Raw genomic sequence first — 57,671 nt, 5'->3', positions numbered from 1 at the left:
ATTCAACTATCCCTAAAAAATAAAAGCGGTCTTTAAAGACCGCTTAAAATCAAGATTCATCGTCCAGTATTAAAACCGCATAATCCATTCACCCCTGATATAACGATAATCGTAATTCGGACCATAGAAAGAAGCACTGCGGTTATATCCGGCATTCATCCGCAGAAATTGCGAGCCACGAACAGGACTTTGTACATTAAGCTCAAATAGCCGGGTAGACTGGCTCGGATCCTGATTGATTTTTTCTCGGCCAAAGCCTGCCGTTAAGCCTGCAGACCAGCCAGCAAAGCGCTGACGCCAACCAAGAGCGAACATCGATTCTTGATAATCTTCTGGGTTGAAGTACTCTCTACCTACATCTTCTTCACTGCTGCGATACATACGGTAACGAGCCTGAAGCGTTAGACCCAGATCTAGTGAAGGCTGATAAATCAGTCTAAGGCGACCATGATCACGGCGGTTATCATCCGAGAAAAACTGTGTTCCTGCTAAACCCACGAGAGTGACATGTTCACCTAAACCCTGATCCAGTGCAGCACCAACAAAAGTAAAGTTTGTTCCTGCATCAAGTGCAGGCTGGGTTTCAACCCAGTCACGATTGGCAAAAAGTTCTACTGCTGTCTTTTCTGCAAGTGCGGTACGGTAACTACCATCAAAGGTCAATAAAGTATGACCACCTTGCTCAAATAATCCTGCTTCTAAGGTCCAGCCATGGGCTGTAGCGGACTCAATATCACGCCCAATAAATGAGATCTTCTGACCATCGCGTTTCCAGTCATCTGTCCTATATTGATAGGCACTGCCACGTATACCCAGATAATGATCGGCATCTTCATATTGAGGCAAGAATTCCGCTGATAATTTACGAGTCTGGAAGCCTTCACTATCGTCACTTAAAAAGAATTCCGTTCCAGCCGCTCGTTCACTTGATGTCTGATCTTCATTTAATCCATTGGCCAGGCTGGCAGTACTCAAACTCACGAGTAAAGGAACACATACATATGTGATTTTCATAGTGTTCATTTTGTTCCCCAGGTTTTTCGTGTTCTCAACACTTCATCCATATAGCCTAAAATACTGGCAGGTTGAAGCAGGAAACTATAGGCCAATACATACAATAAAAAGCCACTGAAGTTTTTGCGGACCTTAAGCTCCAGGTCATTAAACATTCTGCGTTCAATCGAATAATTTAAGAAGCCCAACAGGAATGCCATTGGCAATAACACCAAGGTCATGATTCCGACAATCCAGTAATGTCCAAAACATGCCAGAATGATTCCCGGAATAAAGCCAAAGGTAAAGGCAATATCGAGCCACGGGAAAAACAGGTTCCAGTAAATAAAAAATGTAGAGAGTCTTGGCTTGATTAAAATACTAGGATGTTCAATGAATGCCTCAATCATGCCACGAGCCCAACGCTGACGCTGTTTAACAAACACTTTAAGCGTCGTCGGTGCATTGGTAAACAGGCAGGCATCCTCACAATGGCCAATCCGATAACCTGCATTTAACAAGGCCCAAGTCAGCACAATATCTTCACCTACACATTCAGGCCAACCACCGACTTCAATCAGGGCATTACGGTCATAAATAGAGAAAGCACCTTGCGCTACCAGAGTTCCTTGATAGAGAGATTGCAAGCGTTTGGTCGCCGAGATCCCCAGAAAATAGTCCCATTCCTGAGTTTTGGTCAGCAGATTGGTACGCGAATTACGTACCAGAATTTTACCTGCAACCGCACGTGTATTTGGAGGATCTGCCACATAGCGTTCAACAATATTGATCAGGGCAACACGATGGAGATAGGAATCCGCATCGACGGTAATTACCAGATCATGTTCGGCAAGTTTCAGGCCTTCATTTAAGGCGTGCGCTTTCCCTGCATTTTGCTTTAAATCCAATAAAGTCAGCCAGGGAAATCTTGATTCTGCTTTGCGAACAATCTCTGCGGTTTCATCCTGAGAGCCATCATTGATCACAATAACCTGTAATTTTCCCGGATATTTTTGCTGACTAATACTGACCAAAGTATCTTCAATTGAGGCGGCTTCATTGTAGGCTGCGACCAACATGGTAATCCCTGGATAAACCGCTAATGGCTGACGTTTAGGTTGTCTGTCCATCATCAGGCTGAATGCCGCAAATGAGTTCATAAATCCTGGAATAATGGCAATACCATAGATCAGGAAAATAGCCCAAAAATAACCGATATAGCTGCTCAAATCATGCATCTAGTCCTGGGCAATCCAGATGGAAAATACGGTCCAGAAACGCGCACCCATTAACGCGATCACAAACTTTAACTGCACAGAAAAGTAAATTCGGGAAGCTTCTCTTTGACTTTCATCAATGATCATGAATTTTCTCTTAAATATATAATTTCACTGAGTAAATTAATGCAGGGTTAGGTTTAGACCAGAAATATGTGACTGATAACAAAAGAGCTTCGTTTTTCTTTCTTATCTATTGGTTTGATGAGCACATGAAAAAATCTTTTCACTTTCTGAAAATAATTCCATTTTCATAAATCAACCCGCATTTTGCTAAATTATATACAACTTTTGTATTTTTTTTGATAAATAGTTCACATTTCTTTTAATTAAATTTACAAAGCTTATTAGTAATTGTTATTTATGTGATTTTTCTCATAGTAATATTAGGGAACGCCTATCCTATCTAGCTTTCACAATATCAAGAGCATTTTTTTGAAATAAAAAAAGCCTGCACAATGCAGGCTTTTTACTATTATTTAGGTTTGCTTAACGCTGAAATTTTTGTTCAATTTCTTCAACACTGCTATGACGTACATCCAGGCCCTTGACCATATAAATGACCTGTTCCGAAATATTACGTGCATGGTCTCCAATGCGTTCCAGCGAACGTAGTACCCAAAGTACATTAATCACCCGACTAATATGCCGTGGATCTTCAATCATATAGGTCATTAAAGTACGGGTAGCGGACTGATATTCCCGGTCAATGTCGGCATCGGCCTGCATCACGCGCAGCGCTTGGTCTACATCCAGACGAGCAAAGGCATCCAATGCATCATGAATCATCACTCGAACTTGGTTACCAATATGTCGGGTTTCCATATAACCGCGTGGTGAACCACCCTCTTCACACAAAGTCTGGGCAATACGGGCAATTTTCGATGCTTCATCTCCAATCCGTTCCAGATCGGTATTGGCCTTGGACATGGCAAGCACCATGCGCAGATCAATAGCAGCAGGATGACGGCGAGCCAAAATCAGGGTGAGTGCCTCATCAATTTCACCTTCCAGGCGGTTCACAATATTGTCCTGAAACTGCACATCGACCGCCATGGCAGCATCTGTATCCAGCAGCGCATGAATGGCATTGGCTACCTGCTGTTCTACCATGCCACCCATGGTCATGAACTTGGTATTTACATCCTGCAATTCTTCATTGAATTGCGAAGAAATATGATGACTGAGCACAGGATTATTGGGACTCAAGGAAATCTACTCCAGAACAGGAAAAGGCAAGAACACATCATGAAATGTCATTAAAGCATGACCATCATGAAAGTTTGATGACAACTCATTAGTCGTCTTTAAGAACGGTCATATTCAATGAGCCAGGCATTCATCTCTGCCAGTTCCTTTTCTGTCAATTGTCCTACTGAAGCCTGTAATTGCAGTACATGCAGCAAATAATCATATTTAGCATTCAGATAGTCAGTCTTAGCAGAGAAGGCATTACGCTGCGCCAGCAATACATCCACCATGGTTTTTAAACCTTCCTGATATTGAGCTCTGGAAGCTTGAGACACAATATCTGAAGATTGCATCGCTGCTTTACGTGCATTGAGTTTGGCCTCATCCGTTTCTACCTGCAGATAAGACTGTTTGACATCGGTGTTGGCTTTGCGGATTGCGGCATCCAGTTGGGCTTCACTTCGCTGCACATTTACGCCGGCCTGACGAATACTTTTTTGGGTTCGGCCCCCGGTAAACAGGTTCCAGTTGACCTCGACGCCAATCTGGTCAAAATCACCATTGGTTGATAACACTGTTTCAGGAGTCTGCTTTAAATAGCCATAGGTTCCGACGGCTTCAACCTGAGGATAGAGAGCCGCCTGCTCTACCCGCTTGGCATCTTCCGAATAGCGTTTCTGCAAACGGGCCTGTAGAATTTCCAGATTCTGGTTTTGTGCCAGTTCGGTCCAGGAACCGATATTACTCGGAACAGGTTTCTGAAACTGGAAATCCTCACGCAGAACCGCCAGATTTTCCTGATAGGGCCCAATCAACTGAGCCAATTGTTCCTGTGCCAGCACCAGTTGTACCTGTGTAGAAATCCGGTTAGCTTGTGCACTTTGGTATTGGGCATTGGCTTCACTGACATCACTTCTCGCCACGAGCCCTTCTCGAAGTTTGGCATTCATCATCCTTAACTGTTCTGATAAAGCCTGCTCTTCCTGTAAATAAGCTGTGGTTAAAGACTGCTGACGTAAAACATTAAAATAGGCTTCTGCCACCTGCAAAATATGCTGCTGCTTTTGCAGACGCAAATTAACTTCACTAAGTTCTACCGAGGTTTTGACCTGCTTATAACCCTGCCAAGCATCCCAGCGGAATAAAGGCTGACGTGCAGTAACTGCAATCTGACGCGTGGTCGTACTCGAACCCTGTAGTTCCCCAAATTCGGCAGGCAAACCTTCTATCGATGAATTATCAGCAGACTGGTTTTTACGGGTCACATTTCCAGATAAAGTCACAGTCGGCAATAAATTTCCGCTGGCAATGCCCAGATTGAGCTGGTCCGACTGGTATTGCAACAGATTCGCCTGCCAGTTCGGATCATTCTGCTGGGCACGCTGATAAGCTTCAAGCAGATCCAGCGCAAACAGTGTCGGACTGACACCCAATAAACAGGCACTGACGATGAGTTTTAATTTCATTTTATAGTTTTCACCCCTACAGCCATTTCAATCATCAGATTAAGGCGCTTTAAACCCAGCAATACTAAAGATTTCTTTTGATTTTTTACGTATGACTTTTATTAATTTTCTCTTATAGATCCACGATTTTATTCAATATTCCTCCTATTTTCCCCTTCCTGCATCCTAGCTTAACAAAGCCATTCACAATACTACACATAGAACTTGAATTAGATCTATACAATATAGCTCCCAGTAAGGCAGTTATTTCTGATTTCATCTATATAGAGTCCTGAAGCATAGTGTTAACGCGAATTCATTCGATATTCAAAGTTTGTTTTGTTTTCAGCAGTTTGCTGTTCGTAGGCGGATGCCAGCAATCCTCAGAACCGCAAGTTGAAATGGAACAGGCCGAGGTTAAAAACGTTCAATCTCCCGCGAACGATTTCACTCTCATGTGTGAAAATATTGAAAAAAACATGTCCCAGATTAATGAACAGCGCACCACTTTTGCACTGGAACAGATTAATCAGGACCTTAAAGTGTGTCTGCCGCTCATGGAACTGGCCGAGCAGAAACACCTGATGCAGCGTTCCACAGAAATGTATCAACGCTTCCTGCATGTGGAACGCACCGAATTTCAGCAGCGTGCTTTCGAGCAATATGCCTTAGATATGGCTCAGCATCCTACTATTCAGCAAAGCCACTTTGAACAGTTGACCACACGCGACCAGTATTTATTGAAGCATAAAGGTCAGGCCTATGTAGAACTGCTGGATCAGGGCAATGGCACGCTACAATATCGTCGTAGTCCGGAATATCTGGTACGTATCTTTGCGCCGTATTTACCAGCTGCCGAAAAGGTATTTATTGAAAATCTGGCTGAGCAGAATATGGAACCGGTCTTGGTCGAAAAACGCTTACAGCTTGAAGCTGCCAATATTGCCGCTCGCGCTTTATTCTGGGAAGATTATCTGCAAACTTATCCGAAAAGTAGCTATCAGCGCGATGCCGAATATCTGCTGAAACAATATACTTATTTCCTGTTCAGAGGCAGCGAGCAATCGCCAATCTCTGAGGATTATCGTGACCGTTATTCAGTAGAAACCAGCCATCTGGAAACTATTATTGGTCTAGCGCGTGGTCAGAAATCCAAGTTATCGACACAGGCGCAATTATTTTTAGAGTTTCTGGACATGAATCCTGAACAGCGTCAGCGTGCCTTAGCTGCGGAATATCGTGACCGTTCCAGCACTGAACAGATTTTATATTATGCTCAAGTCACCCCACCCTCACAGAACTACAATAAAGACTGCTTTAAAGATGCGATCTGTCTTTAAAACAATCTTTTCTTAAAAAACGATGAGATAGCCGAAAATCAGCAACCCCTCCCAATTTAAAGCTACTTTTTAAATACCAACTAAGCTAAGATTTAGCCTCGCTTGACGGAGCGCGAGTAATAACTCGCTGAGATCACTTAAATCAGCCTTTTCGGCCATTTGATAGTGAGTACCGTTGAACCTGATCAGGTTAATACCTGCGTAGGAATCAAGCCATCTAAAAACGATTACCCTTGTTTTATCTACTCCCAGATAATTCCGTCCACGTTTTTGGTCGTGCTTGATTCGTTGATGTCATTCATAAGGATCATTGCAATGAGCCAGTTAACGAATCTTTCTTCTGAAACTCCACTTACTCCACACGAACAGGAAGCGCGTGATCTGACCCGCATTCTGCCAGCTTCCCGTAAAGTTTATCTGCAAGGCTCACGTCCTGATATTCAGGTGCCCATGCGGGAAATTTCTCTCAGCGAAACCCCGACTGGTCTGGGTGGTGAATATAATGCACCGCTGATGGTCTATGACACTTCAGGGGTTTATACCGATCCAAACATTGAAATTGACCTGAATAAAGGCCTGCCAAATCTGCGTGAAGGCTGGATTGAACAGCGTAATGACACAGAAATGCTGGATGATTTAAGTTCTGAGTTTGGTCGCCAACGTCTACGTGATATCCGTACTGCCAATATCCGCTTTGCCCATATCCAGAAACCACGCCGGGCTAAACTTGGCCAGAATGTGACCCAGATGCACTATGCCAAACAGGGCATTATTACGCCGGAAATGGAATATATCGCGATTCGGGAAAACTTGTGTCAGCTGGAAGGGACCGATATGCGCCAGCATCCGGGACAGAATTTTGGTGCCAAAAATTTACAGAAAATCACCCCTGAATTTGTACGCCAGGAAGTCGCTGCAGGCCGTGCCATTATTCCTGCCAATATTAATCACCCTGAGCTGGAACCGATGATCATTGGTCGTAATTTCCTGGTGAAAATTAATGCCAATATCGGGAACTCTGCGCTGGGTTCAAGTATTGAAGAAGAAGTGTCAAAAATGACCTGGGCAACCCGCTGGGGTGCCGACACCATTATGGATCTGTCGACTGGTCAGAATATTCATGAAACCCGTGAATGGATTATCCGTAACTCTCCAGTGCCAATCGGTACCGTACCAATTTATCAGGCACTAGAAAAAGTCAACGGTGTAGCTGAAGACCTGACCTGGGAAATCTTTAAAGATACCTTGATTGAACAGGCTGAACAGGGCGTGGATTACTTCACGATTCATGCCGGTGTGTTACTTCGTTATGTACCACTGACCGCGAATCGTTTGACTGGCATCGTATCGCGTGGTGGTTCGATCATGGCACAGTGGTGTCTGGCACATCATCAGGAAAACTTCCTCTATACCCATTTCGATGAAATCTGCGAAATTATGAAAACATATGATGTGTCTTTCAGTCTTGGGGATGGCTTACGTCCGGGCTGTATTCAGGATGCCAATGACGAAGCCCAATTTGCCGAGCTACGCACTTTGGGTGAATTAACGCATCGTGCCTGGGAACATGATGTACAGGTGATGATCGAAGGTCCGGGGCATGTGCCAATGCATATGATCAAGGAAAATATGGATCTGCAGCTGGAAGTCTGTAAGGAAGCACCTTTCTATACACTTGGGCCATTAACCACAGATATCGCACCGGGTTATGACCACATTACTTCGGCGATTGGTGCCGCGATGATTGGCTGGTACGGTACCGCGATGCTTTGCTACGTGACACCGAAAGAACATTTAGGCTTGCCGAACAAGAAAGATGTGAAAGACGGCATCATTACCTACAAGATTGCCGCACATGCTGCCGACTTGGCCAAAGGTCATCCAGGTGCTCAAGCCCGTGACAATGCCCTGTCCAAAGCCCGTTTTGAGTTCCGCTGGGAAGACCAGTTTAACCTGAGCCTGGATCCGGACACAGCACGCAGCATGCATGATGAAACCATGCCAAAAGCGGCGCATAAATCGGCTCACTTCTGCTCGATGTGCGGACCGAAGTTCTGTTCAATGAAAATCACGCAAAATGTGCGAGATTATGCTAGCCAGTTATCTGCTGATGAGACCCCGGCTGTAACGCAGGCAGAGATTGAAGCCGGCCTCAACCAGATGAAAGACGATTTCCATAACTCTGGTCAAAAACTGTACCACAAGGTGTAAAACTGTAAAAAAAACAGTTGTTTTCATAAAAATCTCAGATAGGATGAAAAAAATAAGTTATTTCATCCTTTTCTGAGTTATGAATATTATTAAACAAGCCTCTTATAATAAAAAAGATTTTAGGATAGAGGCCCGTGAGTTTTTATATCGGGGATTTATTCAGGTGGAAAAAGTCACGTTACGTCACCGTGTCTTCCATCAGGAATCTTATACACCTGCATTGCAGCGTGAGCTCATCCATCGTCCTGAAGCCGCTGGGGTACTGCTGTATAACGATCAACAGCAAAAATTCGGCTTGATTGAACAGTTCCGTATTGGGGGATTGGATGATCAGGATACGCCATGGCAACTAGAAGTCATTGCCGGTGTACTGGATGGCGATGAAACGCCTGAGACCTGTATTCGCCGCGAAGCTTTCGAAGAATCAGGCTGCACTGTTGATTCCTTGCAGCATCTTTTCAGCTTCTATCCGTCTGCCGGTGCCTGCTCGGAACTGTTTCATCTTTATGTCGCCCAGACTGAACTGCCTGAAGAAGGCGGTGTTTTTGGCATGCCGGATGAAGGGGAAAATATCCAGCTGCACATTCTGGATTATGCCGATATTCCGACCCTGCTGAGTAATGGTCGCCTTAGAAATGCACCTGTGATTATGGCGCTACAATGGCTACAACAGCATCAACAGGCTGTCCCGTCAGGTTTAAGGGGGCAGACATGACATCGGAACAATTCAATCCTGCATCGCCACAAAAATGGACCATTATCCAGATTTCTGACACCCACTTGATGGATCAGCCCAATCTGGAATTCGCGAATATGAATCCGGAACAGAGCTTCCATGAAGTCATGCAGCATATTCAGCGCAATTTTCCAGAAATGGATGCACTCGTACATACCGGTGATCTGGCACAGGTGCCGGTCGCAGAAACCTATACACGTTATTTAAAATATATCCAGTCCTGTCAGGTGCCCTATTATCAGATTCCGGGCAATCATGATGACATCAAGGTCTTTCCTTTTTATCAGGATCGAGATCAGGCACATGCCATCCATTTTGGCAGCTGGACCCTGATTTTACTGAATAGTGCAGTCCCGGATCGGATAGATGGTTGGGTAGAACAGACTCAACTGCAACAGCTGGACCAATTATTGCTTGAATACCGAAATCAGTATGTGGTTGTGGCTTGCCATCATCATCCTTTTACGATGAAGTCACACTGGATTGACCAGCACCGGCTAAAGAATGCCGAAGATCTGAAAGATGTACTGGCCCAGCACCACAATGTAAAGCTGGTTCTGTTTGGTCATGTACATCAGAATTCCTTCAATGAATGGCAGGGTGTCCAGTTTTTATCGACGCCATCGACCAGTGTACAGTTCAAACCCAAGAGTGAGGAGTTCGCGCTAGACCAGGCGGCGCCTGGCTATCGTGTATTACATTTGAAACAAAATGGGGAGTTCGATACACATATCGAACGTGTGACCTTAAGCCAGCAAAATATTAATACCGAAATTTCAGGTTATTAACTTTGCATTTTATTTTTTTTGAATTACTTTATTGCAACCAAAGGAAATGTGATATCTATAATCCAGACATCAAAGACTATCAAAAAGCATAAAAAGTCTATATGATGACGACCCCCGTAGGAGGATAATCTTTCTACAGGGTGGATAAAAATTGCATATCACCATATTTTTTGCGTATTACATACGCATATGATGAGGAATGCCCTAAATGGCGAATGACAACCAAAATCAAGTCTTAGACGAACAAACTGATGTTGTAGAGGAAAAACCTACAAAACGTGTGCGCAAATCTAAGCCGAAAACGACTGAGGGTGGTTCTACTGCTAGCTTATTTGGTATTGAACCTTATCAACCTAAAAAAAATGAAGAATACATGTCTGAAGGGCAGCTTGAACACTTCCGCCAAATCTTGATGGCATGGAAAGCTGAACTGATGTCAGAAGTTGATCGTACTTTAAATACGATGCAAGACGAAAATACTGCGCTTCCTGATGTAAATGACCGTGCGACTCAGGAAGAAGAATTTGCCATCGAACTTCGTACTCGTGACCGTGAACGTAAACTGATCCGCAAAATCGAGCAATCTATCGAAGCGATTAAAAACGATGACTACGGTTTCTGTGAAACTTGTGGTATCGAGATTGGTCTGCGCCGTCTAGAAGCACGTCCAACTGCAACTTTATGTATCGACTGCAAGACTTTGGCAGAGATCAAAGAGAAGCAAAATAACGGTTAAGCATGTCTTTAAGTAATCCCTCCCTGACCCTCCCTTTATCAAAGGGAGGGAAAGCTGAAGAGAATTACGTGGGCCGGTTCGCGCCATCGCCAACCGGCCCTTTGCATTTTGGTTCACTCATTACCGCAGTCGCCAGCTACTGTGATGCCAAAGCCCATCAGGGGCGCTGGCTAGTCCGCATTGAAGATACCGACATCCCGCGAATTTATCCCGGCAGCGAAGAACATATTTTGCGTGCCTTGGATGCTTTTGAATTCGAGCCAGATGGTGAAATCATTTATCAGAAAGATCGTCTGGATATTTACGAAAATGTGATCCAGCAACTGCGCCAGCAGGGTCTGGTCTATGCCTGTCAATGTACCCGTAAAATGCTGGGTTCCAATCATATTTATCAGGACACCTGTCGTGACTTAGGTTTGCCTTTTGAACATCAGGCAATTCGGGTCAAGGTTGAAGATGTTGAAATCTGTTTTGAAGACCGTCTACAAGGCCGACACTGCTCACAACTGAAAAAGGAGTTGGGTGACTTTGTACTGAAACGTCGTGATAGCATTATAAATTATCAGCTGGCAGTTGTGGTCGATGACTATCTGCAAGGCATGACCCATGTAGTCCGTGGTGCAGACCTTTTGGACAACACGGAACGTCAGATTTATCTGGGTCAATTGTTGGGTTATCCGCGTTTAAGCTATATGCATTTACCACTGGCAATGAATGATCAGGGCCAGAAACTGTCCAAGCAAAATCTGGCGCAAGCACTGGATCTTGATCAAGCTCCCCTGCTCTTGCAACAGGCACTTCAAGCCCTCTGTCAGGCGCCCGTAGAACTGGATCGCCCTGCTCGTATGCTCGAACAAGCCGTCGCACAATGGGATATCTCCCGAATCCCGCATACAACTGAGCTACAAGGTCACTATTTATAAAAACGGGTTTTCACTTAAGCTAAAAGCAATAACACAGGCGAGTGAGGGTCATAAAAATGTTTTTTATTTTTGGTGTAGGACCGAAAACCAAGGTCATTGAGAAAAGTCAGTTTCTTTGTCCAGTCTGCCGAACCCGTTCTGGGTATGAACTCAAACAGCAGCGTAATTATTTTTCTTTATTTTTTATTCCGCTAGTTCCACTTTCTAAGGCAAAAAGTACTTTTGTGCGTTGCCTGAACTGTGGAACTGTCATGCCGAGCACAGTGCTTAACCATGCTCAGCCCAATCCACAGCGTCCGTCTAATCTAGAAGCTTGATTCTTCCCGACTTGGATTAACTTGTTGAGTCGTTGAGTCAATTTTCAGAATCAAACTGATCATCACTGCACAGACAATGAGTGATGAACCACCATAACTAATAAATGGCAGGGTCAAACCTTTGGTTGGCAATAGCCCCATATTCATCCCGGCGTTTACCAGAATCTGTAACAGGAAAATGATACTGATCCCATAAGCCAGATAACCTGCGCGCAAGTATTGATGCTGCAAGGCACGATGTCCAATCCGGATACAGCAGACCATCACGGTAAAGGACAGAATCAGAATGGTAGAAATACCCAAGAAACCAAATTCTTCCCCTAAGATCGCCAACATAAAGTCAGTATGCGCTTCCGGCAGATATGACATTTTCTGGATACTATGGCCTAGCCCTACTCCGGTCCATTCACCACGACCAAACGCCATCAAGGCATTAGAAAGCTGATAACCGGTACCGAGCGGATCTTCCCAAGGATTCGAGAAAGACAATAAACGTTGTAAACGATAAGGTTCCAGAGCAATCGCAGCAGCAAATGCACCCAATAAAGTAATAAAAGCGACACCGAACTGAATCCAGGGTGCACCAGCCAGGAAGAATACACCGAGCATGGTCAGGGTGATTACCACTGTTGCCCCTAAGTCAGGCTCAAGAATAATCAGGCCAACGGTTGCACCCATGATGGCACTTAATCGTACCAAGCCTTTGATATTATTACGAACCTCTTCAGCACGACGGACTACATAGTCAGCGGTAAAAATCGCCATCATGACCTTAGCGACTTCGGAAGCCTGCAAGGTAAAACCGGCTACCCGAATCCAGCGCTTGGAGCCGTTTACTTCAGTCCCGACAAAGAGTACGGCGACCAGCAAAACAATGGTAATAATCCATAAAAAGAAAGTGTTATTGAACCAGACTTTTAATGGAACTTTATAGGCTAAAAAGGCTGCACCCGCCGCAACCAGAATCGAGATCGCATGTCGGGTCACATAATGGAAAGCATTCTCATGCATCCGTTCCGCATAAGGCATCGAAGCCGATGCCACCATGATCGAACCGATGCACAGCAAAGCCAGCACACAAAAAATCAGCACATTACGCGGATTAACTTCAGCGGGTAACTTAGGTACCCACTGCTGATAAAATTGATTAATTTTATTGATCGCAGTCTGAGCAAACTCAGCCATATCACGAATCCTTGTTATTCTTAATTGAGTTCATTCACATAGGCCACAAACTTGCGACCACGTTCCGGATAACCGGAGAACATGTCAAAACTTGCACATGCAGGAGACAATAACACGACATCATGTGCCTGAGTGCGCTTTTGGCAAACTTCTACTGCTTCCTGCAGGCTTTCCGCATGAATCAATTCAGTCGTACCTGCAATCGCTTCTTCAATAATTGGGCGGTCCACGCCAATCAATACGGCGATTTTTGCATACTTAGATAATGAGTCACGTAAGGCAGTAAAATCCTGACCTTTACCCTGACCACCAAGAATAATGGCAACCTTACCGCTTTGAGCTTCGATCGCCATGCCTAGACCATCAAGTGCTGCGAGCGTTGCTCCGATATTGGTTCCTTTGGAGTCATTATAATAACGTACCCCATTGACTTCTTTAACAAATTCGCAGCGATGTTCCAAACCTTTGAAGGTTTTTAACGTATCCAGCATAACGTCCATTGGCAGGCCAATTGCTTCACCTAGAGCCAGACAAGCCAAGGCATTCGCCACATTATGGGTACCTTGAATGTACATGTCAGAACTTTTGAGCAGACGTTCACGACCACGTGCCAGCCAGATCGTGCCATCCTTATCTTTGAGAATACCGTACTGGTTGATGTCCGGTGCATTCAAACCAAAGCTCTGCATCGGTGTTGCATCTGGAACCAGTGGACGGGTCAGTGAATCATCACGGTTAAACACCACTTTTTTCACGCCTTGGAAAATACGGTGTTTGGCGGTGTGATAACCCATCATGTCGCCATGACGATCCAGATGGTCTTCACTCATATTCAGAACAACAGCCACTTCAGCCTGCAAGTTTGATGTGGTTTCTAACTGGAAGCTCGACAACTCCAAAATATACAGTTCAGGATCATCTTTGGTCAGATCCAGTGCTGGAAGACCAAGATTCCCCCCAACCGCCACTTTTTTACCCGCATTCGCTGCCATCAGACCGATTAAAGTAGTTACGGTACTTTTGGCATTGGAACCGGTAATCGCCACAATCGGCTTATCAGTCGCACGACGTAAAATCTGGATTTCACTTACCACAGGAATACCTTGATCTAGTGCTGCCTGGATTTCAGGCAGTTTTGGATCGAGTCCCGGGCTGATGATAATTTCTTCGGCAGAGAGCAACAGACTCTGGTCAAACTTGCCAAAACTGGTCTGTACTTCCGCAGGAATCTGGTCATGTCCCGGAGGGGTGGCTCTTGAGTCCGTTACTGCAACGCGGTAGCCCTGGTCATGTAAGAAGTTGACCGCTGCAACACCTGAAATCCCGAGTCCTGCAACGACTTTTAATCCACCACGTTGTATTAACATTTTCGCCCCATTTTCTGGTCTATTTTAAAACTGACGAAATGGTAGCACTTTGCTGTTTTGAATGCTTTTTCTGTTTTGACTTTCTCTGGCATTTTTTGTGTCAGGGCGTAAAAAAATATCGTTAAATCTTCATCTTTAATCGGTTTAATAATTAATAAATTTTTATTGGAGCCATCATGGGAATAAAAGTTAAGACTATACTATCCATAACTTGAAAGGAAAATCAGATAACGCTTCCATTCATAATATAGAAAAATAGTGGATTCTTTTCACCTAGATAAATAGATCTCTTTCATAAATCAAAAAACGATCTTCTTTTTGGTTAATATTTGCACTCCAGATTTCTTGGCATTCATGCATAATCTGCGGATGAAATACATCGATTCAAACAAGCTTTCTGATCCTCAGTTCAAGCGATACACGGGCATCTCATGGTCAACCTTTGATTTAATGGTTGAGCAATTGAAGAAACATGTCCCTGCCAAAGGCAGACCGCCCAAGTTAAGCCTGGAAGACCAGGTTCTGCTCTGTCTAAGCTATTGGCGGGAATACCGAACCTTATTTCACGTTGCGACGAGCTACGGGGTTTCAGAGCCCACAGCCTCAAGGATTGTCCGTCATGTTGAAGACTGCCTGATTCGGTCCAATCTGTTTAATTTACCCAAAGATTTACCCGAGGGCGAAGGCATCGACTGGAATGTTGTAATCGTGGATGCCACGGAAATTCCAATCCAAAGGCCTAAAAAAACAGAAGAAAAGCTATAGCGGCAAGAAAAAGACCCATACCTTTAAAGTACAGGCCATGATTCACTACAAAACTCAGCAAATTCTGAGTTTATGTACCAGTCGCGGTGCAGTGCATGATTTCGAGTTGTTCAAACGCAATTTAAACCAGATTCCTTTTGGGGCTTTTATTCTTGCAGATAAAGGCTATCAGGGGATTTATGTGTTGTATCCGAATAGCCTGTTGCCATTAAAAGCCAAAAGACACTGTAAATTGGATCCTGAATTGAAAATCTATAATCAAGAAATCAATAAAAGAAGAATCGGAATTGAGCATGTATTTGGCAGCCTGAAAACCTTCAAAATCCTTGCTGAGCGTTATCGAAATAGAGGTAAAAGGCTTGGTTTGAGATTCAATTTAATCGCTGGAATCTACAACTTGGAACTGAGCAAAAAATGATTTATGAAAGAGGTCTAATTAATAAGTTTTTAAAAAATAAAAAATGAGGGAGCTTATTTCTAAACTCCCTCACTCATTTGCATGTTCAGTTTTTATTCTCAAACAGAATGAAAGTTTACTTCCACTTCACCGCCTGAGCTTTAGGTTTTGTACTTGAGCTTTGTTCCGATGCCGGACAGGCACAGTTACCACCACAGCCACTGGCCATAGCCGGTTTTAACCATTTCGCCAGCGTATGCCAGCCTTTGGCTGCACAGGTATCAGACAGCTTCTGGAAGACTGAGCGTGAGGTATTCGGAAATACCTTTTTAAATACCACGAGCGCACTCCAGACAACCAGTACCGCTACAATCAGAATTTCAATCATCTCAATCTCCCATTCACATGATCAGTCAGATCTAGCCAAGGTTTCCCTTCAGCCAGTTTAACCCAAATAATGTGATGCAATTTGATAAGTCAGGAATGACATGAAATATGCCAAACCAAACAGGTAGAAGGTCATAAAGCTGACCGTTTTCCATGAACCGGTTTCACGCTTCACAGTAGCTAAGGTCGCCAGACAATGCGGCGCGTAGATAAACCATACCAGTAGAGACAAGCCGGTCGCGATCGACCAGCCCAGATCACCGCCGCCACTAATCAGTGCCGCCAGACCCTCAGACATGGCATCTTCATCGACTGCAGACAAGGCATAAACCGTACCCAATGCTGCCACGACAACTTCACGCGCTGCCATCGCCGGAATCAGTGCAATACAGATCTGCCAGTTAAAGCCCAATGGTGCAAAAATAGGTTGCATCACATGGCCCAGCATCCCGGCAAAGGAATAATCGATATCCGGTAAAGTTGCACCTTCTGGTGGCTGTGGGAACGTACACAGGAACCAAAGCAGGATGGATAGGGCAAAGATGATGCCACCGACACGCTTCAAGAAGATTTTGCCGCGATCAAGCAAACCAATCCAGACGTTTTTCACATCCGGGAAGCGGTAACTTGGCAGCTCCATCAATAGCATGTGCTGTGACTTGTCTTTATGGAAAAATTTCAGGATAAAGGAAACAATCAGTGCACTCAGAATACCGGCCATATACAGACCAAATAACACCAGACCCTGCAGGTTCATGAAGCCCCAAACGGTTTGCTCAGGAATAAACGCTGCAATCAGCAAAGCATATACTGGCAGACGTGCCGAACAGGTCATCAGTGGCGCCACAAAAATCGTGGTCAGACGGTCACGTGGATCACTAATCGTCCTTGAAGCCATAATCCCCGGCACGGCACAGGCAAAGCTGGACAATAGAGGGATGAAAGCACGGCCCGAAAGACCTGCTTTAAACATCAATTTATCTAGCAGGAAGGCGGCACGTGGTAAATAGCCGGACTCTTCCAAAACCAAAATAAAGAAGAACAGAATCAGAATCTGCGGCAGGAAGACCACGACCCCACCCGCACCGGCAATAATCCCGTCAACCACCAAGCTGTTTAATAAAGGATGAGCGATCAGTCCACCCATGTACTCACCCAGCCAGCCGAAGAAAGTTTCAATTCCGTCCATGAATGGCGCAGCCCAGGCAAAGACCGCCTGAAACACCACAAACATCATAATGGCTAAGCTAAGCAGGCCCAATACTGGATGCAGGAATATCTTGTCCAAGAAATCAGTACGTTTATCTTCCTGATCGGCATAATTCACCACATCTTTCAGAATACTGGCAATCTGATGATGGTGATCGCCACTCAAACCACTGAGTTCAGTTTGCGGGGCAGAAAACTTGTTTTTATCCAGTGCATTTTTCAGGTTTTCAATGCCTGAAGTACGCACGGCAACGGTCTCAACCACCGGCACACCCAAGCGTTCAGACAGTTTCTGAGTATTAATCTGCATGCCACGACGGCGTGCTTCATCCATCATGTTCAGCACAACCAGCATTGGACGACCCAGCTGAATCATTTCCAGTACCAGTCCCAGATGCAGTTTCAGGTTGGTTGCATCTACAACGCACAGGAAAGTATCCTGCTGGCCTTCTTCTGCAATTTTACCCTGAACCACATTACGGGTAATTTCTTCGTCCGGGCTGGTCGCATCCAGACTATAAGTTCCTGGCAGATCCAGTACGCGTACCGGTTTGCCTGAAGGAAGTGTAAAATTCCCGACTTTACGCTCAACCGTAACCCCGGCATAGTTGCCGACTTTTTGACGAGATCCGGTTAAATGGTTAAATAAAGAAGTTTTACCGCAGTTTGGGTTACCGACAAGGGCAATACGTAAGGTATCACTCATGCCGCGGCTCCCTGTTCAATTTCAATCTTGGCCGCTTCCGATTTTCGTAAAGCAAAACGCGTAAACCCCACCTGAATAAGAATCGGATCCCCACCAAAAATACCTTTGGTAATGACTTGTACCTGAGTCCCTGGTACAAAACCTAAAGTTTCCAAGCGACTGGCCACAACATCGTGGGAAGCGCCTTTACCATCAGTAGTTCGATTAACTTTTCGAATGATGGCAGTTTGTTTTGCTTTCAAATCAGACAAACGCACCGTGAAAATTCCTAAGACTTTTGTACAGTATACAAACAAATGAGAATAATTAACAAATAAGTATTAATTACATTTCTTCTTGGCTGTATAGCACATCGACATGTCAGTAAAATTAAACTAGAGTGGAGAATAGCAATCAGGCTTCTCGCTTTTAAAAATTATCTTCATTAAACATCATGCTGAATAAAAAACCTCGCATTCCTAGTCCAGTTCAGATTCCTGAAGCTTTCAGTTACTTACAGGGTTTTCGTGATTATCTGATTGCCCAGACAGTGAGCCCTCATACCCGAAATGCCTATTTGTCTGATCTGATCCAGTGTGCTGAATGTCTGGTTAAACCTTTACCAGAATGGAACCATGATGATATTTCCGATGTGCTGACTGAACTAACCAAACAGCAAAAAAGTCCACGTTCAATTGGACGATGTTTGTCCGCCTTACGTTCTTTTTATAAATTCCTGCGGGAACAAAAACTGCGGAGTGACAATCCGGTCGCTGCCCATAAAACACCAAAACTGGGCCGTGCCCTGCCCAAAGACCTGTCTGAAGCTGATGTCGAAGCGCTGATTCATGCACCTGATATTAATACTGCCCTTGGTTTACGTGATCGTGCCATGTTTGAAGTGCTTTATGCGTGCGGTTTACGGGTGACGGAACTGATTAATCTGCGTCTGGATCTGATTAATTTAAAACAGGGCTATTTGCGTATTGTCGGTAAAGGCAATAAAGAACGTCTAGTGCCGATGGGACAGATGGCCTGTGAATGGGTAGAAAAATATTTACAGGAAGCACGTCCGCAACTTTATAAGACAGCGACTGATTATCTGTTTCTCACCCAGCATGGCGGCATCATGAGCCGACAGAATTTCTGGTATGCCATTAAACGCTATGCACTACAAGCCGGAATTCAGGCTGAACTGTCTCCACATACTTTGCGTCATGCTTTTGCCACGCATTTACTCAATCATGGCGCTGACTTACGGGTAGTACAAATGTTGCTAGGTCACAGTGATTTATCCACCACACAGATCTATACCCATGTGGCACAAGTTAGAATGCAGCAACTGCATGCAACCCATCATCCACGGGCTTAGGAGCTGATTTGAATAGAATAAACTGAGAAGTTTGACGTAGCTCTATCTTTTTTTGCTATGCTAATGCTCTGTTTTTAGTCCAAGAAAAAAAGGGTTATTATGACATTTGCCCGCACCAAAATTTTTATCGCTTGTCTGCTTGCTACCGGTCTGGGACTGAGCGCATGTTCCAATTCAAATAATTCAGATAAAAAGCAAGATACGCTTACAGCAAGTGCACCGGCGACGGGTGAAGCCTCTAACCTTAGCGAACGTAATGCACAGCAACGCCTGATTTCCACGCTAGAAGGTCATTTCAAAAAAGCCGGCATTAACGCAAAAATCACGGGTATTAAAACTACTGAAGTACCCAACATGTCTTGGGTCAGCCTGGAAGGTATGGCACCCGTCTATGTGACAAATGACGGTAAATATCTGATTCAGGGCGATGTCATTCGTCTTGGTGATAAAGAGCTGCATAATGTCAGTGAAACCCTGCAATCTGACGTCAACAAGAAAATCTTTGCAAACCTTAAAGCGGAAGACCTGCTGATTTATCCAGCCAAAGGCAAAACCAAGCATGTGATCTATGTCTTTACCGATGTCAGCTGTCCGTATTGTCACAAATTCCATGAACAGATGGATGAAATGAACAGCAAAGGCATCGAAGTACGCTATATTGCCTGGCCACGTGGCGAACAGCATATGCCTGCCATGGAAGCCATCTGGTGTAATTCCGATCGTCGTGCAGCCTTCGATCAAGCCATTGCCGGTGGATCTATCACACCAACGACTTGTAAAAATCCTGTGAAAGATCAATATCAAATGGGTCTTAATATTGGTGTTAATGGTACCCCGGGTGTATACAGTTCTGAAGGACTTTATCTCGGTGGCTATATGAGTACCTCAGAATTATTGGATCGACTTAAATAACTCATTTTAATTAGTTATTTAACTTTATTTTATAGATGAAGATATTCTGAAATGACCCTAGAGTCAGGCCGCTTTTTTAGCTATGATCTAGGCTCTCGTAAAAAACTGTTTATATTTGGAGTGTGACGTGAAACCAGTTCGTCTGGCAATCCTCGGTCTTGGTACTGTGGGTGGTGGTGCCCTTAAACTATTAAAAGAAAATGCTGCTGAGATTAAACGTCGCACCGGTCGTGAAATTCAAATTACCCATGTTGGTACGCGTCGTCCGCGTCCTGATCTGGATCTACCTGAATCAGTCAAACAAAGTGCAGATCTGCTCGATATCGTACGTCAACCTGATGTAGATGTGGTGGTTGAAGTCATGGGCGGTATTCACCCTGCTTATGAAGTGATTAAAGAAGCCATTCTGCATGGCAAACAGGTCGTAACTGCCAACAAGGCCCTATTGGCTGAACATGGAAATGAACTGTTCAAACTTGCCGATGACAACGCTGTGCAAATTGCTTACGAGGCAGCGGTGGCTGGCGGCATTCCAATTATTAAAGTGATGCGTGAAGGTCTGGCAGCCAACAAGATTGACTGGCTGGCTGGTATCATCAACGGTACAGGCAACTTCATCCTGACTGAAATGCGAGATAAAGGCCGTGCCTTTGCTGATGTACTGAAAGAAGCGCAAGAACTGGGTTATGCAGAAGCAGATCCAACCTTCGATGTAGAAGGCATCGATGCAGCACACAAACTGACATTACTGGCCTCTATTGCTTTTGGTATTCCGTTGCAGTTTGATAAAGTCTTTACTGAAGGCATCAGCAAAATTACTGCACAAGACGTGAAATATGCTGAAGACTTGGGCTTCCGTATTAAACACCTCGGTATTGCCCGTCGTGCTGAAACTGGTATCGAACTCCGCGTGCATCCTACCCTGATTCCTGAAGAGCAATTGATCGCTAATGTGAATGGTGTAAAAAATGCAGTTCTGGTTCAAGCCAATGCGGTTGGTCCTACACTGTATTACGGTGCAGGTGCGGGTGCAGGTCCTACAGCTTCTGCAGTAGTCGCAGATGTCGTGGATATCGTACGTGATATTTCTTATACTGAAGATGGTGCTGGTACAATTCCACAACTGGCTTTTGAAAGCTTAAGTGACCTGCCAATCCTGCCACGTGAAGAAATGACGACTGGATACTACATCCGGATCAATGCTGAAGATCAAACCGGAGTACTGGCTGAAGTAACCTCTATTCTAAGCCGCGAAGGCATCAGTATTGATGCAATTCTGCAGCAGTCACGTCTGAAAGATCTTATTCCTATCGTGATCCTGACTGATCCAGTCAAGGAAGCGAAAATGGATGAAGCGTTAAAACAAATTCAAGCTCTTCCTGTCATTCATGGCGAAATTGTACGAATTCGTTTAGAATCGCTTGATAATTAATCGGGTCGAGGGGACACTCTCCCCTTGCCAAGCTCTACACACAATTGGAACATCATCATGTCGAATGCCAATCGTTATACTGGTTTAGTTGACCGCTATCGCGACCGTTTACCAGTGTCTGCAACTACTAAAGCCGTTTCTCTGGGTGAAGGTAACACACCACTGATTAAGCTTGCGAATATTCCGCGCATTATTGGCAAAAATGTTGAAATTTATGTGAAGTACGAGGGCTTAAACCCGACTGGTTCATTTAAAGACCGTGGTATGACCATGGCAGTAACAAAAGCGGTTGAAGAAGGCTCTAAAGCGATTATCTGTGCTTCTACAGGTAATACTTCAGCAGCTGCAGCGGCTTATGCTGCACGTGCAGGTATCAAAGCGTTCGTTTTAATCCCAGAAGGCAAAATTGCGATGGGTAAAATGGCGCAAGCGATGATGTATGGTGCGATCACCATGCAAATCCGCGGTAACTTCGATGACGGTATGCGTCTGGTAAAAGAAATCGCTGACAAAGCACCTGTCACTATCGTGAACTCAATCAACCCATACCGTCTGCAAGGTCAAAAAACCATTGCTTACGAAATCGTGGATGAATTGGGCCGTGCACCAGATTACCACTGCCTGCCTGTAGGTAATGCGGGTAACATTACTGCGCACTGGATGGGTTATACCGAAGCGGTTGCAAATCAGCCTGCTGGCGAGTTTGAGCAAGTGGTTTACGACGCTGCTACTGATGCCTTCACTGGTCCTAAACCTGAAGGTCTGCCAACAATGGTAGGTTACCAGGCTTCTGGTGCTGCACCTTTCCTTCGTGGTGCACCTGTTGAAAATCCTGAGACTGTTGCAACTGCAATCCGTATCGGTAATCCACAAAGCTGGAACCATGCGAAAGCGGTTGTTCGTGATTCTAAAGGCTGGTTCGATGAACTGACTGATGCCGAGATTCTGGAAGCGCAACGTCTTCTTTCTATGTATGAAGGCGTATTCGTAGAACCTGCATCTGCAGCTTCAATCGGTGGCGCAATCCGTGACATTAAAGCAGGTAAAATTGCTGAAGGTTCTGTGATCGTGTGTACTGTAACTGGTAACGGTCTGAAAGATCCGGATACTGCGATCAAACAATGTTCTGATGCCGTAATGCTTTCAATTGACGCAACTTTAGAACAGGTTCGTGAATCAATTCTTTCTAATATGTAATTTAGATTGAAATAAAAGGCCCTGCAATTGCAGGGCTTTTTATATGCGCTTAAAAAAGATTAAACACGTTGTTTAGGCAGGCTAGATACCCAAGTCATCAGACGAGTCGCATCATTGGTACGTGCAGCAGTTGAATCCGCACCTAATACCACGACCACCACAGGACGGTTATTCAAGGTGGTGTGCATGACGACACAACGTCCTGCTTCATTAATATAACCGGTTTTAGACAGATTGATATTCCAGCCACCATTACGCACCAGTGAATTGGTGTTGTTGGATTTCAATACACGGTAACCCAGGTTGAAATCATAGCTGGCAGTGGTAGAGAATTGACGGATCAGGCCATACTGTGAAGCGGTATTGACCAGAATCCCCAAATCACGTGCAGAAGACACATTGCCAGGATGCAGGCCAGTAGATTCCATATAGTGGGTTGAATTCATGCCCAGCTCTTTAGCTTTGGCATTCATCTTCGCAATGAAGGCTGCACGACCGCCTGGATAAGTACGCGCCAATGCAGCTGCAGCCGGGTTCTCAGACTTCATCAAAGCAAATAATAAGGCTTCAGCACGATTCATGCTGTCCCCGGCTCTTAAGGTAGAACTTGAGCTCTTACAGCCTGCACAGGAAAAATCAGCCTGTTGCAGGGTAATTTTTTCAGACATATTCAAACGCGCATCTGAAATCACTACTGCAGTCATCAATTTAGTAATCGACGCAATCGGGTAAGCATTATTGGTATTTTTACTGAATAACACTTCACCCGTCTGTGAATCCATCACCAAAGCTGCACGCGCACTTACAGCAGGTTGATTAATAAAATGACTATTATCAATAATCTGTACAGGTTTTGTCGGTACTGGCGCTGGTGCACTGCTCTGACGAATCGTCGTCGTAACAGTTGCTGAACCTGGTGGTGAAGGTTCTGCAGCAGATACGCTCAAATTATCATTCATGAGCTGATTGACTTCATCAGAAGACCAGCTGATGCTGGATCCGCCCTCTGTTGTGCCAGAATTCATAATGATTTCAGCAAAACTTGTCGTGCTCATGCTGATTAACACGGACAGGCCGAGTAGATGCCTTAAAGACTTGTTTATTTTCTTCACTATTCCTTCACTCAACTAACAGAGGTAAGATTGATTTGCGTATTACCTCTAATATGCCTTACATTTAAACACAATGCCGAACATTTTTTGTTCTTGACACTATGTGATAAGTTTCAGATTTAATCTGCGAATAGGATTGCTAATTTTGTAGTTTCATTGCAAGCTTATTTTGCTTTATGTAACAAAAAAATGATTTTTTAATGAGGGAGAGTCTAGGTGATCACAGTTTTAGTTGTCGACGACCATGAATTAGTTCGTACTGGAATTTGCAGAATGCTGGAAGACCATGCGGATGTTCAGGTGATTGGACAGGCTGAATCTGGTGAAGAAGCAATTACCCTCGTCCGTCAGCATCATCCCAATGTGGTTCTGTTAGATGTCAACATGCCAGGTATCGGTGGTGTAGAAACCACACGCCGTTTGCTACAGACTGCTCCTGAAACCAAAGTTCTTGCGGTCAGTGGCCTGGCTGAAGAACCTTATCCTTCACTATTATTGAAAGCAGGTGCCAAAGGTTATATCACCAAAGGTGCACCTGTATCAGAGATGGTCCGTGCCATCAATAAAGTCATGCAGGGCGGTAAATATTTCAGTGCCGACATTGCTGAACAGCTGGCGAGTTCTTACCTGTCCGATACCCAGCAATCTCCTTTTGACGCACTGTCTGAACGTGAAATGCAGGTAGCCATGATGGTAGTGAACTGTATCAGCGCGCAGGAAATTGCCGACAAGCTGTTTGTAAGTGTTAAAACAGTTAATACTTACCGTTACCGGATCTTCGAAAAACTGAATATCGATAGTGATGTTAAACTAACCCATCTTGCAATGCGCTATGGCCTGATTAAACCTTAATTTAACCCTCTGCTTAATGCGGTTCCTATGGCGCAAACATCCGGTTATTCTGAACTGAATCAATATCATCTGGGCCTATGGTATAGCGCCTACCGCCTGATTATCAGCACGGGTCTGTTGCTGATTTTTCTGCTGACTTATCCTGATATGACTACAGATTATCAGTATCCTAAACTCTATCACTATGCCTTAATGATTAGCGTCGCCGTCAATACTGTGCAGCTGTTTACGCTGAGATGGGTAAAGCGCCTGATTCAGCCGCAGTTCATTCTGATTTTTGCCAGCGATGTCTTTTTTCTCAGTTTATTGACCTTGGCCAGTCAGGGTCCAAACGTGCATCTCGGACTGATTTTTGTTATTACCATTTTTTCAGCTTCATTATTACTGGATGCCAAGAAGGCCCTGATCATCACCCTGATTGCGGTGATTAGTATCATCTATCAGCATTTTATCGGCAGTATTTTTGCCTTTTCCTCGCTTACCAATATCGGGAATAGTGCCCTGCTGGCCTTTTTGTTTTTTGTCGTCTATGGCTCAGGACAAATTGCGGTACGGCGCTTTCAGATTCTGGAAAACCTGAATTTTTCTCAATCGCTGGAACTATATCGCTTACAGAATATTAACCGCTATATTCTGGAACAGATTGAAACCGGCTATCTGGTTTTAGATGAGAATTACCATGTGGTGCTCAGTAATCCGGCTGCCTGTCATCTGCTCGGCATTGAGCCAATGTATGCCCATGAAAGATTTTCGTTATACCAATCTCAAAATGACCTGTTTGAACTGATCCGTTTTGAAAATCTGGAAAATGGCGAGCGGCTTCAATTTGAATCCCAGCAGAGTCGTTATAATATTCACGTGCAGGTACAAAAGCTGATTGTGCCGCACCAGACTCTGACGCTCCTCGTGCTGCAAGATGCCCGCAAACTTAATCAGCAGGTGCAACAGTTAAAGCTTGCTGCTCTAGGCCAGCTTTCCGCCAGTATTGCCCATGAAATTCGCAATCCTCTGGCTGCCATTGTACAGGCCAATGATCTTTATCTCGATTCTGAACCTGAACAGCAACAGGTTCTGCATCAGATGATCAGCCGACAGGCTACCCGTATTGATCGGATTATTCAGGACACCCTGAATATGGTGAAAAACAAGGAAACCCATCCGGTCGTAATTCAGCTGAATGAATTTATCCTACTGTTTATTCAGGAGGATTTAGCAGATGTGGCGGACCAGATTCAATTTAATATTGATGTACCACTGGCAATTCAGTTCGATGAAGCCCAGTTACGTCAGATTCTAATTAACCTGATTCGTAATGCCATCCGGCATAATTCACCGGATTCGTCCCATATTCAATTGAATATTCACCCATATGAACATAAGGTATGGATAGATGTCCGGGATTTTGGCTCTGGTGTTGCCACCCATGATCAGGAATTATTATTTAAACCTTTTTTCAGCACGTCTATCCATGGAACGGGACTCGGACTATATTTATCACACAGTTTTTGTGAAGCCAATCAGGCACAACTCAACTACATTTCACAAGAACAGGGCGCATGCTTTCGGATTAGCTGTCAACGTGTGACAGCATAAAAGGAATAAGGGGAAATATTGTGGAACAACAACCACTGGTTTTATTGGTGGATGATGAGGAAGATCTATGTACCCTCATGCAAATGTCATTGATGCGCATGGGAATCCGTACGCATATTGCTCATCGTCTGGAAGATGCAAAAAAATGTCTTAGGGATCATCAATATGATGCCTGTCTGACAGATCTAAATCTTCCTGATGGCAATGGTCTGCAATTACTGGACTGGATTAACCAGCATTCCCCTCACCTTCCGGTAGCTGTTCTAACGGCTTATGGCAATATGGATATTGCTATTGCTGCACTCAAGGCAGGTGCATTTGACTTTGTTAGCAAACCGATCAATCAAAAGCATCTAGAACAACTGCTGCAAAAAGCACTGAATAAACCAGTAGACTATTATCAGAATAATTCCAATGATTCATTAGAACATAAATTGCTGATTGGACAATCTCTGCCTATTCAGCAATTGCGGGTCACCTTGAAAAAAATTGCCCGTTCTCAGGCTCCGGTATTTATTACTGGTGAATCAGGGACCGGGAAAGAAGTGGTGGCCAATCTGGTCCATCGTCTTAGTAACCGCAATGAAGGACCTTTTATCGCGATTAACTGCGGTGCAATCCCGACTGAATTAATGGAAAGTGAACTGTTTGGCCACAAGAAAGGCAGCTTTACTGGCGCGACTCAGGACAAACAAGGACTAATTCAGTCTGCCCATGGAGGTAGTTTGTTCTTAGATGAAATCGCCGAATTACCGCTATCTATGCAGGTTAAACTGTTACGTGCCGTCCAGGAAAAACGCATTCGTCCCGTCGGTTCCGATACTGAAATTGATGTCGATTTCCGTGTCATTATTGCCAGCCACCAGGATCTCGATGCGCTGGTACAACAAGGCAAATTCCGTCAGGATTTGTTCTTCCGTATTCACGTGATGGATCTGGTCTTACCACCACTGCGTGAGCGCGGCCAAGATATTCTGCTCCTCGCTGAGCATTTTGTTCAAAAGATCTGTCAGGAATGGGAGATTCCTGCGAAAAAACTGACGGAACGGAGCAAGGAATTTTTACTGGAGCAATACTATCCGGGCAATGTACGCGAACTGCGTAACATTATTGAACGCGCAATTACTTTGAGTGATGAAGACAAGATTGATCTTCAGCATCTGCAAACTGCTCCACTGCGTCATACGGTATCCGTCCAATCAGAAACGGCAAATCTGGCAGAGCCGACCTCATCTACGGATCAGATCATTATTCCCAAGAAACTCCCTGAAGAAGGTCTGGAACTGTATTTAGAAAAGATTGAAAAAGAAATTCTGTTGAATGCTTTGAATCTGACCCATTGGAATCGTACATTGGCCGCCAAAAAACTCGGTATGTCGTTTCGCTCTTTACGTTATCGTCTGAAAAAATTCGGACTGGATACCGAAGAAGAGGAATAATTATTTCTGCAGGAGCAGCAAGTCTGTGACGTGATCCAGATAGCTCTCCTCACGCGCATCCTGACCTAAGGGATAGGTGAAATGTGGCTGAATCCCCTGTCCTTCGATCATATTGCCGCTCGGGCTAAAGTATTGCGACACCGTCATCTGCAAAGCAGAGCCATTACTTAAAGGGAATAGCTTCTGCACTACCCCTTTGCCATAGCTCTTTTCCCCTACCACCCAGGCACGATTATGCTCTTTCAAAGCTGCCGTAAATACTTCTGCAGCGGAAGCAGAACGGTTATTGATCAGAATACCAACTTTCAGGTTCTGGAACTCAATTCCTGGTAGTGCCTGAAATTGCTGATTGCCTTCAGAACGGCTCTTGGTCGAGACAATAATGCCCTGATTCAGGAACAAATCTGCTGATTCAACAGCCGCAGACAATAAACCACCCGGATTATTACGTAAGTCAAACAGCACTGCTTTCAGGCGATTGGTTGAATAACTTTCAATAATTCGCTTGATTTCATTAGCAGTATCTTGCTGGAAAACTTTGACCTGCAGCACCAGAACCTGATTACTGTGTAAAGTCGATTTAATCTCGGTATCCACTTTGGTATTGCGGACCAGTGTAATCGGTACACTTTGCGCAGAAAGCTGAAGCGTTAAAGTAGAGCCAATGGCACCAGTCAATAAATCTCGCACCTGCTCACGTTTCAGCGCACTCAAGACCTGATCATCAATCTTATAAACTGTGACACCATTGCGAAGGCCTTGTTTGGCAGAGTCAGCATCCGGACTTAGGCCTTGTACCATCCATTGTTTTAGCTGTGGATTAAAATGCAGATCAAAATCAATACTGGCCAGATCACCTTCAGTATATTCACGCAGCTGTTTATAGTCTTCAGGAGATAAATAGCGGGAATAGCGGTCCAGGCCACTCACCAAACCTTGAATGGCTTGCTGGAAAAGCACATCGTCATTTTTGTCTTGAATATAATTATCTTTGACGATGCCATAAATCTGAACAAATTCTTGGATGGATGTAACAGGAATTTCATTATAGACCTGTTCATCCATTTCCAGTTCATCGAGTGCCATCTCGGTCGAAACAGCACTCCAGGCGGAATGACTCAAACACATCAGTAAGCAGGATAAGACTACAGACTTGCCATGTGTTTTTATCATTCTTATACCTGTTTTATAAAAGATTAAGCATGCAGCTCAATAAGATTGCGACCTTGCATTTCAGCTGGTACCGGAATTTGCATCAAGTTCAGCAGGGTTGGTGCGACATCAGCCAATACACCACCTTCTGCGATTGTTGCAGAGCTTGGACCCACATAGATAAATGGAACCAGTTCAGTGGTATGCTGGGTATGCACCTGACCGCTCTGATAATCCTGCATTTGCTCCACATTACCATGGTCTGCAGTAATAATCATATGACCTTTTTTCGCCATCACAGCTTCATAAACACGGCCTAGGCAAGTATCCACAGCTTCAACGGCTTTCACTGCTGCATCAAATACACCTGTATGACCGACCATATCACCGTTGGCATAGTTCACAACTAGTAGGTCAAACTCGCCTGAATTGATCGCTGCCACCAGTTCATCAGTGACTTCATAGGCACTCATTTCCGGTTTCAGGTCATAAGTCGCAACATTTGGAGATGGGATCAGGATACGTTTTTCACCTGGATATTCATCTTCACGGCCACCGCTAAAGAAGAAGGTTACATGCGCATATTTCTCGGTTTCTGCAATACGTAGCTGAGTTTTACCCAGGTTCGACAGATACTCACCTAAAGAATTTACCAGCGCTTCTGGCATATAGGCTATTGGCGCATCAATGGTTGCCTGATAACGGGTCAGCATCACGAATTTTGACAGGTTTGGCACCACTTTACGTTCAAAACCAGCAAAGTCTTTTTCAACAAAGGCACGAGTCAATTCACGGGCACGGTCAGCACGGAAGTTCATGAATACGACGCTGTCGCCATCCTGAATCTTCACAGCGTCGCCAATGCGAGTCGCTTTTACGAATTCATCTGATTCCTCTGCAGCATAAGCCTGTTCCAGACCTTCAACTGCACTAGCTGCAGTACGCACTGCTTCACCTTCAGTCAGCAGACGATATGCTTGCTCTACACGATCCCAACGGTTGTCACGATCCATGGCAAAATAACGACCGATCATGCTGACAATACGGCCCTGACCCGGATATTGAGCAAATAATGCATCCAGTTTTTCTAAAGATGGTTGTGCACTTTTTGGTGGAGTATCACGACCATCCAGGAACGCATGCAGATAAACCTGAGCACCGCGTTTTAAAGCCAGTTCTGCCATCGCCACAATATGATCTTCGTGTGAGTGCACACCGCCTTCAGAAAGAAGGCCCATAATGTGGACTGCACCGTTTGCTGCTTTGGCTTTCTCAACACCATCAACCAACACTTCATGTTCAAAGAAAGCACCAGTACGGATATCTTTGGTAATACGGGTAAAGTCCTGATACAGCACACGGCCAGCACCGAGGTTCATATGACCAACTTCAGAGTTCCCCATTTGACCATCAGGCAGGCCGACATCTTCACCTGAACCTGAGATCAAACCATGCGGATGCTTTTCCTGCATAGCAGTTAAATTTGGTCGTTTAGCCGCTAAAAACGCATTGTCTTCGACCGCTTCGCGATGACCCACACCATCCATAATCACCAAAACGTGAGGGATTTTGCCAGCAGTTGCATCCGTCATAATGAAATACTCTTTTCGTCTACGAATTAATCGCTCTAGTTTACCGAATTTTGCAAAAAGAGGCCATGACCAGACGATGGTTTAAGCCTCTTGTTGCGATTGATTTCTTCTATTTTCCTGTAGCTTAGCGGGCCCGATGGAGCAAGTAGCCGCCAATAGCAAACATCAGCAAAATAGGAATAAATACGAACCATGCCGGTGACGGCGCATAGACCAGACTGGCATAGCCGAGAAAATCCTGCAGGTAGAAGAAGCCTAAACCTGCGAATAATGCAATCACCAAACGGAAACCCATGGATTGCTGACGCAATGGCCCGAAAATAAATGAACAGGCAATCACTACCAGCGCAATCAGGGCAAATGGCGAACCGACTTTCTGCCAGAAGGCCAGCTGATAGGTTTTAGGTACCTGACTATATTCATGCATATAGCTCATAAAGCTCACCAGCTGGCTTGGCGATAAATCTTCCGGATCAATCGTCACCATATGCACATATTTCGGCTGCAAGGCCAAAGTCAGTGGCTGCTCATCATGCTGTACCAGTGTCGCATTGCCATTTTGTAAAATATCAAACTGTTCTGTGCTATCTAGTTTCCAGGCCCCATCTTTGACAAACTCACCCTGTTTGGCATCCAGAGTACCCTGCAGACGGTAATTATCATCAAAGTCCAGCATCTGTACATTTTTCAGCTGGCCTTTGGCGTTGGCATAATCAATATAGATAAAGCGATTACCCTCACGCGTCCAGTAACCTTTCACTTCACCAATTTTTACCGGCTTGTTATAGCTTTTGACTGCTTTGGCCTGTTCATTGGTATATGGAATCACCCATTCACTCAGGGCAAACGATAATACGACCAATAGCAATGCTGAACGGATCACCCAGCCGACAATCCGCCACAGACTGACTCCGACTGAACGCATTATGATCAGTTCACTGTTGGAAGCCAATGTACCTAAACCGAGTACCGCGCCAATCAGTGCCGAAATTGGCAGGATTTCATAAAGATAATTCGGTGCCCCCCAGAGTACATATTTCAAGGCATCCCAGGCACCATAGCCTTCTTTCAGGGAACCCAATTCACCTAAATACGTAAATAAGACCTGCAGACCTGAAAGAACAGCGGTTGCCCCAAGCATCGCCAGCGCGGTGGTTCCGGTCACATGTTTGGCAACTATACGACGTGCTAACATTGTTAAGACCTCACTCGCTGAATCCGTTTTTTAATTTTTGGCGCCAAATTCTGTTTACGTGAGAACAATGCACCGGCTATGGCATATATGATCAGGACCAATGGATAAGCCCAAATGCCCATTTCCGCCTTGCTGACCCGGGTTTTGATCGCCATCAGGGCGACGATCAGGCTGGCAAAGATCATCAGTGCCGGGAATAATTTGAGATAGCGACCTTGACGCGGACTGACTTCAGACAAGGCTACAGATAAAATCAGGGCAATCACAATGGCAAATGGTACAAAGACACGCCAGCCAAGTTCACTGGCTACGACAGGATCTTGACGGTTTTTCCAAAGCTGTCCGGTCGGCAAGGCTTCAACTTCATCACTGGCCAATTCTGCTTCTTTATCACTTTCGATCCGTAAACGATAGCTTTCAAATTCAGCTTGAGTATATTGCGGCGTGCCTGGATAAATTTCATAGCGGCGACCATTGACCAGGTCGACCACATTGGCCGCATCATTCGGCATTTCAATTCGGGTCGCTTCCTGCGCCAGAATCATCACATCCGGCTTGCCTTCTTTTTCCGCACGCTGATAGAAGAAAATATCTTTCAAGTTTTTGCGATCTTCGGATAGATCTCCAGCATAAATCGTATAAGGTCCGGAAGAAATAAATTCTTTAGGCCGAACCAGATCAAAGCCGGTTCGTACTGCCTGCTCACTGGTCAAGGCTTCAAACTGGCGAATCCCCCACGGTGAAGCCCACAGCATGAGAAAGCCTTGTGCAAGGAGATAAACCAAAGTCATTGGAATCAAAAGACGTGCCAGCTGATGCCGGCTAATTCCACTACCATTTAAAACCGCCATCTCATGATCAACATAGAGACGGCCAAAGACCAGCATTAAACCAATAAAGAACCCAAGTGGAAGAATCAGTGTCAGGAATTCAGGCAGACGATAACCAATGATGCTGAACAGGATTCCAGCATCCAGACGCCCCTGTGCGGCCACACCAAAGTACTTGATCAAACGACCACCCATCATGATAAGGGTCAGTAAGGCAATCACCACCAAGGAGGTCGATACCACTTGCTTGACCAGATAACGCCGAATAATCAAATTAGTTCTTCCAAAATGAGCTCCATAAAACGAGTGCTAGTTTACCCGAATAGCAAAAATATAAAACCTAGGTGGCTCTGCCCATTGAAAATCTATTCGGATAAATGTTTCAATGCCTGAATGATTTGCAAATCTAAACAGGCGTGAAAACAAGATATGAACCTTACAATTAATACGTCATTCCCAGAGAATGGATCAAGTCAATCTTTGTTGATTTTAGTCGACTCAGAGCAAATTCAGAGCACTGCATCAACATACCAAATCAACAACCTAGACACATTAATTGAAGCCTCCCAATTCAAGGCCGGTCTAGCAGAAAGTTTAAGCCTGATTGGACAGGTCAGCCAGTCTCAGCATGCAGCTCTGATCGGCCTCGGCAAGACTGCCGAATTACAAGCGGGAAAACTGGCGAAAATTGCCCAGGCCATTATTAAAGCCTCTCAAAAAAAATTCAAACAGATTTCTGTTGATCTGACACAACTTCCACAAGAATTGCACTATCTGTTTGCATTGGCTTTAACTCAGGCCAGCTACGGCTATGACGAATACAAGTCGAAAAAGAATGAATTTATTCTGCAGCAGATTGATTTCATCGCTGCCGAAACTCCATTAACAGCTGAACAGTTACAATTGATTCAGGCCGTTCAGAGTGGCCAGAATCTGGCGCGTGATCTGGGTAACCGTCCTGGCAATATTTGTTTCCCAGAATATCTGGCAGAACAGGCCCAAGCGCTGGCGGCTCAATATCCGGACCTGCTTAAAGTAACTGTACTCAATGAACAGCAAATGGCTGACCTTGGCATGGGTGCCTTCCTTGCAGTCAGCAAAGGTTCAGATCGTCCAGGCCGTATTATTACGATTGAATATCTGGCGCATCGTGAAGAAGCACCAGTGGTATTACTGGGTAAAGGCATTACTTTTGATACCGGCGGTATTTCATTAAAACCAGGCGCTGGCATGGACGAAATGAAATACGATATGTGCGGTGCGGCTTCAGTTCTAGGCACGCTTCGTGCACTATGCGAATCTCGTTTACCAATTCATGTGGTGGGTGCGATTGCTGCAGCGGAAAATATGCCTTCTGGTAAAGCCACCCGTCCAGGTGACATCGTAACGACTATGAGCGGTCAAACTGTTGAAATTTTAAATACTGATGCTGAAGGCCGTCTGGTACTCTGCGATGCATTAACTTATGTAAAACGCTTTAATCCTGCTCTGGTGATTGATATTGCAACTCTAACTGGTGCTTGTGTAGTGGCGTTAGGTTCAGTATTGACCGGGATGTTTACACCAGACAATGAGCTGGCTGCAGAACTTGAAACCGCCGGTCAAAATGCATTTGACCGTGTATGGCGCATGCCAGTACTGGACGACTATCAGGAACAACTGGATTCACCATTTGCTGATATTGCCAATATTGGTGGCCCTAAAGCCGGTTCTGTAACAGCTGCATGCTTCCTGCAACGTTTTACGCGTGAATATCGCTGGGCTCACTTGGATATTGCAGGTACTGCATGGAATTCAGGTCCAAATAAAGGCGCAACTGGCCGTCCAGTACCTCTATTAATGCAATTCCTGGCTAATCGCGTTCAAAAGCATGGCTAAGGTCAGCTTTTATTTATTTGAAAAAAGCCCTGAACGACAAGTGGACAGCACTTGTCGTTTATGCCGTAAAATTTTGCGTCAGCCAGAGCGTATCTGGCTGCTGTGTGCCGATCCTGCCTTACAGCAGGAACTGGATGAAAAGCTATGGAACTTTGATCCTGCCAGCTTTATTCCGCATGGAATCGATCAGCCAGATGCGACCGTTTGTATATCGGCTCAATTACCAGAGCAGCCTGGCTGGATTATTTTTAATTTTAATCCGGAAGCACTTGAACCTGATGCGAAATTTAGTCACATTATTGAGATTATTGAAAACAATGAACCAGCCAAACAGCTGGGACGTGAAAAATATAAACAATATCGTGGCTTTGGCATTCAGCCAAATACCTTTAAGCTCTAAGTAATCACGTGAACAAGGAGATGCAAGTGGCATTAAATGTAGGTCCAGATTTTAAACAGCGCTGGTTAAACACGCCTGAGGCTGTACGTCAGACCTTTATCGATGACCTCTCGCGCATCTGTGAAGTACTTAAGCCTGAAACCGCTGTAGAAGAATGGCTCGTTCGCGACCAACAGTTACAGAAAGAGTCTGAGCGTAAAATTGAAGCAGCGTATGCACAGCGCAAGGCCGAACTGATTGAAGAAGCACGCATTCGTAGACAACTGGCACTTGAAAAAGCCTTAGCCGAAAAACGTGCTGAAGAACAGGCCTATGCCGAACAGCTACGCCGTGATGAAGAACGAAAATTTGCCGAGCAGACCCGGAAGCTGGCTGAAATGCGTCATATGCTGGATACTGAAGTTCAGGATTATGCCGCGCGTTATCAGAAAAATCCGGATCAGGTGCTCGACTTTGCCAAAGGTCGCTTAAATATCGACGATGCCCAGATTTTGTCTGAGCTGGAAAGCTTACAGTTACGTCTGAAACTCGAAGCAGAAACTGTGATTGAACAAACCGTCAATGCACTGCGTGAGAAATTACGCGCTGCAGCCAAGGAAGAAATTGACTATATTCTGAAAAATTCTGATCTGGCTGAGTAAAGTTGATCGTCAGTTGGCTGAAAGAGTCTTTTTATTTTTCAGCCTTAGCGCTTGCTTGCCTTATTTAAACTTATTCTATCTAGTTAAAATCTACTTTAAAATTAAAACAAGTCAGCCAGTAAAAATGCGGTATTACCAAGCAGATAGCCCGCCCCTAGCAAAGTGCTGATCCAGAGAATTCCCCCAGTCACATTATAAAAGCTGAAAGTCGCAAAGCTCATATGGCCAGAACCTGCCGCAAAAGGGCCGAAGGAACGCACAAAGGGAATAAAACGCGCAATTAAGATCGTCTTGCCACCATGTTTCATAAAATAATGATTGGTTTTGACCATATATTCGGGTTTGAAAAACCGTGAATGCTCATTGAAATACTTTAATCCGAGCACCCTGCCCGAATAATAATTCACGGTATAACCCAGAATCGAAGCAATCAGCAGCAATAAACCCATGGAGTGCAAGGTAATCAGGTCAGAGCTAGAACACAACGCACCGACAGCAATCAACAAACTGTCACCTGGCAAAAAGAAGAAAAACGGCGAACCTGTTTCCGCAAAAATCACCAGGAACAAAATTGCATAGATCCATACCCCATACTGCTCCAGCAATAAGGGTAAAGACTGTTCAAGATGAAGTAAAAAATCGAGCATTCGACCTGTCCACTGGGGCTAAAATCGCGAGTTGAGCTACGTATTATCCCGAAAAATAAAAAAACAGTCTAATTTTTCAATTAGATTGTCTGGTAATTGCGCAGCTAATTTATTTCAAAAAGCCATTTTCGGCTAAGAATTCCATGCTGATTTTAGACTGTTCTGTAGTTTCTGCGGCCTTGTCACCAAGCAATAAACGCTCGATATAACGTGCCAGTACATCTACTTCCAGATTGACTTTAGTGCCTAACTTCCAGGTACCAATATTGGTCCGTTCTGCCGTATGCGGAATTAGATTCAGACTAAGGATATTTCCACGTAAGTGATTGATGGTCAGGCTGATGCCATCTACTGTTATAGAGCCCTTCTCTGCCAGATATTTGGCAATTTCTTTTGGTGCAGTCACTTCAAAGTAGATGGAACGAGCATCGGAACGTACCACTGTAATTTCACCCACAGCATCGACATGACCAGAAACAATATGTCCACCAAAGCGTGTAGTTGGCAACATCGCCTTTTCGACATTTACAGGTTGGCCGACTTTCCAGTTAGCCAGTGTAGTCCGATCCAGGCTTTCACGTGATACGTCTGCAGCATACCAGTTCTCACCCCAGTCAATTACGGTCAGACAGATGCCATTGGTGGCAATCGAATCACCTAGATGTACATCGGACATATCCAGATCCGTCTGGATGCGTAAACGCACATCACCACCAACGCTTTGCAGGCTCTCGACCTTGCCCAGACTTTCAATAATACCTGTAAACATCTTTATTTCCTTTTTCTCTGCGCTTACCACAAGGCCAATTGGGTACTCACCCCGGTCGTATCCACACCGCCCAGCTCGGCATAATGATGCAACTGGCTCAGTAACTGACGAATTGGTGGACCTGACTTGGCATGCGTGTCGGTAATTACAATAAATTCTAGTACGCGTGCACGTTCAGACTGGCGCTGTTTGCTGACACGATAACGTGGCACATCCTGAGTGAGCAAGGTTACACGGCCGCGTTTCAGGTTGGCCTGCAACAAATCTGTGGCACTGATATTACCATCGGTCGAATAACTGGTCAGGATAAAACGCGCATTAATAGTCGCTAACAAAGTTTCATAGGCTTCTTTGGCATGCTTGGATGAGTTGTACTGACTTGGACGTTCTTTACGCCATGCACGGTCAATCCCGCTCTTGAAGCCTTTAGTGTCTGGAGTCGGTAAATCCACCTGATCCCACAGCGTTAAAGCATTGAGTACATGATAGTTACTACTATAGGCATGCTGGTTATACGGTGGATCCAGATAAGCCACATCGACTTCAAAACCACTCATCTGATTGGCTAAGTGTTGGGCATCCACACACCACATTTCTGCGGCAGGTCCTTGATGCTTAGCATCTTCACAGAAACGGCTTGGCGTTAACCAAAGTAGTGATTCAATGCGTTCTAGTGCAGTCTGGGTTTTACCGCCCCAACCATGATGGAAACTTTTAAATACACCTGAGGTATTGCTGACAAAACTGGCTGAATAGAGCAGCGGTGCCAGCAAAGCACTCATTTCCACGTCATCAATCGCACCTTGAGCCTGCCAGGTGGCAATCTGCTGACGGATGGCATCGATACGCATGCCGTTACGGCGTTTGAAGAACAAACGGTCTCGGGTCGGATCATAAATCTCATCATTACGCGGACACAGGTTATGTGTCACCCAGCCTTTAACTTCAGGCAAACGGTTCAGATAATCAATCGCTTTCTGATAGCCACCGAGCTCTTTAAAGGCAGGTGCTTCAGTACAAGCTAAAACTGCATGATTGAGTGCATGACTATAGGGTTCCCAGTCATTGGCAATCACCCGATAGCCATTCTGACGGGCCAGACGTGAAACCACCCCGGAACCTGCAAAAAAATCGGCAAAAATCGGCGCACGGCCATCTTCACGTTTTAGGGTTCCCGTGCTCTCAAGTGCTTCCAGAATTAAGTGTAGTAAACGGCGTTTGTTCCCCAGATAAGGAACCAGCTGATGGAAAAGATATTCATCTGTGGTACGTGCCGCATGGCGACGTTTGTGGTAAACCGTAGACTCTGAATTCATAGTGTCTCTTGAGAGGGAATTAACCTGAAGCGCACGTCATCACCCAAACGGGTCACGTCCTGCAACTTGAATCGAAGTTGTTCTGCCATTCGGCTGAATTCTGCATTGAACATACTACGCGCAGTTTGCCCCAATAAAGTCGGTGCAACATAACTGATGAGTTCATCCACCAGCCCTGCCTGTAAAAATGCAGTAGATAAAGTCGCACCTGCTTCAACCAGCACATCATATATCTGATGCTGCTGAACCAGTTGCTGTAATAATTCTTTTACATGCTGAATTTCGAGTTGGATCACACCCAGATCAGCCAGCTCCTGACGATAAGGCCCCATCACCATCACCGTTTCTGGATTTTCCAAAATTTTGGCATTCAGTGGTAAACGACCTTGGCGATCCAGAATAATCCGTTTGGGCTGAACCATGCTGCTGATGTCGTCGATACCTTTCAGACTGCGGACATTCAACTGACAATCATCTGCTAGTACAGTGTCGATGCCGGTAATCACTGCACCAGAAATGGCGCGCCAGTGCTGGACATCCTGCCGAGCTTCAGACCCGGTAATCCATTTCGATTCACCGGATGCCATAGCCGTACGGCCATCCAGACTCGATGCAATTTTCAAACGCACATAAGGCATCCCAGTCGCCATGGCTTTCAGAAAGCCATCATTCAGCGGATGCGCTTCATCCTCACAAACACTGACTTCAACCTTTATGCCAGCATCTTTCAGGATCTGCACGCCTTTTCCAGCGACCAGTGGATTTGGATCAGGACAGGCAACAATCACTTTAGCTATGCCTGCTTCAACCAATCCTTTAGCACATGGTGGTGTACGGCCATAATGGGCACAAGGTTCCAAAGTCACATATGCTGTTGCGCCACGTGCCTGCTCTCCGGCCTGACGCATCGCAAAGACTTCCGCATGAGGCTGACCCGCTTTGGGATGAAAACCTTCACCAACAATCACGCCATCTTTGACAATGACACAACCAACGTTTGGATTGGGTTTGGTCGAGTACTGTCCCTGACGTGCCAGTTCAATGGCACGACGCATCCAGATTTGATCTTGAGTGAGTTCAGTCATGCTTATTCTTGAAACTCACCGCGTTGCTGCATCTGTTCAATCTGACGACGAAAGGCTTCGACATCCTGGAAATCCTGATACACCGAAGCAAAACGGACATAAGCGACATGATCAAGTGCAAATAGCGATTGCATGACAATTTCACCAATCGTGCGTGATTTCACATCACGTTCACCCAAACGGCGAATCTGTAATTGAATATCACTGAGCACCGTTTCAATCTGTTCTTGCGTCACAGGACGTTTCTGCAAGGCATGCATCAGTGAACGGCGTAATTTGGCTTCATCAAAGGGTTCATTCTTGCCATCAGATTTGATGACACGCGGCATCACCACTTCATAACTTTCAAAGGTGGTAAAGCGTTCATTACAACTGACGCATTCACGACGGCGGCGAATCTGGCAACCTTCAGCGGCCAGGCGTGAATCAATCACTTTACTGTCTGGTGTATTGCAAAATGGGCAATGCATAGCGGTTTAATTGAACAAATCCTGATGATTTCCGAGTGTAGCAAAAATTCCAAACTTTGTAGAGTTTTACGCAACATATAGAAAAAAAACAGCCCAGATGGGCTGTTTTACACAATATATTGATTATTGTTTTAGCAGATTATTCTACACGTTCGCCATGTTGACTCAAGTCCAGACCCATGCGTTCATCATCAGAAGAAACACGGATACCGATGATCAGATCAATCATTTTAAGAATCACGAAAGTTAATACTGCAGAGTAAGCGATGGTTGCAAGTACACCTTCAACTTGAACCCAAAGTTGGCTCATTACATTTGCTGGAGCAGCATCACCCATGATGAATTCGCTTGCGAAGAATGCTGTCAGAATCGCACCAACGATACCACCCACACCGTGCAAACCAAAGGCATCTAGAGAATCGTCGGCTTTTAGTGCGCGTTTCAGAGCAGTAATACCCCAGAAACATACCACACCACCGATCAAACCCATTGCCAGTGCACCACCGACAGTAACGAAACCAGCCGCTGGAGTAATCACCACCAGACCTGCTACCGCACCAGAAGCCCCACCTAATACAGAGGCTTTACCACGTACTACTTTTTCAGTAATTAACCAAGAGATCGCTGCTGCCGCTGCTGCAACTTGAGTTACGATCAGCGCATAACCTGCAGAACCATTCGCACCCAATGCTGAACCACCATTGAAGCCAAACCAACCTACCCAAAGTAAGCTTGCACCGACTACAGTTAAAGTCAGATTATGTGGCGCCATTGATTCACGGCCAAGGCCCATACGTTTACCAAGCATGTAGGCTGCAACCAGACCCGCTACACCTGAGTTGATGTGAACGACTGTACCACCAGCAAAGTCAAGCGCACCGTCGTTGCCTAACCAGCCGCCACCCCATACCCAGTGAGTAATTGGTGCATAAACCAGAATCACCCAGAGTGCAATGAATGCCACAAAAGCACCAAACTTCATACGCTCTGCAATCGAACCGCTGATGATGGCAACCGTAATGATGGCAAACGTCATTTGGAAGATCACGAACAGGATTTCAGGAATCGTGCCTGAAAGCGCATCGGTAGTTATTCCGGCTAGCATGAGCTTGTCCAGACTGCCGATAAAGGCATTTCCTTCACCAAAGGCCAAGGTATAGCCAATCACGACCCAGGCAATACTGACTACGGCTGCAGCGACAAAACTGTGTGCCATTGTTGCCAGCACATTTTTCTTACGGACCATACCGCCATAGAACAGGGCTAAACCTGGAATGGTCATCAGTAATACAAGGGCTGTTGAAGTGAGAATCCAGGCTGTATCGCCAGTATCGAGAGTAGCTTCTTCTGCAGGCGCTGCTGGTTCAGCTGGCGCCACTTCAGCAATCTCTGCTGTAGTTGTGTCTGTTGTTGTAAGTGAAGTATCACCAGTCTCTGCAACGAGTGCGACTTCTTCAGTAGGTGTTGGTGCTGTTACGGCCTCTTCAGCCCACGCAACAGAACCACCTAAAAGAGCGCTGGACAAGCCGAACGCTATTAGCATTTTTTTCATTCGTATCCCCCAACCATGTTTTTTGTGAGTTATTAGGTACTCAGCAAACTTCGTGCCAAATTAAACAGCGTCTGCACCTGTTTCACCGGTACGAATACGGATGACTTGTTCTAAGTTAGTTACGAAAATTTTTCCGTCACCGATTTTGCCAGTGCTTGCAACACGAGTAATTGATTCAATTACCGAATCAACCATTTCGTCGCTGATTGCGATTTCAATTTTGACTTTCGGTAGGAAATCTACAACGTATTCAGCACCACGATAAAGTTCAGTATGGCCTTTTTGACGACCAAAGCCTTTGACTTCAGTCACAGTGATGCCTTGAACACCAATTTCAGATAATGCTTCACGCACATCATCCAATTTGAAAGGTTTTACAATTGCAGTTACGAGCTTCATGTTTGTTTTCCTTCGGCTTATTTCACCAGTAAGGTTTTATGTTCAAATTTCATGCCAAGATTCCTAAGGTCGGGGGAAATTAGAAAGCCCGGCACGATGTTTCTTGCTCTTTTATTTTATACTTATAACGTATTGGAATCTGCACAAATTGGATATTTTTTATGTGGATTTTTACAATATTACTAATCGAAGCAGCCTATATTTTATCTGAAATACTGTAAGTCACTCTTGCAGCAATGCTACACTGTCCGCGCATTTATATGGCGATGGATCAGATTATGATTGAAACCCTGTTACAAGCAATTTTGCAGCAAGTTGAACACCCTAAAAAGGACCTGGAGCACAACCTGCGTGCCCTGCTCAATGAAGCCGTCAGTAAAATGGATTTAGTGTCTAAAGAAGAGCTCGAACGTCAACGCACTGCCCTAAATAATGCCAATCAGCGTTTAAATGTTTTACTAAAACAAGTCGAAGAGCTAGAAGAAAAAGTCTCGATTAAAAAATAAGCACAACTACAGTGCACAAAAGACACGAGAACAATAAAAATAATGCACTATATTGGAACAACAATATGTCTTTTGCCAAAATTTATACGCGAGGCCTGTTAGGCCTGCATGCACCTTTAATTGAAGTCGAAGTTCATGTCAGTTCTGGCATGCCTTCCCTCACCATTGTGGGGCTTCCTGAAGCCGCAGTCAGAGAAAGTAAGGATCGGGTTCGCTCAGCCATTCTAAATAGTGGCTTTCAGTTTCCGACCAAACGCCTGACCATTAATCTGGCACCTGCCGATCTACCTAAAGACGGCTCACGTTTGGACTTGCCGATTGCGCTAGGAATTTTAGTAGCCTCAGGACAGCTTCCAGAAAATTGCACAGATGACCTTGAATTTATTGGTGAACTGGCCTTAGATGGTCAATTGCGGCCTGTAACAGGAATCCTGAGTATTGCAATCGCCTGCCAGCAGGCACAGCATCAACTGATCTTGCCTAGTCCGAATGCTCAGGAAGCCTCTCAGCTCCCGGATTTTCAGGTATTTGCCGCCAATCATTTACAGGAAGTCTGTGCACATCTGGCTCAAGCGGAAACCTTGACCCCGTTTAAGACCAGTCCAGTAGATCAGCACTCTTTTTATAAATTTGATCTGGCGGATGTGAAAGGACAATTGCGACCACGACGTGCCTTGGAAATTGCAGCCGCTGGCGGTCATTCCCTGCTGTTCCGCGGTCCACCTGGTACAGGTAAAACCTTGTTAGCATCGCGCCTCGCCAGTATTTTACCGCCCTTAAATACTCAGGAAAATCTGGAAGTTGCCAGTATCTACTCGATTGCGAATACCAATCATCCCTTTGGCCAACGGCCATTTCGGGCACCGCATCATACTGCGTCTGCCATTGCACTGGTCGGCGGTGGCTCACATCCTAAACCTGGAGAGATCACACTGGCGCATTTGGGGGTGTTATTTCTAGACGAATGCTCGCTTTTCCTAATAAACCCTTGATTGTCAAAATCGTAAATATTTGTTTGTTAAACCTATTCCTAAAGAAAAAATCACTTTAATATTTTGACAATCATCAAATAACGATAAAAAGGAAAAGATGATGATCTTTAAAAATTTAAAAGATTACAATTTAGAAAAAGTTTTATCACCATTAACAGAAAAAATTTGGAATGACATAGCAAAAGAATTGAAATGTAAAACTTATATAGACATATATAAAGTTTTTCTATTGATTACTCATAAAGAAAAAATTGAAAACTTTTGCCTTATCAAGACTCCCAATATTCATGAAGATTTTTCTATTCATATCAGAAGATTATTTGGCTTTATTGTCTGCGAATTTGAAGGTGATCAAAAAACTCTAGAAGCCTACTTTCGTACAATATTCAAAATTCTCAATCATATTTTTTTAACTTATGTATCTCCGACCCCAGAATGTAATTTAGTTAAAAACATTTCACCACAAGCCAACTTAGAAAAATGTACGCGACTATATCAAAATGGATATATAAATAAGAAAGTAAAAACTTACTTTGAGGGTTGGGTAGCCTATTCAAGTGATCACAAAAAGTTGAATTTAAATTTTTCATATGTATATGATTTATATGGAGAAATATTTTATAAAAAATTTATAAAAGGCGTGACTTTATTAATATCAAATTATATCTACACTACAGCACAAAGAATTTTAATTAGTATAAATAAGTTAATGTTCTACATAGCAATGACATGCAAGAACATAAATTCATTAAAAAAGAATACTTGCTCTCAATATGCTCATAAATTTTTTACCACCCTATACCAAATACAACTTATTGATATTAAAATAAAAAATTATGATTTACATGTCTTTCACCAGAATTGGCAAATACAAGTAAATATATATATGCACTTAGTTGATTTAAATATATTTCCACAGCCCATTATTGAAATCGTTGTTCCAAACTTTAAAAGTGCTAAGAAAAACTACTGCAATATAAAAATTAAAGGTTCTAATGAAGCCGTTCACTCTAAATTGATTACTCAAATTCCAGTATCACTTACAGATGATGAAGCAGTAGAAAGAATTTTAGAAAAAATTAGTTATGATATTAACTTTATAAAAAATTGTTCAGAATTAGAAATTAAAAATATAAAAGAAAAACTTAATAACTTTTATATAAATACTGCTAAAGGTGATGTAAGGCAAAGAGGACATTCTAGCTCAAACTTTAATCCAGTCAAAGTTGGTGAAGATAATATAGAAAACACTTGTGCCACTTACTTAGCAACACCATTTAGAAATGAGGAAGTAGTAAACTTTGCAAATTTTTTAGGATTCAATTGTAAAAAACCACTCAACAATACAATTTTTTATTGTTCAAACGATACTCTATATCCTTTTATGATTTTATTGATAATGGAGCATCCTTTTATTACAGAATCTTGGTTAATAAATTTCAAATTATATGAGAAAAGCAATAAGGTGGGTTATCTGAAAATTAATGATGAATGGTATTTAACTTCTTTTAAGAAAAGACGAGGAGTTAATCTTGCAGAACAATCAATAAAAACTACTATATTTTCAAAAAACTTATTAGATGATATTTTAGAAGTAACAAAAATTGGTAGAAATTATTTAAAAAAAATTAACTCACTTGATTATGAGTATTTATTTATAGCCTCATGGAGCCCTTTTATAGAGCCCAAAAAAATTGAAACTTTATATCACCCAAATACTCTTAAAGATAATAATAAATTAAAAAATATTTTCTATAATAACCCCTATTCAAAAGAATATATAGATAAATATGGAAAAGAAGAATTAGATGAATTAATTAAAAATTTTACTCTAACAAAATTTAGAGCCAGTTGCGCTATAAAAGTATATTTAGAAACTAAATCTGTTTATGAAATGAGTAAAGCATTAGGTCATAAGGAATATCAACAAAAGCTCATGAAGTCTTATTTACCTGAACCAATTTGGAAATTCTTTACTAATAGATGGATAAGAATTTTTCAAAATGCTTTAGTGTATGAAGCAATGAAAGACTCTGAATACTTATTTCAAGCAGTTGATTTTACAAAAGAAGAATTAAACGAATTCATTGAAAACCATGCTTTTAAAGAGCTACCTCCTCAAATTAATAAATTTAAAAACAGCAATTTAGATAGTCAAATACATAATGAAAAAATTGGTATCTTCCCCATCTCAGTTGCATTACTTCAATGGTTTATTGGTATCAATGAATATGTAATTTCTTATGGTCTAGATAAGCTTAATGAGGTAGCTGAGTACTGGTGGCAAAGTGCCATGCTGGTAGTTACTCAGCTTGAATTAACATTAGATCCAAGTAGCACCCATTCCATTTCAATTGAAGATAAAGTTCTTAGAATGTATGAAAAAGCTAAGAAGCATCCTTTATCGATAGAATTAATTAAAGGTGCATTAACATGAACGATCAGATAACTATAGATAAATTAATCAAAGAGATTAATGAGGAAAAAAAAGACATATTAAATATGTCTAACGATGAACTTACATATTTAAAAGAAATTATTTTAAATAATAAATCTTATATTTCAAAAAAAAATTTATCAAAAAAAATATTTAAATCAGTTAGTAGTTTATATGATTTTGATTACTTAAATCCTTTCTGGTTTAAAAAGAATACTAACTTCTCTGATAATATTTGGATTTTAAAAATTAATAATTTGGATGATAAAAGAATAGATTTCACAAAAATAACCTTAGAGGATAATAGCTCACTTACTGATCACCCTAAACTACTAAACTCATTTAAGATCTGGATTGTAAATCAAGGAAACCCACTTTATTTTTCTGGGAAAGTACCTTCAAGAACAACAATTTCTGCAAATATTAATAAAGTACTAGGTCTTATAGACTATATTATACTTAATTCAGATGAACTATTACTTTCAAGTTGTGAATTATCTTGTATTGATGAAAATTTCTTTCAAGATCTTTTTATACAACTTGCAAGTATGCCGGCTAATGAAGCTATTTATAATTATAAAATAACAGTATCAGAATATTTAAAAGATAAGATTAAAGATATTTCTCTTGAACAAGTTCACATTTTTGAACATCGTTTTCCTCTTATTCCTCTAAATATTGAAGAGGGATTAGATTTAACTTTTGAAGAAAAGAGAAAAGCTCGATTATATTTATATCAACAGAAAGCTTATTACAGAGGTGAAGATCTTATCCCTAAACCAAATACACGTTTCTTCAACTTCTTGTTTACTAATACAATTGCTGCTGAACATCGTATTTTTGAATCACTTGATGACCTAGCTCTTTATATGCCATTTGATTTTCAAGAATATAATGCTATCCCAACTAGAACTCAGTTTGAAGAAGAAGGACAATGTGATCAAAATATTGAAATTTATATTAAGCAATTTCATATTTTAGCTTCTGTTAATGACTATAGCTTTTGTTCTAGATTTGAAAAAAATAACTTATCAAAAATAACTCCAGAAAGAATCAGAAAACGTGTCCAAATGAAACCTGTAGGTAGGCATGCTACATTGCCAGGAAATGTTGTCTTTCCTTGTGTTAAAAATGCTTTTGAATTTATCTTCAGTTACTTAGAGCCTTTACTTGAAACAATGTATAGATGCTATGTATACGTACCTCCAAGATCAGAAAAAAACAAAAAAAGTTTTGACTATTCTTATCTCAAAAAATCCTACTGGAAGGACGTGACTTCACCTGAATTGAAACAATTAGGAGTAAAATCTTTTAGAATCTCTGATAAAGACCCACAAAAATTTATAAAACGCAGAAATAATGAAGGTCTATGTGACTTATACAATGTTTTAATAGGGGCTCTTTTAATAGTTATAGGAACAATTTCAGCAAGGCGACAGCATGAAATTATTGATTTAAAGGCAAATAAAAATTTATCACCTCCAAACTTAGAGCCTAATCTATACCCAAATTTAAACTTCGAATTAAAATTTAAAAATAGAAAAAGTGGAACATACTTCTTAGAAGACTCAAGAGAAGAACTTTCTAGACCAATTCTAAATTCAGTAGCTCAGATTATTTATAAATTAGAAAAATTTAATGAAAGAATTTTAAATACTGAAAATTTAAGTGAAAACATATCTTTAATAAATACTTATAATCACTACGGAAATAGATTTAAAGCACTAGATAACACTAATTATTCAAAATGTTTAAACGCTTTTTGTGACTATTTCGAAACTCCTGTTATTGAATATAAAAAAGATGATTTCCGAAGGTTTTACCTCAGACAACATCAATTGCGACGCTTTTTTGCTATGCTCTTTTTTTGGTCAAAAAGTTTTGATGGACTAGACTCTATTAGATACTTTTTAGGGCATACCGATACTGAACATCTTTATCACTACATTACAGAATCTATTACAGGTGAAGTTCTGAATGGAATCAAAGCAACTAGTTTGGTAGATAATTTAATCTCTAAGAGCCAAGATAAAATTGAAAATATAGCGCAATTGACTCAAATTTTAGAAAAGAAATTTAATGTTCGAGAACTAGAAATACTTGCAGAAGATTCAATAAGTGATTTATACCCAAAAGAAAGCTTAGACTTTATTCAGAAAAAAGAACTTATTAATCAAGTGTATCTTTTACTAGAAGCAAATGATATTGAATTAAAGCCTACATTTTTTTCAACTAAAAATTGCAAAGGAGAAATAATTCGGGATTACAAGTTAGTATTAATTATTAAGGATGAATTATGAGAATAAAAAATCCAGAAATAAAAGATTCGATTACCAACGAATTACAGTTGTTAGAAGATATTATCTCATCACCTGAAAAATTTGATAATGCAACATTTTTAGAAATTCTTAGAACTCAAAGCAACTTTGCTAGTTTTTCCTCACTTGAAAGATCTATCTTAAGAGTTTCATTAAATACTCATAAAACTTACGCTGATGAATTTTCAAAATTAGGTTTTGAACATCTTAATAATCTTAGATCTCTTGCATATCACAAATTAATTAACTTAAAGAAGGCACCTCAAAAAAGTACCAAAGAATCTTTAAATGAAAAAATTTTAAAATTATCTAATGAAATAAAACAGTTAGAAAAACAAAATTTAAAATTAGTAAAAGCTTTTACCGATATTCAATACACATTAATTAGTATTTCGAAGAATACTAATGAACCTCAAACAAAAAATTTTATTGAGAAAAAACTGAGTACATTTGAAAAAATACTTTCTTATACACTTAAGGAAGATGAACATGAATAAAAAAAAACTATATAACTTAGTATCAAATTTTAAAATTTATGACTATTACTCCTACAGATCTAAGCAAATTAGAACATTAAAAATTGATAACTGCCCAATTGTTCATTATCCCGATAATACTCCTTGCTTCGAGGCTAATAGCTACCTACTACATCTACTTTTTAAAGGACTTTCTCAAAATAATGGTGGAACATTAGAAACATATGCTTCTGCTATTTCACTATTAATAAGGTATTGTTATTTAAACAAAATTCAAAGAATTTCAACTTTAGATAACGATGAGTTTGTTGATTTTATTAACTTTTTAAAATTAGAAAAGTCTAAAACTGGAAAGTTTATTAGAAGATCAAATCAAATAATTATGATAGGTCAAAGGTGCATAGAGTTTTTAATATATGTCCAAGATTTATATAACCTTAAAAACTTTATAGGCATTGGTAGTCAATATCGGATAAGGCTTATATCTAAAATCACTTTGGAATACCGTTCAAAAACAAAAGTTACTATTTGTACCCATTCCTCCTTACCTCATAAAGTTCCTTCTTTAAAAAAACGACCTATATCTAAAGATCATGCCATCAAGATAAGACAATTTGTATCTTCTAATACGGATGAAAGTCTTCGTTCCAGGAACTTATGTATTCTAGATTGTATAGAACTAACTGGAGCAAGACGTGATGAAATTAGATCTCTTAAAGTTCAAGATATAGTGGATGCCCTTCAAACTAAAGACCAGTACCCTTCTTTAAGGCTCATCACTTTAAAAACAAAAAGAAATGATAGCTATCGATTAGTACCTGTTCCACGCACTCTATTAAATAATTTAAGCATCTATATAAGAAGATATCGTCGAAGGATTATTCAAAAATCTATAGGAACCAATTCAGATCATGGGTATGTTTTTATTTCCCATACCAGTGGTCATCCCCTATCAGTTGATACTTTTACTACCTATATGCATGAGTGGGCTTCTGGTGCACATATTGACTCCAAAGTAAGCCTGCATCAATTCAGACATAAGTTTATAACTGAAAAAATTATATATCTCATCCAAGAATTTCAAATTGAAAATAAATACAAATTTAGAGAAGCTTTTCTTGAGATTGATAAACTTAAATTAATAGTTCAACAATGGACAGGACATAAGTCTATAAAATCTTTAGATACGTATATAGACTATGCATTTTTAGAAGAAAAAAATATTGATGCATTAATAGATAAAGTGCTTACCAAAACATCAATATTTTCTATTACCGAAAAAATTAAAGAGTTAGAAAATTCCTACTTAGAAGAAAAGATTACAAAAGACTTTTTTCTAGATAACTTGAGGAAGACCGTTATGGATTACTCTTCATTACTCAGCTCTTCAGATGAGTGATAATTTTTTTTAAAACTTTTTTCTTTGAATATAATGAATATAACTGCTTGTTTGCACTCTCAATCTCTAAATTTATTTCTTTTAATAAATTTGGAAATTCTTTTATATATTTTCTATACCAAAATAAGTCGCAATTTAATGTATAAATTGAGAAATTTATTTTTCCCATCTCTCCGTTTAAATCCTCAATTGAATTAGTATTTTTCACGCTTGCACTATTAGAACTATACTTAAAAGGAGAAGTCGACTTATCAATGCTTACATGTTTACTTTTACACAGGTTCTGAAGAGCTCTATATAAAGAGTGATAATATTTACTATCTTGGTATTGGGGATAAGCTTCAAAAAATAAGTCTTTTAACTCACCAAATGCACAATTTTTAATATTCTTACGCTGTACAAACACTAATAAGCTCATTTGAATTTCTTCATTTAAACTCATTAAAATTCCCTAAATATCCCATTTTGGGATATTTTATCTCATAGTTCAACATAAGACTATGAGTTCAATACATGACCCAAGATATAAAAAAATAATTGACGGATTAATCAGCACACGTGAGTCATTAAACATTACTCAGGTGCAACTCGCTGCAACTTTAAAAAGACCCCAGTCTTATATAGCTAAAGTAGAAAATCTTGATAGACGAATTGATCTAATTGAATTATTAGATTGGTTAAATGCTTTAAATATTCAATCAGGAACTTTCCTCATACTCTTACAGCAATTACGTATTTTGTCTTCGGAATAGCTATATATCGTTAAACATTTCAAGAAAATTGGAATTCTTTAAAACATCATTTAGCACTTTATTTGTCATTGAGAGCGATAATTTTCGATAATCGTTGCCTTTCTGAGAATCTCCAAAATCTGATATAGATTTAATTACACATCCCTGAGTACCCGGATAAAGTTGCACAGCTTCATAAAATCCATATCCTTCCATATCTATTCCTAAAATATCTTTATGTTGTGCATTTATTGTTTTTACTGTTGCTTCATCAGCAATTACTGAACCACCAGAAACTGTTGGACCAAATTGAATTGACCAATCTCTCTCTAATCCTAAATCTTCAAACTCTTCTTTAACAAAATCAGCATATCTATTTGCATCATTGAGAAATTCAGAAACTACTGCATCATATAATTCATCAGATGCTTGAATCTGAAATGGAGCATTTACGAACCCTGTATTGGTAATTTTTCCACTATGATAATCCCAGATAAAGGCTGAAATTAAGGTATCACCAAACTGCTGTTTTTCTGGATCGGTTCCAGCACAAAGCCCTAATAAAAATGCAGCACGGGGCTTAAATGACTCACAAACCATTGATGCTAAAGCTGCTGTTGCCGACATTCCTTTTTTAAAAGGAGATATTACAATACATGAAAGCTTAGTTTCTGAACCAGGAATACTAATTCTTCCTACACAACGACTTATTTGATTTTTTCGTTCTGGTCTTGTCCATTGAATTAATTCATTATTACTAATTAATGAATTAAATTCCTCTTCTAATGCTGTTATAAATACAACATCATATTGATGTCGATTATTGTACTCATCATAGAATTTGACTCGGCTTTTTAGATATAAATTCCATTCTTGATAGTCTGGTTGGTAATACCATAATTTTGAATACTTTTCGGCTACTTTATATTTTAAATTAGTAGTTTGATCTTCCATTTCCGTGAGAAAGAAAAACTCTTTTGGTAATTTACATTTCTTATCATGAAAAGATAGATCAATAAATTCCAAACCTGCTTCAATTTCTGGCGGGCTTCCTGTATCACGCTTAATATGTAAGTCAACAATAACAATATCAAAACAAGTCTGCTGCATAATTTTTCGTGCAGCTAAGATATTTGAAACATGGTCTAACTTAAATGGTATTTTATTTTCCGATAGGATCTTATTAATAGTTTCGACCTTATCATTACCATCATCAATTAATAAAATATTAACCATGTTTAAACTCAGTAATATATTCAGTCAACTTTTTAGCCCAAAAAATATCTTTGGAAGTATAAAAAATTATACCTTTAAAAATATCAGGGTAATTTTTCTTAAGGTCATCTTCTAAAGTATTAATAGATATATCATCGATAGAATTAAACATTGTAATTACTACAACAGGAATATTTATTTTTCGAACCTTCATTTGAGATAAAATTTCTTTACCACCAAAATTTTGGTGCTCATTAATAAAAGTATTTTCATCACTATTATCATATAAAGGCATACTCATATCTAATAGTAGTAAATCAATCTTACTTTTATTTTTAACTAAATACCTTAATCCAGATGCCACCGATAGAGAAACTTCTAGATTTATAGATGAATCGAATTTCTGAATACAATTCTTTATTGCTGTACATTTAAAAGCATCATCTTCAATAAGGTGTATAATCATTTTTAACTCCTATTTATTGTAAATTCAATTTTTACAATAAATTGTGAATTCTGTTCATCTAACTCAAAATTCAAACTAGTCTCAGTAAATAAGAGTTCATTACAAATTCTATTATTAATTTTATGCAATCCACTATTAGTGTCTTTTTGAGCTAACTCTTTTGACTTATTATTTCTAATAGACTCACGAATATCTGTTAACTTAGACCTTGTTGACTCCAAATCAATAAGATCAAGATTAAGATTATTTCTAAAATCTATTAGAACTTTTCTATCATCATGCAGAATATTTAGTTCTATTTTCAGATCGTTTGGTTCTAACTTAGAATGTTGATAGGCATTATTAAATAAATCTAAGAACATATACACTAAGTCACTAACGTATCTACCACTTAGAGATGGGTCATTGTTGAACTTTAATTCTAGTCCTTCCCAATCCTTTAAACTAAAAATAGTCCGAGTAATAATATTCTTTGAAATTTCTACACATCTAGAAAGCTGTAACTCTGGTAATTGATAGACATTATTTTTATTAAACCATTGCTGAGCTTCTTGAAAAATTCTGAAGAAATTTGATTCTGCACTAACAATAGAATTGATTAGATCCCCCTTTTCAGACTCTCCAACTTTAATCAAAGACTCAATTAATTGACGAAATATCTCTCTAAACCGCTGCTTTATAGTTGTTGCGAGTACATGTCTCATTCTTAGTAAGCATGCATCAGTTTTGAGCCATAAAAGATTAATTAAGTCATCAATAAAGGCTGCTAAATCGGCTTTACCTTTACTAATAAGCATCTCTGCTTCATCAAAGGTAAAGACATAATTGAACATGTTCAAATTTACTGATTGACGTGAGAACTTATCATGTGAGTCATATAAGAAGGCAAACTCATAAGAAATAGAAATTTGAATTAATCGCTCTGTAATAAAGTCAATTGTATTGTCAATTTCATCACTAAACTTTTGTAAAAGTTCATAAATGACTTCTCTATTTTCTAATGTGTCTACAATTTTATTCGATAAATGTCTATCTAAGTAAGAAGGAAGTAACTGCTCCTTTTCGATTGGATTCCGTAAATGATTACGTAATATCCCATGCCGAATACCAGTACTTAGATATGAATTTAAACCTGTAGCTCCCATAAGGAACTCATTAGTGACATCAGAAATGATATGTTTAAATTTCAATAAGCTTCTTTGATCAATTTTCAGAGCTTTAAATTTATAACCATTAAAATTTATAATTTTACTAGTATCAAAGTCTTGTATTAGTTCAGCATCTTCCCCTTCATCGGTTAAATCGTCATTGCTATCTCTCACCAAAAATATTGTTTGTTGATCTTTACTATGAGATCTTAATTGTTTAAATGATTCAAAACTCTTATCGAGCCTATCTAAGCAAGCTCTCTTAACCGAGTTTACATCCACAAAAACTTTAGAAGAATGTATTAAATTGGATGTTTTGTTAATTTCTAAAGTCTTAACTTTTTCCTGTAATTCACTAAGATATATAGATTTTTCATTAGGATCTAACTCAATTAACTTCTTACAAATATTTATACGTTCCTCTTGAATTTCATTAATTGACTCATATACCAAAGTATTTTTCATAAATTCTGTTTGCCAAACATAGCATAAGAAGAAATTAACTACTTTAGGATCTAAGTGGCTGTACTCAGCAAGAAATTCATTAATTCGATCATCATCCTCATATTTAATAATTATTGATTCTAATAAAATCCTTGCATTAGAAATTAGATCTCTTCTTTTATTTTCTTCTGGATCAAATGCATATATTTTATAATATATAATAATTAACTTATAAATTGGATCTATAAAATCATCATTTACAACTATTTCAAATATTTCTTCAAAAGGATGTAAGTTATAAAACTCAGTATACTCAACTATTTGATTTACAGTGAGTTCAACAGCTTCCGTAGTACGTTTATTTTCAATTAGTTTATTAATATAAATATAATTTAAATGGAAATATAGAATTTTTTCCACTGAGCTATTTGCTTCATAAGCAAAATCTATAAAATTGGATCTATAATATTCTAATAGTTTAATCCACGTAACTTTCCCAACAATAGAATCATCTAATTCATAATTATCCTTCTCTTCAATTAAAGCATTATAACTAATACAATTAGGATAATAATGACTATATTTCTTGTTTTTATAAAAATAAGATCTTAAAGGATTAAAATTATAATTAAACCCATAAACAAAATTAAAATATCTGAAATTAGTTTCTGAAAACTTATCCAAATATGCAATAATATATGTTGAGAACAATCTAGACCAACGACAGACTTTATATTGGTCTAACAATCTCAAGCAAGTATAAGCGTGATAATAAACCCTATCTCCTGAAAGATTAAATATAATTTTAAAATGTTTAAATAATTCTCCAAGAACTAAATTATCTTCAAATAGCACTTCATCTGAATTAGTTAAAACAGAACTTTTTAAATAGAATAGGTATGAACAATAATCGTCACTTTCTTCTTCAATATTTTGCTTAGTAATTTCTAAAACTTTTTTGTAATTAGCTAATAAATCGTATTCAAAATACATTTGTCTATCAAGTATTCGTTGATCAACATCATAATTCTTTTTGTTTGAGTAAATTAGTGTTAGTAATCTTTTGTCTTCAGTGATCTGATATACATCTTCAATTGCTCTAATGACTGTACTATGCAAATCGCCACGCATAGAGGTTTCTAGCAGATAATTTATTATATCTTCATAATAATCAATATCATTGTAGCTTCTATCAATATGTGCATATATGACTAGCCTATCTGTATCAATAAATTCCTGAGTTACCTTATAAATAAAATACTCTGCAAAGCTTGGTTCACGTAAATCAGCATGTATACGTTCTTTGAGAGTAGAATTCTCTACAAAGAATTGTATTTTTGAAATATACTGTTCTATGCATGCCTTTTTATAGCTATCTTCCTTATACTCTGGTAGCTCTTCTATTAATTTTAATTGATTTAAATGAACTAATAACTCTATACCTTTATGTGATTTTTTAGCAACCTCTGATGTGCTTTGATATTTTTCATATAATCCATCTAAATTATTTAAAAATATATTCTTTTCAATATCCTCAAATATTTTTAAATCTTCTTTAATAGTTACAGTAATTTTTTTTAATAATAAAAGATTCCAAAGAATCTCTGAATTATATGAATGAAAATAAAAGTTACGTTGAGTTTTTAAAGCATCATAAATTACATCTGAATTTCTTTTTTGAAAAACATGCTTTAAAACATATCCATTAATCAGTCTATCAAAGTTCTCATACATTACATGTGTAGTTAAACCTTTGAATAAAGCAATTGCATGGTCATATTTTCTTTCGCTAATTTTTTTCTGTATTTTTGCTAGGTTGTTATGTTTCATACAAAGATTTTCCAAATACCAAAACCGATAAAAGCGATTGCAATAAAATCTGTTAAATTAAAAATTGAGGAAAATGTGCTTGTATATGATTTTACTAAGCTATCACCTACTTCTTTTTCCTCATTTTTAAAAATTTGAAAATCTTCTTCAAAATATTGTTGCTCATATTTTTTTAAACTTTTTTCAACTTGTTTGATCATAAAAACTGTTCGTTGATCAATTCTTCTAAATGTTTCATTTAGAATTAAAAGAAGAATAGCAGGTAAAATAATTAGTGTTTGCGTTTCTTTTAAACAAATACCAATTCCTGTAAGTGTCGCAATATTTACAAGGATATAATAATTAAACATTTGAAGCCTTTGTGAGGAGTGGCGTTCAAAGTATTGCCATAAATATTCTAACGGATCATCCTTATGCATCATTTGCGCCTATTAGCTTTCTTCTTACACAATGAACTAGTATAGTTCATAAGTTTATAAATCATTTAATTTTTTTCTTATTCCAGTTTTATTTAGTTTCTTTATTTGCATCTTTTTTAATGCAACTATTCTTAGTGGTTTGCTTTTTTCTTGACAATATTTTATAAATTTTAAATAAATTAGGAAAATGCCTGAGTTTGACCGCAAGGTTTTAGAAGTATTACGTCAGCCGCTTGAGTCCAAAGAAATTGTGATTTCGCGTGCTTCCCGGCAAATTACTTTTCCAGCCAACTTTCAGTTGGTGGCAGCCATGAATCCCTGTCCATGCGGTTATGCATTTAATCAGGACAGCCGCTGTCAATGTTCACCTGAAAGCATCAAGCGTTATCAGAACCGGATTTCTGGTCCATTACTGGACCGGATTGACCTGCATATTGACGTACCACCTTTACAGGCACAGGAGTTACAAGACAATAAACCTGTCGAAAACTCTGAAACGGTCAGACAGCGTGTGATCAGCGCCTATAATATTCAGATCGAACGGCAAAATGCCTTGAACATGAGTCTTAGTCCAAAGCAACTAGAACAATACGCCCCTCTCGATCCACCAGCTCAGAAAATGATTGAACTGGCTCAGCAGAAACTGAATTTGTCAGCACGAGGCTATCATCGGGTCTTGCGTGTCGCACGTACCATTGCCGATTTGCATCAAAGTCCCGATATCCAAAGCCAGCATCTGTCGGAGGCTTTATCTTATCGCGGGCAGCAGCAGATTTAGAACACTAAAAAAGGCGACCTGAGATCCATTGCTGTCCCACAATTTTTCACAAGAGGAAGCTCATTTGAGCTTCCTCTTGTTTTATGGGTATTTTATCGGATGAAAATAAAGCTTTTAAAGTTCTTCTTTCAAACAAATTCACTTGAATTATTCTGAGTAAACGTTGAACTGTCCAACCTGTTTTTCCTAAATGTTGAGCGAAACTCACCAATAAAGAGGCGATCATCGCAATCCAGATTTGTGTCTGAATTGCGTTCCTGCTGCGGCCTAGAAACGCTTTTAATTTGAGATTCTGCTTAATCGCCTTAAAGAACAGCTCAACTTTCCAACGATCTTTATAAATCGCCGCAATGGTGGAGGCGGCTAAATGAAAGTTATTGCTGAGAAAGCTAAAGTGCTTGCCACTTTGCTGATCTCTATATTCAATTCTTCTTAACACTGGGGCTTTTCTTTTTAGGGCATGTGCGCTATTCAGCTGAATGGTTTCATCTTTTAGAATACCTTTGGATTCAAGCACTGGATGTTGCTGGATCACCTGATACACAGATTTAGGCCTAAAACGTGTGACAAATCCAATGTTTTGAGCAGTCAGATTTGCATACCATTGGTAATCGACATAGCCTTTATCAAAAACTACAATGCTGCCAGCAGGAAACTGGAATTTGCGGCCTTGTACCATGTCATTTTCTTTGCCATTTTCAACTGCAACAAACTCAGGAATATCA

Annotated in this window: 51 protein-coding genes, 3 pseudogenes and 1 riboswitch; of the genes and pseudogenes, 27 read left to right on the top strand and 27 right to left on the bottom strand. The window is 41.0% G+C overall.

The annotated features are described in order from the left end of the window. Positions 1-69: 69 nt before the first annotated feature. From ACEWB7_RS09200 to ACEWB7_RS09185, 4 genes are all read right to left on the bottom strand, one after another. On the bottom strand, positions 70-1,023 hold the full coding sequence (locus tag ACEWB7_RS09200; RefSeq protein ID WP_312309889.1) for a hypothetical protein: 954 nt from the start codon (positions 1,021-1,023) through the stop codon (positions 70-72). Continuing rightward, positions 1,020-2,231 carry a glycosyltransferase gene (locus ACEWB7_RS09195; protein ID WP_312309890.1) on the bottom strand — a complete coding sequence of 404 codons (1,212 nt, stop codon included), beginning with the start codon at positions 2,229-2,231 and terminating at the stop codon, positions 1,020-1,022. Before ACEWB7_RS09195 ends, ACEWB7_RS09200 begins: the two co-directional genes overlap by 4 nt. Before the next feature lie 528 nt (positions 2,232-2,759). Next, complete coding sequence (gene phoU / locus ACEWB7_RS09190; protein ID WP_034705351.1) at positions 2,760-3,479, bottom strand: phosphate signaling complex protein PhoU; 720 nt, start codon at positions 3,477-3,479, stop codon at positions 2,760-2,762. A 98-nt stretch (positions 3,480-3,577) separates the two neighbouring features. Next, positions 3,578-4,927 carry a TolC family outer membrane protein gene (locus ACEWB7_RS09185; protein WP_034705354.1) on the bottom strand — a complete coding sequence of 450 codons (1,350 nt, stop codon included), beginning with the start codon at positions 4,925-4,927 and terminating at the stop codon, positions 3,578-3,580. A 281-nt stretch (positions 4,928-5,208) separates the two neighbouring features. On the opposite strand from ACEWB7_RS09185, the gene ACEWB7_RS09180 reads away from it, so the two are divergent. From ACEWB7_RS09180 to ACEWB7_RS09150, 7 genes are all read left to right on the top strand, one after another. Beyond that, positions 5,209-6,246: a hypothetical protein gene (locus tag ACEWB7_RS09180; protein WP_052026321.1), complete on the top strand. Its 1,038-nt coding sequence runs from the start codon at positions 5,209-5,211 to the stop codon at positions 6,244-6,246. 96 nt (positions 6,247-6,342) lie between these two features. Continuing rightward, a riboswitch (TPP riboswitch) is annotated at positions 6,343-6,471 on the top strand. A 90-nt stretch (positions 6,472-6,561) separates the two neighbouring features. After that, a complete protein-coding gene (thiC, locus tag ACEWB7_RS09175; RefSeq protein WP_312309892.1) occupies positions 6,562-8,457 on the top strand; it encodes a phosphomethylpyrimidine synthase ThiC in 1,896 nt (631 codons plus the stop codon). A 79-nt stretch (positions 8,458-8,536) separates the two neighbouring features. Further along, positions 8,537-9,172, top strand: coding sequence for an NUDIX domain-containing protein (locus tag ACEWB7_RS09170; protein WP_104426962.1), 636 nt, complete (start codon positions 8,537-8,539; stop codon positions 9,170-9,172). Next, on the top strand, positions 9,169-9,981 hold the full coding sequence (locus ACEWB7_RS09165; protein ID WP_034705362.1) for a metallophosphoesterase: 813 nt from the start codon (positions 9,169-9,171) through the stop codon (positions 9,979-9,981). Before ACEWB7_RS09170 ends, ACEWB7_RS09165 begins: the two co-directional genes overlap by 4 nt. A 208-nt stretch (positions 9,982-10,189) precedes the next feature. After that, on the top strand, positions 10,190-10,717 hold the full coding sequence (gene dksA / locus ACEWB7_RS09160) for an RNA polymerase-binding protein DksA (protein WP_004787252.1): 528 nt from the start codon (positions 10,190-10,192) through the stop codon (positions 10,715-10,717). Between the two features lie 2 nt (positions 10,718-10,719). Beyond that, complete coding sequence (gene gluQRS, locus ACEWB7_RS09155) at positions 10,720-11,640, top strand: tRNA glutamyl-Q(34) synthetase GluQRS (protein ID WP_312309894.1); 921 nt, start codon at positions 10,720-10,722, stop codon at positions 11,638-11,640. A gap of 56 nt (positions 11,641-11,696) precedes the next feature. Then, positions 11,697-11,957 (top strand): zinc ribbon domain-containing protein, encoded by a 261-nt coding sequence (locus ACEWB7_RS09150; protein WP_312309895.1) that lies wholly within the window; start codon positions 11,697-11,699, stop codon positions 11,955-11,957. Here ACEWB7_RS09150 and ftsW read toward each other — a convergent pair. Then, complete coding sequence (gene ftsW, locus ACEWB7_RS09145; RefSeq protein ID WP_004787257.1) at positions 11,946-13,142, bottom strand: putative lipid II flippase FtsW; 1,197 nt, start codon at positions 13,140-13,142, stop codon at positions 11,946-11,948. The genes ACEWB7_RS09150 and ftsW overlap by 12 nt on opposite strands. A 20-nt stretch (positions 13,143-13,162) precedes the next feature. Continuing rightward, positions 13,163-14,509, bottom strand: a complete 1,347-nt coding sequence (murD, locus tag ACEWB7_RS09140; RefSeq protein WP_312309896.1) for a UDP-N-acetylmuramoyl-L-alanine--D-glutamate ligase — start codon at positions 14,507-14,509, stop codon at positions 13,163-13,165. A gap of 462 nt (positions 14,510-14,971) precedes the next feature. On the opposite strand from murD, the gene ACEWB7_RS09135 reads away from it, so the two are divergent. Both ACEWB7_RS09135 and ACEWB7_RS09130 read left to right on the top strand, forming a co-directional pair. Continuing rightward, positions 14,972-15,274 (top strand): transposase family protein, encoded by a 303-nt coding sequence (locus tag ACEWB7_RS09135; RefSeq protein ID WP_171260786.1) that lies wholly within the window; start codon positions 14,972-14,974, stop codon positions 15,272-15,274. Beyond that, positions 15,222-15,692, top strand: coding sequence for an IS5/IS1182 family transposase (locus ACEWB7_RS09130; RefSeq protein WP_004809604.1), 471 nt, complete (start codon positions 15,222-15,224; stop codon positions 15,690-15,692). Before ACEWB7_RS09135 ends, ACEWB7_RS09130 begins: the two co-directional genes overlap by 53 nt. 115 nt (positions 15,693-15,807) lie before the next feature. Here the strand turns inward: ACEWB7_RS09130 and ACEWB7_RS09125 are convergent, their stop codons facing one another. Genes ACEWB7_RS09125 through ACEWB7_RS09115 form a run of 3 tightly spaced genes read right to left on the bottom strand, consistent with a single transcriptional unit; the run spans position 15,808 to position 18,230 of the window. Beyond that, positions 15,808-16,059 (bottom strand): DUF6587 family protein, encoded by a 252-nt coding sequence (locus tag ACEWB7_RS09125; protein ID WP_034703404.1) that lies wholly within the window; start codon positions 16,057-16,059, stop codon positions 15,808-15,810. 57 nt (positions 16,060-16,116) lie between these two features. Beyond that, positions 16,117-17,973, bottom strand: a complete 1,857-nt coding sequence (gene feoB, locus ACEWB7_RS09120) for a ferrous iron transporter B (protein WP_004787264.1) — start codon at positions 17,971-17,973, stop codon at positions 16,117-16,119. Next, positions 17,970-18,230, bottom strand: coding sequence for a ferrous iron transport protein A (locus ACEWB7_RS09115; protein WP_004787267.1), 261 nt, complete (start codon positions 18,228-18,230; stop codon positions 17,970-17,972). Before ACEWB7_RS09115 ends, feoB begins: the two co-directional genes overlap by 4 nt. Positions 18,231-18,406: 176 nt before the next feature. Here ACEWB7_RS09115 and xerD point away from each other — a divergent pair, with 176 nt between their 5' ends. The 4 genes from xerD (at position 18,407) to thrC (ending at position 22,865) form a co-directional block, all read left to right on the top strand. Beyond that, positions 18,407-19,324 carry a site-specific tyrosine recombinase XerD gene (gene xerD / locus ACEWB7_RS09110; RefSeq protein WP_034703407.1) on the top strand — a complete coding sequence of 306 codons (918 nt, stop codon included), beginning with the start codon at positions 18,407-18,409 and terminating at the stop codon, positions 19,322-19,324. A 99-nt stretch (positions 19,325-19,423) separates the two neighbouring features. Then, on the top strand, positions 19,424-20,236 hold the full coding sequence (locus tag ACEWB7_RS09105; RefSeq protein WP_034703409.1) for a DsbC family protein: 813 nt from the start codon (positions 19,424-19,426) through the stop codon (positions 20,234-20,236). 127 nt (positions 20,237-20,363) lie between these two features. Further along, positions 20,364-21,668, top strand: a complete 1,305-nt coding sequence (locus tag ACEWB7_RS09100; RefSeq protein ID WP_005233480.1) for a homoserine dehydrogenase — start codon at positions 20,364-20,366, stop codon at positions 21,666-21,668. Between the two features lie 57 nt (positions 21,669-21,725). After that, entirely contained in the window at positions 21,726-22,865 is a 1,140-nt protein-coding gene (gene thrC, locus ACEWB7_RS09095) for a threonine synthase (protein WP_104426956.1), read from the top strand. 59 nt (positions 22,866-22,924) lie between these two features. Here the strand turns inward: thrC and ACEWB7_RS09090 are convergent, their stop codons facing one another. Beyond that, complete coding sequence (locus ACEWB7_RS09090; RefSeq protein ID WP_312309577.1) at positions 22,925-23,977, bottom strand: serine hydrolase; 1,053 nt, start codon at positions 23,975-23,977, stop codon at positions 22,925-22,927. A 216-nt stretch (positions 23,978-24,193) separates the two neighbouring features. Here ACEWB7_RS09090 and ACEWB7_RS09085 point away from each other — a divergent pair, with 216 nt between their 5' ends. The 3 genes from ACEWB7_RS09085 to ACEWB7_RS09075 are packed head-to-tail and all read left to right on the top strand — an operon-like array spanning position 24,194 to position 27,861. Next, entirely contained in the window at positions 24,194-24,829 is a 636-nt protein-coding gene (locus ACEWB7_RS09085) for a response regulator (RefSeq protein ID WP_005233474.1), read from the top strand. A 27-nt stretch (positions 24,830-24,856) separates the two neighbouring features. After that, the gene (locus tag ACEWB7_RS09080) at positions 24,857-26,422 is read left to right on the top strand and encodes a sensor histidine kinase (RefSeq protein WP_312309576.1); all 1,566 of its coding nucleotides are present in this window, start codon (positions 24,857-24,859) and stop codon (positions 26,420-26,422) included. Positions 26,423-26,439: 17 nt separating this feature from the next. Further along, positions 26,440-27,861 carry a sigma-54 dependent transcriptional regulator gene (locus ACEWB7_RS09075; protein WP_312309587.1) on the top strand — a complete coding sequence of 474 codons (1,422 nt, stop codon included), beginning with the start codon at positions 26,440-26,442 and terminating at the stop codon, positions 27,859-27,861. Here the strand turns inward: ACEWB7_RS09075 and ACEWB7_RS09070 are convergent, their stop codons facing one another. The 4 genes from ACEWB7_RS09070 to lptF form a co-directional block, all read right to left on the bottom strand. Beyond that, positions 27,862-29,034 carry a S41 family peptidase gene (locus tag ACEWB7_RS09070; RefSeq protein ID WP_034703419.1) on the bottom strand — a complete coding sequence of 391 codons (1,173 nt, stop codon included), beginning with the start codon at positions 29,032-29,034 and terminating at the stop codon, positions 27,862-27,864. A gap of 23 nt (positions 29,035-29,057) precedes the next feature. Beyond that, complete coding sequence (gene gpmI / locus ACEWB7_RS09065) at positions 29,058-30,605, bottom strand: 2,3-bisphosphoglycerate-independent phosphoglycerate mutase (RefSeq protein WP_034703421.1); 1,548 nt, start codon at positions 30,603-30,605, stop codon at positions 29,058-29,060. Between the two features lie 124 nt (positions 30,606-30,729). Further along, positions 30,730-31,800, bottom strand: coding sequence for an LPS export ABC transporter permease LptG (gene lptG, locus ACEWB7_RS09060; protein ID WP_034703423.1), 1,071 nt, complete (start codon positions 31,798-31,800; stop codon positions 30,730-30,732). Between the two features lie 2 nt (positions 31,801-31,802). Then, positions 31,803-32,903, bottom strand: a complete 1,101-nt coding sequence (gene lptF / locus ACEWB7_RS09055) for an LPS export ABC transporter permease LptF (RefSeq protein ID WP_034703425.1) — start codon at positions 32,901-32,903, stop codon at positions 31,803-31,805. Positions 32,904-33,059: 156 nt separating this feature from the next. Here lptF and ACEWB7_RS09050 point away from each other — a divergent pair, with 156 nt between their 5' ends. The 3 genes from ACEWB7_RS09050 to ACEWB7_RS09040 are packed head-to-tail and all read left to right on the top strand — an operon-like array spanning position 33,060 to position 35,549. After that, positions 33,060-34,508 (top strand): leucyl aminopeptidase, encoded by a 1,449-nt coding sequence (locus ACEWB7_RS09050; protein WP_312309574.1) that lies wholly within the window; start codon positions 33,060-33,062, stop codon positions 34,506-34,508. Then, a complete protein-coding gene (locus ACEWB7_RS09045; protein ID WP_034703428.1) occupies positions 34,501-34,908 on the top strand; it encodes a DNA polymerase III subunit chi in 408 nt (135 codons plus the stop codon). Before ACEWB7_RS09050 ends, ACEWB7_RS09045 begins: the two co-directional genes overlap by 8 nt. A gap of 26 nt (positions 34,909-34,934) precedes the next feature. Then, a complete protein-coding gene (locus ACEWB7_RS09040; RefSeq protein ID WP_034703444.1) occupies positions 34,935-35,549 on the top strand; it encodes a hypothetical protein in 615 nt (204 codons plus the stop codon). 101 nt (positions 35,550-35,650) lie between these two features. Here the strand turns inward: ACEWB7_RS09040 and ACEWB7_RS09035 are convergent, their stop codons facing one another. From ACEWB7_RS09035 to glnK, 7 genes are all read right to left on the bottom strand, one after another. Beyond that, a complete protein-coding gene (locus ACEWB7_RS09035; RefSeq protein WP_004787301.1) occupies positions 35,651-36,196 on the bottom strand; it encodes a VTT domain-containing protein in 546 nt (181 codons plus the stop codon). A 109-nt stretch (positions 36,197-36,305) separates the two neighbouring features. Further along, the gene (locus tag ACEWB7_RS09030) at positions 36,306-36,965 is read right to left on the bottom strand and encodes a riboflavin synthase (protein WP_034703431.1); all 660 of its coding nucleotides are present in this window, start codon (positions 36,963-36,965) and stop codon (positions 36,306-36,308) included. Positions 36,966-36,988: 23 nt separating this feature from the next. Further along, entirely contained in the window at positions 36,989-38,281 is a 1,293-nt protein-coding gene (locus ACEWB7_RS09025; RefSeq protein WP_034703433.1) for a DNA adenine methylase, read from the bottom strand. After that, positions 38,278-39,366, bottom strand: coding sequence for a bifunctional diaminohydroxyphosphoribosylaminopyrimidine deaminase/5-amino-6-(5-phosphoribosylamino)uracil reductase RibD (ribD, locus tag ACEWB7_RS09020; RefSeq protein WP_312309570.1), 1,089 nt, complete (start codon positions 39,364-39,366; stop codon positions 38,278-38,280). The genes ACEWB7_RS09025 and ribD overlap by 4 nt, the downstream gene beginning before the upstream one ends. Positions 39,367-39,368: 2 nt before the next feature. After that, positions 39,369-39,836 (bottom strand): transcriptional regulator NrdR, encoded by a 468-nt coding sequence (nrdR, locus tag ACEWB7_RS09015; RefSeq protein WP_004787309.1) that lies wholly within the window; start codon positions 39,834-39,836, stop codon positions 39,369-39,371. A gap of 139 nt (positions 39,837-39,975) precedes the next feature. Next, positions 39,976-41,388: an ammonium transporter gene (locus tag ACEWB7_RS09010; RefSeq protein WP_034703438.1), complete on the bottom strand. Its 1,413-nt coding sequence runs from the start codon at positions 41,386-41,388 to the stop codon at positions 39,976-39,978. 60 nt (positions 41,389-41,448) lie between these two features. Continuing rightward, a complete protein-coding gene (gene glnK, locus ACEWB7_RS09005; protein ID WP_004650081.1) occupies positions 41,449-41,787 on the bottom strand; it encodes a P-II family nitrogen regulator in 339 nt (112 codons plus the stop codon). Positions 41,788-42,065: 278 nt separating this feature from the next. Here glnK and ACEWB7_RS09000 point away from each other — a divergent pair, with 278 nt between their 5' ends. From ACEWB7_RS09000 to ACEWB7_RS08975, 6 genes and pseudogenes are all read left to right on the top strand, one after another. Continuing rightward, positions 42,066-42,293, top strand: a complete 228-nt coding sequence (locus ACEWB7_RS09000) for an accessory factor UbiK family protein (RefSeq protein ID WP_034703445.1) — start codon at positions 42,066-42,068, stop codon at positions 42,291-42,293. A gap of 65 nt (positions 42,294-42,358) precedes the next feature. Next, positions 42,359-43,270, top strand: a pseudogene (locus ACEWB7_RS08995) (YifB family Mg chelatase-like AAA ATPase); the annotation flags it as partial. Between the two features lie 112 nt (positions 43,271-43,382). Then, positions 43,383-45,722 (top strand): hypothetical protein, encoded by a 2,340-nt coding sequence (locus tag ACEWB7_RS08990; protein ID WP_411580658.1) that lies wholly within the window; start codon positions 43,383-43,385, stop codon positions 45,720-45,722. Next, positions 45,719-48,022 (top strand): hypothetical protein, encoded by a 2,304-nt coding sequence (locus ACEWB7_RS08985; protein ID WP_411580657.1) that lies wholly within the window; start codon positions 45,719-45,721, stop codon positions 48,020-48,022. The genes ACEWB7_RS08990 and ACEWB7_RS08985 overlap by 4 nt, the downstream gene beginning before the upstream one ends. Further along, on the top strand, positions 48,019-48,537 hold the full coding sequence (locus ACEWB7_RS08980; protein WP_411580656.1) for a hypothetical protein: 519 nt from the start codon (positions 48,019-48,021) through the stop codon (positions 48,535-48,537). The genes ACEWB7_RS08985 and ACEWB7_RS08980 overlap by 4 nt, the downstream gene beginning before the upstream one ends. Then, complete coding sequence (locus tag ACEWB7_RS08975) at positions 48,530-49,915, top strand: tyrosine-type recombinase/integrase (protein WP_411580655.1); 1,386 nt, start codon at positions 48,530-48,532, stop codon at positions 49,913-49,915. The genes ACEWB7_RS08980 and ACEWB7_RS08975 overlap by 8 nt, the downstream gene beginning before the upstream one ends. Here the strand turns inward: ACEWB7_RS08975 and ACEWB7_RS08970 are convergent. After that, positions 49,896-50,357 carry a hypothetical protein gene (locus tag ACEWB7_RS08970; RefSeq protein ID WP_411580654.1) on the bottom strand — a complete coding sequence of 154 codons (462 nt, stop codon included), beginning with the start codon at positions 50,355-50,357 and terminating at the stop codon, positions 49,896-49,898. The genes ACEWB7_RS08975 and ACEWB7_RS08970 overlap by 20 nt on opposite strands. A 58-nt stretch (positions 50,358-50,415) precedes the next feature. Between ACEWB7_RS08970 and ACEWB7_RS08965 the strand changes: the two genes are divergently transcribed. Further along, the gene (locus ACEWB7_RS08965; protein ID WP_411580653.1) at positions 50,416-50,667 is read left to right on the top strand and encodes a helix-turn-helix domain-containing protein; all 252 of its coding nucleotides are present in this window, start codon (positions 50,416-50,418) and stop codon (positions 50,665-50,667) included. Here the strand turns inward: ACEWB7_RS08965 and ACEWB7_RS08960 are convergent, their stop codons facing one another. The 4 genes from ACEWB7_RS08960 to ACEWB7_RS08945 are packed head-to-tail and all read right to left on the bottom strand — an operon-like array spanning position 50,668 to position 56,171. After that, a complete protein-coding gene (locus ACEWB7_RS08960; protein WP_411580652.1) occupies positions 50,668-51,882 on the bottom strand; it encodes a hypothetical protein in 1,215 nt (404 codons plus the stop codon). Continuing rightward, complete coding sequence (locus ACEWB7_RS08955) at positions 51,875-52,327, bottom strand: hypothetical protein (protein ID WP_411580651.1); 453 nt, start codon at positions 52,325-52,327, stop codon at positions 51,875-51,877. Before ACEWB7_RS08955 ends, ACEWB7_RS08960 begins: the two co-directional genes overlap by 8 nt. A gap of 2 nt (positions 52,328-52,329) precedes the next feature. Then, entirely contained in the window at positions 52,330-55,749 is a 3,420-nt protein-coding gene (locus ACEWB7_RS08950; RefSeq protein ID WP_411580650.1) for a hypothetical protein, read from the bottom strand. Further along, on the bottom strand, positions 55,746-56,171 hold the full coding sequence (locus tag ACEWB7_RS08945; RefSeq protein ID WP_411580649.1) for a hypothetical protein: 426 nt from the start codon (positions 56,169-56,171) through the stop codon (positions 55,746-55,748). The genes ACEWB7_RS08950 and ACEWB7_RS08945 overlap by 4 nt, the downstream gene beginning before the upstream one ends. A gap of 181 nt (positions 56,172-56,352) precedes the next feature. On the opposite strand from ACEWB7_RS08945, the pseudogene ACEWB7_RS08940 reads away from it, so the two are divergent. Further along, positions 56,353-56,946, top strand: a pseudogene (locus ACEWB7_RS08940) (ATP-binding protein); the annotation flags it as partial. A gap of 46 nt (positions 56,947-56,992) precedes the next feature. Here ACEWB7_RS08940 and ACEWB7_RS08935 read toward each other — a convergent pair. After that, a pseudogene (locus ACEWB7_RS08935) lies at positions 56,993-57,671 on the bottom strand (IS4-like element ISAbe18 family transposase); the annotation flags it as partial.

Origin of the sequence: Acinetobacter sp. NIOH-H-8 (assembly GCF_046635365.1) — a bacterium.
Classification (GTDB): Bacteria; Pseudomonadota; Gammaproteobacteria; order Pseudomonadales; family Moraxellaceae; genus Acinetobacter.
The sequence above is the reverse complement of the archived record's forward strand: the minus strand, read 5'-3'. Positions and strand labels throughout refer to the sequence as shown.

Bases quoted from the DNA above. Each gene is read 5' to 3' on its own strand.
- ACEWB7_RS09200 (WP_312309889.1), bottom strand. From the start codon at position 1,023: ATGAACACTATGAAAATCACATATGTATGTGTTCCTTTACTCGTGAGT.
- ACEWB7_RS09195 (WP_312309890.1), bottom strand. From the start codon at position 2,231: ATGCATGATTTGAGCAGCTATATCGGTTATTTTTGGGCTATTTTCCTG.
- ACEWB7_RS09185 (WP_034705354.1), bottom strand. From the start codon at position 4,927: ATGAAATTAAAACTCATCGTCAGTGCCTGTTTATTGGGTGTCAGTCCG.
- thiC (WP_312309892.1), top strand. From the start codon at position 6,562: ATGAGCCAGTTAACGAATCTTTCTTCTGAAACTCCACTTACTCCACAC.
- ACEWB7_RS09170 (WP_104426962.1), top strand. From the start codon at position 8,537: ATGAATATTATTAAACAAGCCTCTTATAATAAAAAAGATTTTAGGATA.
- ACEWB7_RS09165 (WP_034705362.1), top strand. From the start codon at position 9,169: ATGACATCGGAACAATTCAATCCTGCATCGCCACAAAAATGGACCATT.
- dksA (WP_004787252.1), top strand. From the start codon at position 10,190: ATGGCGAATGACAACCAAAATCAAGTCTTAGACGAACAAACTGATGTT.
- gluQRS (WP_312309894.1), top strand. From the start codon at position 10,720: ATGTCTTTAAGTAATCCCTCCCTGACCCTCCCTTTATCAAAGGGAGGG.
- ACEWB7_RS09150 (WP_312309895.1), top strand. From the start codon at position 11,697: ATGTTTTTTATTTTTGGTGTAGGACCGAAAACCAAGGTCATTGAGAAA.
- ftsW (WP_004787257.1), bottom strand. From the start codon at position 13,142: ATGGCTGAGTTTGCTCAGACTGCGATCAATAAAATTAATCAATTTTAT.
- murD (WP_312309896.1), bottom strand. From the start codon at position 14,509: ATGTTAATACAACGTGGTGGATTAAAAGTCGTTGCAGGACTCGGGATT.
- ACEWB7_RS09130 (WP_004809604.1), top strand. From the start codon at position 15,222: ATGCCACGGAAATTCCAATCCAAAGGCCTAAAAAAACAGAAGAAAAGC.
- ACEWB7_RS09125 (WP_034703404.1), bottom strand. From the start codon at position 16,059: ATGATTGAAATTCTGATTGTAGCGGTACTGGTTGTCTGGAGTGCGCTC.
- feoB (WP_004787264.1), bottom strand. From the start codon at position 17,973: ATGAGTGATACCTTACGTATTGCCCTTGTCGGTAACCCAAACTGCGGT.
- xerD (WP_034703407.1), top strand. From the start codon at position 18,407: ATGCTGAATAAAAAACCTCGCATTCCTAGTCCAGTTCAGATTCCTGAA.
- ACEWB7_RS09105 (WP_034703409.1), top strand. From the start codon at position 19,424: ATGACATTTGCCCGCACCAAAATTTTTATCGCTTGTCTGCTTGCTACC.
- thrC (WP_104426956.1), top strand. From the start codon at position 21,726: ATGTCGAATGCCAATCGTTATACTGGTTTAGTTGACCGCTATCGCGAC.
- ACEWB7_RS09080 (WP_312309576.1), top strand. From the start codon at position 24,857: ATGGCGCAAACATCCGGTTATTCTGAACTGAATCAATATCATCTGGGC.
- ACEWB7_RS09070 (WP_034703419.1), bottom strand. From the start codon at position 29,034: ATGATAAAAACACATGGCAAGTCTGTAGTCTTATCCTGCTTACTGATG.
- gpmI (WP_034703421.1), bottom strand. From the start codon at position 30,605: ATGACGGATGCAACTGCTGGCAAAATCCCTCACGTTTTGGTGATTATG.
- lptG (WP_034703423.1), bottom strand. From the start codon at position 31,800: ATGTTAGCACGTCGTATAGTTGCCAAACATGTGACCGGAACCACCGCG.
- ACEWB7_RS09050 (WP_312309574.1), top strand. From the start codon at position 33,060: ATGAACCTTACAATTAATACGTCATTCCCAGAGAATGGATCAAGTCAA.
- ACEWB7_RS09045 (WP_034703428.1), top strand. From the start codon at position 34,501: ATGGCTAAGGTCAGCTTTTATTTATTTGAAAAAAGCCCTGAACGACAA.
- ACEWB7_RS09035 (WP_004787301.1), bottom strand. From the start codon at position 36,196: ATGCTCGATTTTTTACTTCATCTTGAACAGTCTTTACCCTTATTGCTG.
- ACEWB7_RS09030 (WP_034703431.1), bottom strand. From the start codon at position 36,965: ATGTTTACAGGTATTATTGAAAGTCTGGGCAAGGTCGAGAGCCTGCAA.
- ACEWB7_RS09025 (WP_034703433.1), bottom strand. From the start codon at position 38,281: ATGAATTCAGAGTCTACGGTTTACCACAAACGTCGCCATGCGGCACGT.
- ribD (WP_312309570.1), bottom strand. From the start codon at position 39,366: ATGACTGAACTCACTCAAGATCAAATCTGGATGCGTCGTGCCATTGAA.
- nrdR (WP_004787309.1), bottom strand. From the start codon at position 39,836: ATGCATTGCCCATTTTGCAATACACCAGACAGTAAAGTGATTGATTCA.
- ACEWB7_RS09010 (WP_034703438.1), bottom strand. From the start codon at position 41,388: ATGAAAAAAATGCTAATAGCGTTCGGCTTGTCCAGCGCTCTTTTAGGT.
- glnK (WP_004650081.1), bottom strand. From the start codon at position 41,787: ATGAAGCTCGTAACTGCAATTGTAAAACCTTTCAAATTGGATGATGTG.
- ACEWB7_RS09000 (WP_034703445.1), top strand. From the start codon at position 42,066: ATGATTGAAACCCTGTTACAAGCAATTTTGCAGCAAGTTGAACACCCT.
- ACEWB7_RS08990 (WP_411580658.1), top strand. From the start codon at position 43,383: ATGATGATCTTTAAAAATTTAAAAGATTACAATTTAGAAAAAGTTTTA.
- ACEWB7_RS08985 (WP_411580657.1), top strand. From the start codon at position 45,719: ATGAACGATCAGATAACTATAGATAAATTAATCAAAGAGATTAATGAG.
- ACEWB7_RS08980 (WP_411580656.1), top strand. From the start codon at position 48,019: ATGAGAATAAAAAATCCAGAAATAAAAGATTCGATTACCAACGAATTA.
- ACEWB7_RS08975 (WP_411580655.1), top strand. From the start codon at position 48,530: ATGAATAAAAAAAAACTATATAACTTAGTATCAAATTTTAAAATTTAT.
- ACEWB7_RS08970 (WP_411580654.1), bottom strand. From the start codon at position 50,357: ATGAGTTTAAATGAAGAAATTCAAATGAGCTTATTAGTGTTTGTACAG.
- ACEWB7_RS08965 (WP_411580653.1), top strand. From the start codon at position 50,416: ATGAGTTCAATACATGACCCAAGATATAAAAAAATAATTGACGGATTA.
- ACEWB7_RS08960 (WP_411580652.1), bottom strand. From the start codon at position 51,882: ATGGTTAATATTTTATTAATTGATGATGGTAATGATAAGGTCGAAACT.
- ACEWB7_RS08955 (WP_411580651.1), bottom strand. From the start codon at position 52,327: ATGATTATACACCTTATTGAAGATGATGCTTTTAAATGTACAGCAATA.
- ACEWB7_RS08950 (WP_411580650.1), bottom strand. From the start codon at position 55,749: ATGAAACATAACAACCTAGCAAAAATACAGAAAAAAATTAGCGAAAGA.
- ACEWB7_RS08945 (WP_411580649.1), bottom strand. From the start codon at position 56,171: ATGATGCATAAGGATGATCCGTTAGAATATTTATGGCAATACTTTGAA.